At 58.9% G+C, this 44,457-nt stretch carries 36 protein-coding genes; 17 read left to right on the forward strand and 19 right to left on the reverse strand.

Annotation, left to right across the window (positions count from 1 at the left end; genetic code table 11):
• Positions 1-146 precede the first annotated feature (146 nt).
• A complete protein-coding gene (locus HBN79_RS23205; protein ID WP_095002401.1) occupies positions 147-617 on the reverse strand; it encodes a hypothetical protein in 471 nt (156 codons plus the stop codon).
• Between the two features lie 373 nt (positions 618-990).
• Between HBN79_RS23205 and HBN79_RS23210 the strand changes: the two genes are divergently transcribed.
• The gene (locus HBN79_RS23210) at positions 991-1,224 is read left to right on the forward strand and encodes a hypothetical protein (protein WP_095002400.1); all 234 of its coding nucleotides are present in this window, start codon (positions 991-993) and stop codon (positions 1,222-1,224) included.
• Between the two features lie 9 nt (positions 1,225-1,233).
• Here HBN79_RS23210 and HBN79_RS23215 read toward each other — a convergent pair whose 3' ends face one another.
• The 3 genes from HBN79_RS23215 to HBN79_RS23225 form a co-directional block, all read right to left on the reverse strand.
• Positions 1,234-1,452, reverse strand: a complete 219-nt coding sequence (locus HBN79_RS23215; RefSeq protein WP_095018859.1) for a hypothetical protein — start codon at positions 1,450-1,452, stop codon at positions 1,234-1,236.
• 131 nt (positions 1,453-1,583) lie between these two features.
• Positions 1,584-2,918, reverse strand: coding sequence for a DUF2235 domain-containing protein (locus HBN79_RS23220; protein WP_095031878.1), 1,335 nt, complete (start codon positions 2,916-2,918; stop codon positions 1,584-1,586).
• Positions 2,919-3,114: 196 nt separating this feature from the next.
• Positions 3,115-3,519, reverse strand: coding sequence for a TraR/DksA family transcriptional regulator (locus tag HBN79_RS23225; protein ID WP_016780464.1), 405 nt, complete (start codon positions 3,517-3,519; stop codon positions 3,115-3,117).
• Positions 3,520-4,230: 711 nt separating this feature from the next.
• Here HBN79_RS23225 and HBN79_RS23230 point away from each other — a divergent pair.
• Positions 4,231-4,947: an HPP family protein gene (locus HBN79_RS23230; RefSeq protein WP_095021212.1), complete on the forward strand. Its 717-nt coding sequence runs from the start codon at positions 4,231-4,233 to the stop codon at positions 4,945-4,947.
• Between the two features lie 142 nt (positions 4,948-5,089).
• Positions 5,090-6,166: a GGDEF domain-containing protein gene (locus tag HBN79_RS23235; protein ID WP_169917277.1), complete on the forward strand. Its 1,077-nt coding sequence runs from the start codon at positions 5,090-5,092 to the stop codon at positions 6,164-6,166.
• 142 nt (positions 6,167-6,308) lie between these two features.
• On the opposite strand, the gene HBN79_RS23240 is transcribed toward HBN79_RS23235, so the two are convergent.
• From HBN79_RS23240 to tpx, 5 genes are all read right to left on the reverse strand, one after another.
• Positions 6,309-7,742, reverse strand: coding sequence for an efflux transporter outer membrane subunit (locus HBN79_RS23240; RefSeq protein ID WP_169917278.1), 1,434 nt, complete (start codon positions 7,740-7,742; stop codon positions 6,309-6,311).
• Positions 7,739-10,846 carry an efflux RND transporter permease subunit gene (locus HBN79_RS23245; protein WP_095018856.1) on the reverse strand — a complete coding sequence of 1,036 codons (3,108 nt, stop codon included), beginning with the start codon at positions 10,844-10,846 and terminating at the stop codon, positions 7,739-7,741. Before HBN79_RS23245 ends, HBN79_RS23240 begins: the two co-directional genes overlap by 4 nt.
• Entirely contained in the window at positions 10,843-13,944 is a 3,102-nt protein-coding gene (locus HBN79_RS23250; RefSeq protein WP_095018855.1) for an MdtB/MuxB family multidrug efflux RND transporter permease subunit, read from the reverse strand. The genes HBN79_RS23245 and HBN79_RS23250 overlap by 4 nt, the downstream gene beginning before the upstream one ends.
• On the reverse strand, positions 13,941-15,248 hold the full coding sequence (locus HBN79_RS23255) for an MdtA/MuxA family multidrug efflux RND transporter periplasmic adaptor subunit (protein ID WP_169917279.1): 1,308 nt from the start codon (positions 15,246-15,248) through the stop codon (positions 13,941-13,943). The genes HBN79_RS23250 and HBN79_RS23255 overlap by 4 nt, the downstream gene beginning before the upstream one ends.
• 274 nt (positions 15,249-15,522) lie before the next feature.
• On the reverse strand, positions 15,523-16,023 hold the full coding sequence (gene tpx, locus HBN79_RS23260; protein ID WP_095002391.1) for a thiol peroxidase: 501 nt from the start codon (positions 16,021-16,023) through the stop codon (positions 15,523-15,525).
• A 255-nt stretch (positions 16,024-16,278) separates the two neighbouring features.
• On the opposite strand from tpx, the gene HBN79_RS23265 reads away from it, so the two are divergent.
• Together HBN79_RS23265 and HBN79_RS23270 are read left to right on the forward strand one after the other, a co-directional pair.
• A complete protein-coding gene (locus tag HBN79_RS23265; RefSeq protein WP_095002390.1) occupies positions 16,279-17,070 on the forward strand; it encodes a hypothetical protein in 792 nt (263 codons plus the stop codon).
• A 9-nt stretch (positions 17,071-17,079) separates the two neighbouring features.
• On the forward strand, positions 17,080-18,498 hold the full coding sequence (locus HBN79_RS23270) for a DUF1254 domain-containing protein (protein ID WP_095039150.1): 1,419 nt from the start codon (positions 17,080-17,082) through the stop codon (positions 18,496-18,498).
• A gap of 171 nt (positions 18,499-18,669) precedes the next feature.
• On the opposite strand, the gene HBN79_RS23275 is transcribed toward HBN79_RS23270, so the two are convergent.
• Positions 18,670-19,338, reverse strand: coding sequence for a DUF3313 domain-containing protein (locus HBN79_RS23275; protein ID WP_095018852.1), 669 nt, complete (start codon positions 19,336-19,338; stop codon positions 18,670-18,672).
• 337 nt (positions 19,339-19,675) lie between these two features.
• Between HBN79_RS23275 and ccoN the strand changes: the two genes are divergently transcribed.
• The 3 genes from ccoN (at position 19,676) to tal (ending at position 22,470) form a co-directional block, all read left to right on the forward strand.
• The gene (ccoN, locus tag HBN79_RS23280; RefSeq protein WP_095021219.1) at positions 19,676-21,103 is read left to right on the forward strand and encodes a cytochrome-c oxidase, cbb3-type subunit I; all 1,428 of its coding nucleotides are present in this window, start codon (positions 19,676-19,678) and stop codon (positions 21,101-21,103) included.
• Positions 21,104-21,160: 57 nt separating this feature from the next.
• Positions 21,161-21,391: a hypothetical protein gene (locus tag HBN79_RS23285; protein ID WP_095018850.1), complete on the forward strand. Its 231-nt coding sequence runs from the start codon at positions 21,161-21,163 to the stop codon at positions 21,389-21,391.
• Between the two features lie 155 nt (positions 21,392-21,546).
• On the forward strand, positions 21,547-22,470 hold the full coding sequence (gene tal, locus HBN79_RS23290; protein ID WP_095002385.1) for a transaldolase: 924 nt from the start codon (positions 21,547-21,549) through the stop codon (positions 22,468-22,470).
• 64 nt (positions 22,471-22,534) lie between these two features.
• On the opposite strand, the gene rfaD is transcribed toward tal, so the two are convergent.
• From rfaD to HBN79_RS23320, 6 genes are all read right to left on the reverse strand, one after another.
• Entirely contained in the window at positions 22,535-23,524 is a 990-nt protein-coding gene (gene rfaD, locus HBN79_RS23295) for an ADP-glyceromanno-heptose 6-epimerase (protein WP_095002384.1), read from the reverse strand.
• Between the two features lie 70 nt (positions 23,525-23,594).
• Positions 23,595-24,371, reverse strand: a complete 777-nt coding sequence (locus tag HBN79_RS23300) for a class I SAM-dependent methyltransferase (RefSeq protein ID WP_095031874.1) — start codon at positions 24,369-24,371, stop codon at positions 23,595-23,597.
• Between the two features lie 67 nt (positions 24,372-24,438).
• Complete coding sequence (locus tag HBN79_RS23305) at positions 24,439-26,883, reverse strand: TonB-dependent receptor (protein ID WP_169917281.1); 2,445 nt, start codon at positions 26,881-26,883, stop codon at positions 24,439-24,441.
• A 135-nt stretch (positions 26,884-27,018) separates the two neighbouring features.
• Positions 27,019-28,002, reverse strand: coding sequence for a FecR domain-containing protein (locus tag HBN79_RS23310; protein WP_169917282.1), 984 nt, complete (start codon positions 28,000-28,002; stop codon positions 27,019-27,021).
• A complete protein-coding gene (locus HBN79_RS23315; RefSeq protein WP_346010151.1) occupies positions 27,999-28,523 on the reverse strand; it encodes a sigma-70 family RNA polymerase sigma factor in 525 nt (174 codons plus the stop codon). The genes HBN79_RS23310 and HBN79_RS23315 overlap by 4 nt, the downstream gene beginning before the upstream one ends.
• 149 nt (positions 28,524-28,672) lie before the next feature.
• Positions 28,673-29,950, reverse strand: a complete 1,278-nt coding sequence (locus tag HBN79_RS23320; RefSeq protein WP_095002379.1) for a serine/threonine transporter — start codon at positions 29,948-29,950, stop codon at positions 28,673-28,675.
• Positions 29,951-30,177: 227 nt separating this feature from the next.
• On the opposite strand from HBN79_RS23320, the gene HBN79_RS23325 reads away from it, so the two are divergent.
• Positions 30,178-30,708 carry a DUF4946 domain-containing protein gene (locus tag HBN79_RS23325; protein WP_146541098.1) on the forward strand — a complete coding sequence of 177 codons (531 nt, stop codon included), beginning with the start codon at positions 30,178-30,180 and terminating at the stop codon, positions 30,706-30,708.
• Positions 30,709-30,767: 59 nt separating this feature from the next.
• Here the strand turns inward: HBN79_RS23325 and HBN79_RS23330 are convergent, their stop codons facing one another.
• Entirely contained in the window at positions 30,768-31,727 is a 960-nt protein-coding gene (locus HBN79_RS23330; protein WP_169917283.1) for a zinc-binding alcohol dehydrogenase family protein, read from the reverse strand.
• An 89-nt stretch (positions 31,728-31,816) separates the two neighbouring features.
• A complete protein-coding gene (locus tag HBN79_RS23335; protein WP_095002376.1) occupies positions 31,817-32,596 on the reverse strand; it encodes a helix-turn-helix transcriptional regulator in 780 nt (259 codons plus the stop codon).
• A 158-nt stretch (positions 32,597-32,754) separates the two neighbouring features.
• On the opposite strand from HBN79_RS23335, the gene HBN79_RS23340 reads away from it, so the two are divergent.
• From HBN79_RS23340 to HBN79_RS23365, 6 genes are all read left to right on the forward strand, one after another.
• Positions 32,755-33,201: a DUF411 domain-containing protein gene (locus HBN79_RS23340; protein WP_095002375.1), complete on the forward strand. Its 447-nt coding sequence runs from the start codon at positions 32,755-32,757 to the stop codon at positions 33,199-33,201.
• A 539-nt stretch (positions 33,202-33,740) separates the two neighbouring features.
• A complete protein-coding gene (gene glgA, locus HBN79_RS23345) occupies positions 33,741-35,312 on the forward strand; it encodes a glycogen synthase GlgA (RefSeq protein WP_095031872.1) in 1,572 nt (523 codons plus the stop codon).
• A gap of 54 nt (positions 35,313-35,366) precedes the next feature.
• Complete coding sequence (gene malQ / locus HBN79_RS23350) at positions 35,367-37,448, forward strand: 4-alpha-glucanotransferase (RefSeq protein ID WP_169917284.1); 2,082 nt, start codon at positions 35,367-35,369, stop codon at positions 37,446-37,448.
• Positions 37,449-37,474: 26 nt separating this feature from the next.
• Positions 37,475-37,702, forward strand: coding sequence for a DUF2934 domain-containing protein (locus tag HBN79_RS23355; protein ID WP_095002372.1), 228 nt, complete (start codon positions 37,475-37,477; stop codon positions 37,700-37,702).
• A gap of 137 nt (positions 37,703-37,839) precedes the next feature.
• Entirely contained in the window at positions 37,840-39,993 is a 2,154-nt protein-coding gene (gene glgX, locus HBN79_RS23360; protein WP_169917286.1) for a glycogen debranching protein GlgX, read from the forward strand.
• A 94-nt stretch (positions 39,994-40,087) separates the two neighbouring features.
• On the forward strand, positions 40,088-40,891 hold the full coding sequence (locus tag HBN79_RS23365) for an endonuclease/exonuclease/phosphatase family protein (protein WP_095002370.1): 804 nt from the start codon (positions 40,088-40,090) through the stop codon (positions 40,889-40,891).
• Positions 40,892-40,963: 72 nt separating this feature from the next.
• Here the strand turns inward: HBN79_RS23365 and glgB are convergent, their stop codons facing one another.
• Positions 40,964-43,195, reverse strand: a complete 2,232-nt coding sequence (glgB, locus tag HBN79_RS23370) for a 1,4-alpha-glucan branching protein GlgB (RefSeq protein WP_169917287.1) — start codon at positions 43,193-43,195, stop codon at positions 40,964-40,966.
• 270 nt (positions 43,196-43,465) lie between these two features.
• On the opposite strand from glgB, the gene HBN79_RS23375 reads away from it, so the two are divergent.
• Together HBN79_RS23375 and HBN79_RS23380 are read left to right on the forward strand one after the other, a co-directional pair.
• Positions 43,466-43,636, forward strand: a complete 171-nt coding sequence (locus tag HBN79_RS23375; RefSeq protein ID WP_165446481.1) for a hypothetical protein — start codon at positions 43,466-43,468, stop codon at positions 43,634-43,636.
• A 369-nt stretch (positions 43,637-44,005) separates the two neighbouring features.
• Positions 44,006-44,353: a hypothetical protein gene (locus HBN79_RS23380; RefSeq protein ID WP_178089949.1), complete on the forward strand. Its 348-nt coding sequence runs from the start codon at positions 44,006-44,008 to the stop codon at positions 44,351-44,353.
• Positions 44,354-44,457 lie beyond the last annotated feature (104 nt).

Genomic DNA, 44,457 nt, shown 5'->3' on the forward strand with positions numbered 1-44,457 from the left:
GCAATCATGCGCAAATATCTGACAGGTATTTGGGCATGCATCCGCAGCGGTGAGCCTTTTGATACGGCCAAGCTTTTCGATGAAAAACACCTATCGAAAGCTTGACCTGCAACAGAGTATCTACAGGTGTTTTGCTCAGGTTTCGGTCACTCTTTGCTGGCCTTGAACGCCAGCTCGCCCTTGGGCCATTTGGCCGCTTTGGCGGTCACTGCCTTGAGGGTCTTGCTCAGGCCTTCCTTGAGCTGCTCCTGGGCTGCGAAGATCAGCATCACGGTCTGACCTTCCTTGAACACGATACCTTCGCCCAGAGGCGAGCTGACATAGGCGTAGTCACCGATGCCGTAGATCGTCATTTTGATATCGCGAAATTTGATTTCGAACTTGCCACCTTCGCGGCTGGGCAAGACTGCTGCGCGAAAATGATCACCGACCTTGAGCCCGAGACCTGGTTTGTCATCTACCACCAGCGCTGATTCAGTATCGATTTCAGCGATGTAAATACCTTCAGCGTTCTGCTCGGTAACGTACACAAAGCGGGACTGGAACAGTTTGACCAAACGTGCCCGCAAATCACCCAGAACAAACAACGCATGCATTTCCAGATTGCTGACTGCCAACGAAAAACCCTCGAAAACGTGAAGTGGCGCTACCAGAACAAATAACAGGCAGCAGAAAAAAGGCCTCAGCCCACTTATTAAAAAACCGGGTACAGCAAAATCTCCTGGCTGATGGGGCAAGGAGTGGCATGTGACTTCAAGACTAAAAATACGACAGGACCACCATTCTACCGGCTCATGCCCGAAGTTGGGTATACACATCCACTTCTCAGTCAGGGAATCCGTAAATTTTTCTTGATTGAGGCCCGGTTCTACAGGGCTTTCGTCGTTAACTGCGCCGCTGGCTGTCAACAACTGCCATACTGGCCGAAAAATCAGCCTGGCCCATGCCGCCGGGTTGTCCGGCTTCATTACCTCGAAGGGAAAGCGACACGTGACGGAATTTGATATTGGCGAATTTTTTATCCGCGGCGAGTCCAAAGAAGTCGATGGTGAGTTTCAGGCCGTGATCGTGATGCGCGCCAAGCCACCGTTGAAAACCGTGACTTACCATCAGGTCGAGAAAGACCGCTGGTTCAAGACCGCCGAGCAGGCTGAAATTGCCGCCAGGGGTTCGGCGCAGGAATTGAAGCTCGCAGTGGACGCAGGCGCCCTGAACGCATCTTGACGCAACCCGTCAAGCACGCTGAGCCCGAGCCTGCATTGCGCACGCGCCAGCGCTCAGCTGCGCCAGCCAGGCAGCGCGACACTCTTCAGCTTCCATGCGGCTGGAGAACGCCGTCCCGCGTTGCTCGCCGTTGACCAGCACAACCCAGCAGGCCTTTTGCCCCGTGGCCCGCAACCCCTTGGGGACACCCGAGCCGATCATCACGGCAACATCTACCCGATTGGACATGGTGGATACTCCAACTATTTAGTTAGTCACCTAACGATGTCGGCCATCTTAAAGAGTTAAGGACGCTGGAAAAAGCTATGCCCTGCATAGCTGCATTGCATCAGCGGTAACAATATCCCCTGCATGCGGGCTCAAACCGGCGGTTTTTGCTCGAAAACATTGCGCCCGCCCTCTTGGGCAATATTGAAAAACGCCTTGTCGAGTACCCCTAGCCCCTGGCCCACATTGGCATTGAAATTGGCCGATTGATGAACGTAGCGCTGACGCAACAAGCGCTCCTGGGCAGGGGTGAGCTTGATTGTACTTTTCAGTACCTGCGCTTCGAGCCTTGCAGCGATGGGCAACAGTTCATCAGGCAAAGCATCCTGGGCACTGATCAAGGCGGCAAAGGGCACACCCTGTTTGCATGCCAGCGAATGCATGATGCGCAGATACACACGTGAAAGATGACCCAGCACCCGGCGCTGCATAAAGACGGCGGCCTGGACGCGCTTCATCGGGTCCTGGCGGCTGCCGGCCTTCTGCTCTTCGGTGCGCACTTGCACGAAGTCCTGCTCAGCGAGCGGATCAATCAAATCCCTGGCTTGCCAGTCCAGCAACTGCGCCTGGGCCAGCTTCCAGGCACTGGTCAGCCTGATGGGTGTGGACGGGCTGACCAGATTGCTTTGCCAGCGCGTCAACTGCACCTGCTCTTGCATCTCGACCGGATAACCGCCGCCAAGATCGGCATGGACTCCGGGCAGGGATATATCCAGCGGCCATTGCGGGGCAATGCGGGTCAGGGAAAAATTGCGTCGGTATTCATCCCGCGCACAAAGTTGCACCACCTGTTGCGCGCAGTCAGGCCCCAGATACAGATTGAGCCCCGGATTGATGTCATCCCCCACATCACCCAGGTCCTCCAGCCCGCCCATGGCTGCAACAGTATCGAAGAGCCCGATAAACTCGATGCTGCACTTGAAGTCAGAAGCCAGCGCAAACTGCTGCGTGAAGGCCGTGGCATGCACCTTGTTGGCAAAGTGGCGGGCTGCGGCAGCGCCGCGGCTGAAGCCAAAAAGGTCAAGTTGCAGACGGCTCAGGGTATTGGCGGGAGCCAGCCGTAGAAATTGCGCCAGACATTGGCTCAGTTGCTCCAGGGCCTCATCGGCCTTGCCCAGCACCCCGGTGCGCCCACGGCCATAGGTCAGGCCCGGGAAGGAGGTATCAACTGCCCCTGTGGTTGTGCCAATACCGCCGACGTAGAGCGAAGTCAGCGCCTGTGAATCCTTGAACGTCGTTTGCACAGGGTAGTGCCGGTGCAGGCGGGCGATATTGGTGGGTTCACCGGCATAACTGCTGCCGGGTTCGACCTTGAGGCCCCGGGCCTGGCGCTCGCGGCCCGAGAGGATATTGAACTGGTTATTGGCCGTGCCATCAAAAAAAATACCGACACGCAATACATACCCCGTATTGCTTGAGTGACTCATGACACTGGCCCTCGTTCTTTTCAGCTTCGCGTGGAAACGCCGTGCCAAATATAAAGGGGCATGACCAAAACACTCAGCTCAACGTCAGGTTTAAATTTTTACGGGGAATTACAACAGAGGCCAGGGCGACAGCGCGGACGGCTGCGCAGCCCAAGCTACCGGAACCGCAGGACACGGCTCCGGCAAGGTCAAGCCTTCAGGCTTGACGCTGATGCTTGTCGATTTGCTCGTGACGCTCTTGAGCTTCGATGCAGTACTTGGTGGTAGGGCTGATCAGCAGGCGCTTGAGGCCAATTGCATCGCCACTGTCATCACACCAGCCGAAGCTGTCATCCTTGATACGTTCCAGCGCCTGTTCGAGCTGGGGCAGCATGCGCTGATCACGGTCGATGGCGTTCACCAGCCAGGTGCGCTCTTCTTCAACCGAAGCAGCGTCGGCCGGGTCAGCCGGAGTGTCCAGGCTCTCGATCGCGATGCGGTTCTGCTCGATACGCTCGTGGGTTTCGACCTTCATGTTTTGCAGCAACTCGCTGAAAAAAGCATGTTGCTCGGCATTCATGTAGTCATCCGCCGGCATGGCCAGCAACTTATCCTTTGTCATTGATTTCTCTATAAAAAATACGTGCATTAAGGCGAATTAGGGAGCGTTCTGACCGATCTTCATCCCAACCAGTTAGGTGCCATCTATTTCAAGCGCCACCCGGCACTCAATTTACGAGGGGCGGCAGTCTAAGGCCGAGTTATCGACTCAGCAACTGAAAACACACCTATTTGTCCAGCAAAACCTGGAAAGTGACGAAAAACGTGCTCAGCTGGGCTAATGGAGTGCGTTTATAGCAAGAAATTCAATGCGCAGGCTGAAAATCCCCTGCCAGGTGCGATGACCCACAGCTGGTGGGTCATCTCTATATTGTTAAGGGCGAGACCCGCGCACCCGAACCGGGCACGCCGATAAAACCGCGAAATGCCCTGCTCGTAATAAAAGAACCACTGGCCAATACAGCCCTGCCGTGTGCAACCAGATCGAGCGACGTTTAGTAAGCAATGGCGTGCATGAGCGCGTATTGGGCCAACTTTTCATGGCTGGCTCGCCCGGGAAACCGGGCAGCCATGCCCAGGTAATGCTCCACCCCACCAAACATCAATTTAAATGCACTTAACCATCATTATTATGCATTTGCGTATTGGTTAACGGCTGGGCAGACTGCTCGCGTTCCTCCCCCAGATGAAGGAACATTTTCAAGGGCTTGCCGGTTAACCCGCCAGGCCCTTTTTTTACCTTCCTGCTTCACAAAACCGGATTTACCTGACCATGCAAACCCGCTGGATCAGCCGCCTATTGCCTGCGGCTACGAACACCCGCCCCACCGAATGGAGCCGTGCCGCCATTGGCGTGTCCCTTGGCACACTATTCAGTGTGTGGTTCTGCAGCCTGTTCTATGGCCTGCCCGTGGCCATGCACCTGATCGGCCCGTTGGGCGCTTCGGCCATTTTGCTGTTTGCCGTGTCCTCGGGTGCACTGGCGCAACCCTGGTCGATTGTCGGCGGCTATCTGTGCGCCACGGTCGTGTCGCTGGGGGTGGTGCATTTTCTTGGCCGCAGCCTCGACAGCGCGTGCCTGGCCGTAGGTCTGGCAATGATCAGCATGTGCCTGCTGCGCTGCCTGCACCCGCCTGCAGGTGCACTGGCGCTGCTGGTGGTACTGGCCGACCCGGACAGTGCCAGTCTTGGCTGGGGCATGCTTGCACCGGTGATGCTCGGCGCAGTGTGCATGCTGCTCGCGGCGCTGGCCTATAACAACCTGACCCGCGTGCGTTACCCGAAAAAACCGTCCGAGCCGAGCCCTGCGGCCAGCACCGATCAGGCACCGGTCAACCCGGGCATCAGTGCTGAAGATTTGCACCATGCGTTGCAGCAAATGGACGCATTTATCGACGTTACCCCCGAAGATCTCGAAGAGTTGATTCGAGCCAGCGAGCTGCATGCGCGCCGGCGCAGTATCGGTGAAGTGTTCAGCCAGAACGGTTGAGCCTGGGGCGCTGCCTGCCCTGCTTGCCCTGTATCGATAAGCGCCCAACTCCTGCTAGGGTTAACGAGGTAACCTGGGCGGCAGACATGCTTGAGTGCCTGATCACCCGGATTCCGCCATCCGACAGTGATCAAGGCTCGCAATGCTCAAAACCATTGAAATTGAGATCTCGAAACAGGCCGCCCCGCCCGCCTTGCAAGCTGAATTTGCCCAACATGATTTCGAAAAGCTGCGCAATTTTTGCAGCCTGACCTATATCACCAGCATTGCTATCTGGTTACTGTTCAACCTGATTGTCAGCACCAAGGGCGGCCAGGGGTTTACCGGCCTGTCCCTGCTGTTTATCAGCGTCATGGTGGGGTTGACCATTATTCTGGGCTTTGTCGGCAATTACCGGCACTTCGATGTACTCAATACGGTTTTCGTAGCCATCATCACACTCGGTTTGCGCCTGATCATTTTCGGCCTGCCAGCCGAGACCCAGCCGATCTGGCTGGCACTCGCCACCTCAAGCATTCTTTATAGCGCGTCGGTGCTGCCGCTCAGCCGCTGGGCGTTTCTCGCCGTTGCCGCCATCAGCTGTGTCACCCTCAACCCTTTCCTGATGGCCGATGTCTCGGTCATGGATCTGCGCGGCTTGCTGATCCTCTGCTACTTCACCTTTTTGTGCAGCCTGACCACCTACAGTTTTTTCAAGCTGCGCCGGATCAAGCTGCACAATTACACCATGTCCAAGTTACTGGTGGCCCAGGCCTACATCGATGCCCTGACCGAGATCCCCAACCGGCGCTCTTTCATGCTTCAGGCCGGGCATGTACTGCTGACCCGCCCCAGGGAGCACGACCACTATCTGGCGATGATCGATATCGACAATTTCAAGAAGGTCAACGACCAGTACGGCCATGATATTGGCGATGAGGTGCTCAAGCGTACGGCCGCCAGCATCAAGGCAGTGATGGCTGATTTTGCGTACGCACGGCTGGGTGGTGAGGAGTTTGCCGTGTACCTGCCCGGCGTGCGCCGCGAAGACGTCGAAGTACTGGCGCAGAGCCTGTGTCGCCGGGTGCGTGAAGATCCCGACGCACACCCAGTGACCATCAGTATTGGCCTGGCCCGGGTCGAAGAGGAAGACACCCTCAACCAGGCGCTGGCCAAGGCCGACAAGGCGCTGTACGGCTCCAAGCATGACGGCAAGGACAGGTTTACGTTTTATTCGTGAGCGGCTGGCAGATCGGGGGATATAGCGTAATTCGGCGAGCTGGCCGTATTGAGCCGGATCAAAAGCCCCTCACCCTGGCCCTCTCCCAGAGGGAGAGGGAACCAAGAGCAAAAGCGGATCAAGCTGGGGTGAGGGGTCTGCGTCAGTCGCTCAACTCGGTATTGCCATCCCAGCCGCCACCCAGCGCCGCAATCAGTTGCACACTGGCAATCAGACGGCTCTGCAGCAAGTTAAGTACGCTGCGCTCGGTGCTCAGGGCTGTTGTTTGCACCGAAACCACGTCCAGGTAAGCAATCAAGCCCGCCTTGTACTGGTTACTGGTCAGGCGCAACGACTCGCGGGCCGACTCCAGTGCCTGCTCCTGTACCACCGACTCATCGCCCAGGACCTTCAACTGCACCATGTAGTTTTCCACTTCCCGCAGACCGTCGAGCACGGTCTGGCGATACTTGGCCACCGTCTGGTCATACACGGCTTCATTGCGATCGACTTCTGCCGAGCGCTGGCCACCATCGAACAACGGCAGGGAGATTTTCGGCCCCACCGACCAGAAGCGGTTGGGCACGCTGATCCAGTCCTGATACTGACTGCTGCTGTAGCCACCCGACAGGCTCAAACTGAAATCGGGGTAGTAAGCCGCCTTGGCTACGCCAATGTTGGCGTTGGCAGCAATCACCGAGCGCTCCGCCGAAGCGATGTCAGGACGCCGCTCCAGCAGTTGCGACGGCAGGCTGACCGGGATCTGCGGCGACTTGGGTACGTTTTTAATTTCCGCCAGGTTGAACCCTGCTGGTGCTTGACCGGTGAGCACCGCTATTGCGTTTTCAAATTGCGCCCGCTGCCAGATCAGGTCGATCAGGCTGGCCTGGGTATTGCGCAACTGGGTTTGCGCCTGAGCCACCGCATCCTTGCCGGAAATTCCCGCACGGTACTGGTTTTCGCTCATTTTCAGTGAACGTTGATAGGCCTCGACCGTGGCTTCGAGCAAACGCTTCTGCTCATCGATCACCCGCAATTGCAGGTAGTTCTGCACCAGCTCCGACTGCTGGCTCAGGCGCATCGCCGCGAGGTCGGCCAGGCTGGCCTCGGCACTCGCCTCGTTGGCTTCCAGACCACGGCGCAACTTGCCCCAAACGTCGGCCTCCCAGCTCACCCCGACCTGGGCATTCAAGGTGTCCCGTATGCCGCTGCTGGAGCTGGTCAGGCTGGAGTTTGAGCTGCCGGTGCCCTGGCTGGAACGGGTCTTGCCCACGCTAAGGTCGGCGCTGGGCAGGAACGCCCCGCGCGCACTGCGCACCAAGGCCTGGGCCTGACGGAACTGGGCTTCAGACTGCGCAACACTCTGGTTGGCACTGTTGAGTTTGTCGACCAGCGCATTGAGCTGCGGGTCGCCATACAGCTCCCACCAGGCACCTCGGGCCAGTGAGTCGCTCGGATTGGCCTGGGTCCAGCCGGCTGCCTGCTTGTACTCAAGGGGCGCCGCCGTTTGCGGGCGCTGGTAGTCCGGGCCGATGGCACAGCCGCTAAGCAGCGCAACGGACAACGCCGGGGCAAGGAAAAACGAACGAGAGGTCATAGCGGAGTTTCCAGAGCAGCATCAGTGCGCACGCCGCGCCATTTGTTGAAGCGATGGCGCAGGCGGTCGAGATAGAGGTAAACCACAGGCGTGGTGTAAAGGGTCAGAATCTGGCTGAAGATCAGCCCGCCGATAATGGTCAGGCCCAGGGGCTGGCGCATTTCCGCGCCTTCGGCGCTGCTCAGCATCAGTGGCAAGGCACCGAGAATGGCCGCCAGGGTGGTCATCAGGATCGGCCTTAAACGTTGCAGGCAGGCACTGCGGATCGACGCTTGCGGGTCGAGGCCCGAATGACGTTCCAGTTGCAGGGCAAGATCGATCATCAAAATCGCGTTTTTCTTTACCACACCAATCAACAGGAACAGCCCCAGCAGTGAAATCAGGCTGAACTCCCCGCCCGTGAGGTAAATGCTCAACAACGCACCAACACCGGCAGACGGCAAGGTCGACAGAATGGTCAACGGGTGGATGTAACTCTCATAGAGAATCCCCAGCACCAGGTACACCGCTACCAAGGCGCCAAGAATCATGAACGGCTGGCTTTTTTGCGTGGCGGCAAAAGCATCGCCCGTACCGGCCATTTTCACGATCACTTCTTCCGGCAGGCCGAGCTTGGCCACCGCCCGTTCAATGGCTGCCGTACCCTGCTCCAGGGTGACACCGGGGGCCAGGTCGAACGCAATGCTCTCCGAGGCGAACTGGCCCTCGTGGGATACCCGGTCGTTCTGCAGGCTGTTCTCATAGTGGGCAATGGCCGACAGCGGAATACGCTGGCCATCGGCGGTTATCACCTGCACCTGATTCAGGGTTTCGGGGTCCTGGGCGTACTTGGGGTTGACCTCCATCACCACCTGATACTGGTTCAGGCTGTCGTAGATGGTGGAAATCTGCCGCTGGCTGTAGGCGTTGTTGAGCACGGCAGTGACCATGTCCATATCCACCCCCAGGCGCTTGGCCTGGTCGCGATCAACCACCAGGGTCACCTGCTGGGCACCGCGGCCTTCACGGGCATCGATAGCGGTCAGCTCAGGCAATGCCTTGAACGCGGCCACCACTTTTGGATACCAGGTGCGCAACTCGCCCAGATCGCCGCTTTGCAAGATGTAGGAGTACTGCGAGCTGGTCTGGTCACGCCCACCGCCAAACTGCAGGTCCTGGTCGGCCATCAGCATCAGGCGGCCGCCGGGCACTTTGGGCATGCTCTCGCGCAGCCGTTCGATGACCTTTTGCGCCGACACCTTGCGTTCCGAGATCGGCTTGAGACGCACGATCATAAAGGCGTTGTTGGTGCCGCCATTGCCGCCAATAAAACCGGCGACGCTCTCTACCGCAGGATCGGCCAGCACCGCCTTGCGGAAGATTTCCATCTTCGGCTGCATCACGCTGAACGACAGGCCGTCGTCACCGCGCACAAAACCGATCAGTTGCCCGGTGTCCTGTTGCGGCATAAAGGTTTTCGGCACCACCACATACAGCGCCACGTTAACGCCAATGGTCACCAGCAGGCTGAGCAATGTCAGGCGCTTGTGCCGCAGCACCCAGTCCAGGCTGCGTGCATAGCCGCTGACCATGCGCTGGTTAAGGCGGATGCTCCAGCGCTGCATGGCGTTTTCCGTGCCCGGCACATGGGGTTTTAGCCAGCGTGCGCAAAGCATGGGCGTGAGGGTCAGGGACACCACCAGCGACACCACGATCGAAGCGGCCAGGGTGATGGAAAACTCGCGGAACAAGCTCTCGACAATCCCGCCCATAAACAGGATCGAGAGGAACACTGCTACCAGTGACACGTTCATCGAGAGCAGGGTAAAGCCGACTTCCTTGGCCCCCAGCATGGCCGCTTTCATGGGCGCCACACCGGCGTCGATATGCCGCGAGATGTTCTCCAGCACCACGATAGCGTCGTCCACCACCAGCCCGGTGGCCAAAATCAGCGCCATCAGCGACAGGTTGTTCAGCGAGAAGCCGTAGAGGTACATGATGGCAAAAGTGCCCACCAACGACACCGGCACTGCCAGCGTCGGAATCAGCGATGCGCGGAAATTGCCGAGGAACAGGAACACCACCAGAATCACCAGCGCCACGGCGATCAGCAGGGTCATTTCGGCCTCGTGCAGCGTAGCCTTGATCACCGGTGAACGGTCCATGGCCAGGTTCAGCTGCACGCTTGCCGGCAGCACCGCCTGCAAGGCCGGCAACTGGGCCTTGATTGCGTTCACGGTCTCGATGATATTGGCCCCGGCCTGGCGGTTGACCACCAGCAGCACCGCCGCATCGTTATTGAAAAAACCGCTGTTGTAACGGTCTTCAACACTGTCCTTGACCTTGGCCACATGGCTCAGGCGCAGCGCCGCGCCATCCTGGTAACGGATGATCAGCGGTTCGTAGTCCTTGGCCTTTTCCAGCTGGTCGTTGGCCTGGATCTGCCAGTTGCGCTCGCCATCGGACACCGCGCCCTTGGGCCGGCGCACGTTGGCATTGGCAATGGTGTTGCGCACGTCATCCAGCGAGACGCCGTACTGGTTGAGCAGTTGCGGTTCCAGCTCGATGCGCACGGCGGGCAGCGAGCTGCCGCCAATCTGCACTTCACCTACACCCGGCACCTGGGACAGGCTTTGCGAAAGAATGGTCGAGGCCAGGTCATAGAGCTGGCCCTTGGACAACACCTCGGAGGTCAGCGATAACACCATGATCGGTGCTTGCGAGGGGTTGATCTTCTTGTAGGTGGGCATGCTTTTCATGCCGCTGGGCAGCAGGTTGCGCGAGGCGTTGATCGCCGCCTGCACCTCCCGCGCCGCGCCGTTGATGTCGCGGTCCTGATCGAACTGCAAAATCACCCGGGTCGAGCCCTGGCTTGAATTGCTGCTCATGGTATTGACCCCGGCAATCGCACCGAAGGCCCGCTCAAGCGGCGTGGCCACGGTAGATGCCATCACCTCGGGGCTGGCCCCGGGCAAACTGGCCGACACCACGATCACCGGGAAATCCATTTGCGGCAACGGCGACACGGGCAGCAAACCAAAGCTCACCCCGCCCAGCAACATGATTGCCAGGCTCAGCAGCATGGTGGCTACCGGGCGTTTGATAAACGGGCCGGACAGGTTCATACCGACGCCTGCTCAGCCTGGGCCGCATCACCACGCCAGCGACGCCCCAAGCGATCGAAGTACAGATAGATCACGGGGGTAGTAAACAGGGTCAAGACCTGGCTCACCAGCAAACCACCGACCATCACCAGACCCAGGGGCTGGCGCAATTCTGCCCCGGAACCGGTGGCCAGCATCAGCGGTACGGCACCAAACAACGCTGCCAGGGTGGTCATCAGGATCGGCCGGAAGCGCAACAGTGCCGCCTGATAGATCGCCTGCTCCGGCGCCATGCCCTGATTGCGCTCGGCGTCGAGGGCGAAGTCGATCATCATGATTGCGTTTTTCTTGACGATGCCGATCAGCAGGATGATGCCGATAATCGCAATCATGCCCAGGTCATTGCCGCTGAGGATCAGCGCCAGCAAGGCACCCACTGCTGCCGATGGCAGGGTGGAGAGAATGGTGATCGGGTGGATGTAGCTCTCATAGAGCACCCCCAGCACGATATACATGGTCACCACCGCCGCCAGAATCAGCAGCAAAGTGCTCGACAACGAAGCCTGGAACGCCTGCGCGGCACCCTGGAATTCGGTCTTGACCCCCACCGGCATACCGATGTCCTTCTGCACCTGATCGATCAGTTCCACGGCCTGGCCCAATGCCACGCCGGGCGCGAGGTTGAACGAGACCATCACCGAGGGGAACTGGCCGATATGGGAAATGGCCAGTTGTGCCTGACGTTCCTCGACCCGGGCCAGGCTCGACAGCCGCACCTGGCCACCATCGGTGGTCTTGACGTGGATCTGATCCAGCGCCTGCGGGCCGATTTTCTCGCCGTCCTTGGCCTGCAAGACCACGCGGTACTGGCTGGCCTGGGTGTAAATGGTCGAAATCTGCCGCTGACCGAAAGCGTCATACAGGGCATCGGTGATATTGGCCACCGACACGCCCAGGCGTGATGCCGCATCGCGATCGATCACCAGGTATACCTGCAGGCCCTTGTCCTGCAGGTCACTGGCCACATCGACCAGTTCAGGCTGATTGGACAACGCGGTGACCAGTTTCTGCGTCCAGGTGCTGAGCATGTCAGCATCCGGGGATGACAGGCTGAACTGGTACTGGGTACGGCTGACGCGGTCTTCGATGGTCAGGTCCTGCACCGGCTGCATAAACAGGCGGATGCCCGACAGCTTGTCCAGTTGCGGCTGCAGCCGCGCAATCACCTCGATGGCACTGTCGCTGCGCTCGCTGTGGGGCTTGAGGTTGATCAGCATGCGACCGCTGTTGAGGGTCGGGTTATCCCCGTCCACGCCAATATAGGAGGACAGGCTCTCGACATCCGGGTCTTGCAGGATGATCTTGCCCAGCTCCTGCTGACGCTGACTCATGGCACTGAACGAAATCGATTGCGGCGCCTCGGAAATGCCCTGGATCACCCCGGTGTCCTGCACCGGGAAAAAGCCCTTGGGCACCACCATATACAGGAACACGGTCAAGGCCAGTGTACCGATGGCCACCAGCAGGGTCAGCGGCTGGTGCTTGAGCACCCACTGCAACATGCGCCCGTACTCGGCGATCATCCAGTCGATAAACGCGCCGCTGGCACGGTAGAAACGCCCCTGCTCTTCAGGCTTGGGTTCGGCCTTGAGCAGGCGCGCGCACATCATCGGGGTCAGGGTCAGCGAGACCACCAGCGAGATCAGGATCGCCACCGCCAGGGTGATGGCAAATTCGCGGAACAGGCGCCCCACTACATCGGCCATAAACAGCAGCGGGATCAATACCGCGATCAGCGACAGGGTCAGCGAGATCAGGGTGAAGCCGATCTGTTTGGCGCCCTTGAGCGCCGCCTGCATCGGGCTGTCACCTTCCTCGATATAGCGCGAGATGTTCTCCAGCATGACGATGGCATCATCGACCACAAAGCCGGTGGCGATGGTCAGGGCCATCAGCGTCAGGTTGTTGATGGAAAACCCGGCCAGGTACATCACGCCAAAGGTGCCGACCAGCGACAGCGGTACGGCAATCGACGGAATGAGGGTGGCGCTGGCCCTGCGCAGAAACAGGAAGGTCACCATGACCACCAGGGCAATGGCGATCAGCAACTCATGCTGCACATCGCGCACCGAGGCGCGAATGGTTTGTGTACGGTCGGTCAGCACCGTGACATCGATACCGGCGGGCAGGTTGTCGGTAATGCTTGGCAGCAGGGCCTTGATCCGGTCCACCACCTCAATCACGTTGGCACCGGGCTGGCGCTGGATATTGAGCAGCACCGCCTGATTTTCGTTGGCCCAGGCTGCGAGGCGCTCGTTCTCGGCGCCGTCGACAATTTCGGCCACGTCCTTGAGTCGCAGCGGTGCGCCGTTGTTATAGGCAAGAATCAGTTCGGCGTATTCTTGCGGGGTTTTCAGCTGGTCATTGGCGTCCAGCATCGACACCCGGGTAGGGCCGTCGAAGTTACCCTTGGGCTGGTTGACGTTGGACGCACCGATCAGGGTGCGCACATCGGCCAGGTTCAGACCATTGGCAGCCAGCGCTTCAGGGTTGACCTTGATCCGCACCGCCTGGCGTTGCCCGCCAGCGATGCTGACCATGCCCACGCCGCTGATCTGGGCAATTTTTTGCGCCATGCGCGTATCGACCAGGTCATTGAGCTTGGGCAACAGCATGGTTTTGGAGCTGATGGCCAGGGTCAGTACCGGGGTATCCGCCGGGTTGACCTTGTTGTACACCGGCGGTGCCGGCAAATCCTTGGGCAGCAGGTTGCTGGCGGCGTTGATCGCAGCCTGCACCTGTTGCTCGGCAACATCCATATTGATGTCGAGATTGAAACGCAGGGTCAGTACCGAAGCACCACCGGAACTGGTGGAGGCCATCTGCGTAAGCCCCGGCATTTGCCCGAACTGACGCTCAAGTGGTGCCGTCACTGCACTGGTCATCACATCCGGGCTGGCCCCGGGGTACAGGGTCATCACGCGGATGGTCGGGTAATCCACCTGGGGCAAGGCCGATACCGGCAGCAAGCGATAGGCGATGATCCCGGACAACACGATGGCCAGCATGCACAGCGTGGTTGCAACCGGGCGCAGGATAAACAGGCGCGACAGGTTCATTCGCGGGCCTTGGACTTGGTGTTGTGCGCGGCCGGGGTGGCATCGGTATCGGCACCGCCATCGAGCAGTTGCCCGGCAGCCGTTTCCGGTACTTCGGCACTGTCGTTGACCACTTCCACCGCGCCACCATCACGCAGACGGTCGGTACCTTCGAGTACTACACGATCACCGGGCTTGAGGCCTTCTTCGATCACGGTCACATCGCCATCGGTGGCACCCACTTTAATGCTGCGAATCTTGACCTTGTTGTCACCGTCCATGGCATACACGAACGAGCCGTGGGTGCCGTACTGAATCGCTGCAGTGGGAGCCAGCACCACGTTTTTAAGGGTGTCGGCCAACAGGCGTACATTGACAAACTGGTTAGGGAACAGCGCCTGATCGCGGTTCTCGAACAATGCCTTGAACTTCAGGGTACCGGTGGTGATATCAATCTGATTGTCGATGCTGCTCAACACACCGACTGCCAGCTCTTTGGTATCGCCACGGTTCCAGGCCTGCACCGGCATTTTCGCGCCGCTGCGATAACGCTCAAGCACCAGCGCCAGGTTGGTCTCGGGTAAGGTGAAACTGACCACAATCGGCTCGGTCTGGGTGATCACCACCAAGGCCGTGGCGTCGTTGGCTGCTACCAGATTACCGACGTCCAGCTGACGCAGGCCCACACGGCCGCTGATCGGTGCGCGGATCTTGGTGAAATCCAGGTTCAGCCTGGCATCGTTGACCGCCGCCTGATTGGTCTTCACCGTGCCCTGATATTGGCTGACCAGCGCTTCGGCGGTGTCCAGGGTCTGTTTGGCGATACTGTCCTCGGCGTACAGCCCGCGGTAGCGCTGCACATCGACCTGGGCATTTTTCAGCTGGGCCTGGTTCTGCAGCAACGTGCCTTCGGCTTGCAGCAGGGCATTTTGATAACTGCGCGGGTCGATCTCAGCCAGCAGTTCGCCTGCCTTGACCATCTGCCCTTCCTTGAAATAGACCTTGACCAGTTCCCCTGCTACACGGCTGCGCACATTGATGGTGTTCAATGCGGTCACTGTGCCCAGCGCCTTGTAGTAAATCGGGAAATCGCCCTGCGTTACTTCCGACACCCGCACCGGCACGGGCTGGGTCGAGCCACCAAAGCCCGGGCGCATCATGCCCGAGCGACCGGTGTGCCCGGCGGGCTGATCGGTCGCAGCCTTTTTTGCGGCAGACGGCCATAGCCACCAGCACAGGCCAAGGACTATCAGCAAGACCAGCAGGCCAAACAGCCAGAAACGGGATTTGTGGGAAACAGAGGATTGCATGGAGTGATCAACCATTAGCGCGAGCGATAATTTTCAGGAGGTGGAACGATAAGCAGTGCGGGCCGTTATGAAAAGGCTCTTTACCCGCTATTTACGTTATAGAGATGGCATTGAGATGAAGATCGACGAAATCTGTGGAATCTGTGTGGGAGCGAGCCTGCTCGCGAAGGCAGACGACGATGGTGCTTGAAGATTTCGCGAGCAGGCTCGCTCCCACCGATCAACAGGTCGTACAAAAAAAACGGCCTGGCACTTAAGTGCCAGGCCGCTTCAGGTCTTGCAGTACGACTTACTTCAAAACAGCCAGGGCTGCTTCGTAGTTTGGCTCTTCAGCGATTTCTTTAACCAGCTCGCTGTGCAGCACGTTGTCGTTTTCGTCCAGCACCACCACCGCACGGGCAGTCAGGCCGGCCAACGGGCCATCAGCGATTGCCACGCCGTAGTTCTCGATAAACTCGCGGCCGCGCAGGGTCGACAGGTTTTGCACGTTTTCCAGGCCTTCAGCGCCGCAAAAGCGGGCCTGGGCGAATGGCAGGTCAGCCGAGATGTTCAGCACAACGGTGTTCGGCAAAGCGTTGGCTTCGGCGTTGAATTTGCGTACCGAAGTAGCGCAGGTTGGCGTATCAACGCTTGGGAAGATGTTCAGCACTTTGCGCTTGCCGGCAAAGCTCGCCAGTGTTGCATCGGACAAATCACCCGCAACCAGCGAAAACGCTGGTGCCTTGGAACCTACTGCAGGCAATTCGCCGTTGACTTGAACAGGGTTGCCTTTAAGCGTCACTTGAGCCATGAACGATGTCCTTTTTGACAGGTTGTTGAAGAGGCCGAAGTTAAACATGAATCAGCCGGGCTGACCTATGGATCGAACAAAAAATCTTATGCTCTGCGGCACTAAAAGACGATTCCTACAAGGCGCCATGCACCGCAGTTATTAGCTGTATTTTTGTGCCCGGGTGCGCAAAAAAGACGCAAATAGCCCCGACATAAGCGCCAGTTCCCTGCCAACTGCTAGCGTACATGGCTAGCGCCCAAGGAACAGGATCGCATGCCCATCACTCGCCTTGCCTCAAGTCTGTTGCTCACCCTGGCCCTGTACCCGGCTGCCGATGCATTGGCAGATAACGCCGAGACCGCCAACAAGAGCAACAACCCGCTGAATCTGGCCCCGGGGGTCAATCTGCAGGACTACTACACGCCGCAGGTGTACGACAGCAATATCCACACCAATGACGCCCTGCTGCGCGGCGCCCTGCCCGTGGCACCCAACGACGTTATCGGTGTACCGCAACTGTTGCGCGTGACGCTTCCGGTCAGCACCCGTCCAGACCCGCACGGTGGCTACAGCACCGGGATCGGCGACCTCAACCTGTTCGATATTTTCCTGCTCAAAACCGAAGGCGTGCAATTGGGCATTGGCCCGCAGATAACCGCACCCACTGCCGAGCATGACGAACTGGGCACCGGCAAGTGGCAAGCCGGCCTGGCGGCCATTGCCATCGATGCTTCGCCACGGGGCCTGCTGGGCGCACTGGTGCAGTATCAAAGCTCGTTTGCCGGGGACAGCGACCGCCAGCATGTCGAGAGCGCCACGTTCCAGCCCTTTATCATCCACAACCTGCCCAAGGGGTGGTATTTGCGCTCCACCGGCACCTGGACCTGGGACCTGAAAAACAACACCCACTACATCCCCGTCGGGCTGGGCGTGGGCAAGGCCTGGAAAGCCGGAAGCAACATCCTCAATGCCTTCGTTGAGCCGCAATGGACCGTGGAACGCAAGGGCGACGACCTGCCCCAGTTCACCCTGTTTGCCGGGATCAACGTCACCTTCGGAAAATAGGAACCTGCCATGCACATAAAGCCACCCGCCTGCCTGCTCGCTGCCTGCCTCTCCTTGGGAGCGGGCAATGCTGACGCCATCAATTTCAGTGCCTCACCCACCGAGGCTGCCAGCATCGCCAGGGAGGCCTACCTGTACGGCTTCCCCGTGGTGGAAATGTACAAGACCCTCTACACCCAGGCCGTGGACACGCAGGGCAAAAACTTCAAGGCGCCGTTCAATGAAATCGGCAATACCGCCATGGTATTTACCCCCAGGGATACCGCATTCGTGACGCCCAACTCGGACACGCCCTACTCATTCCTGTGGATGGACCTGCGTGCAGAGCCGCTGGTTCTGACCCTGCCTGCCATCGAGGACGGCCGCTACTACTCGACGCAACTGATCGACCTGTACACACAAAACTTCGCGTACCTGGGCACCCGCACCACAGGCAATAAAGGCGGCAATTACATGATCGCCGGGCCTGGCTGGACAGGGGAAAAACCGGCCGGTATCGACGCCGTGATTCCCAGCGAGAGTGCCATTGCCTACGGCCTGTACCGCACCCAGTTGTTCGATGACAAAGACCTGGCCAAGGTCAAGCACATCCAGAGCGGTTACAAGGTCCGGCCCCTGAGCCAGTTCCTGGGCAAACCCACGCCAGCTGCGGCGCCCGCCGTGGACTGGCCCGCACCTGTTGCCGATATGAGCGACAGCCCCGAGCTGTTCAGGTACCTGAGTTTCATGCTCGCGTTTGCCCAGCCCCAGCCCAGCGAAGCGGCATTGCGCGAGCGTTTCAGGAAAATCGGGATTGAACCGGGCCAGCCCTTCAACCTCAATGAACTGACCCTTGAGCAGCGCACTTCACTGGAGGATGGAATTGCGGCAGGCAAAGCCGAGGTCGCACAATTCAAGCATGACAAGGTAGACACCCATAAAATCACCAGCGGTGACCTGTTCGGCTCCCGCGAACACCTGCACAACAATTACCTGTACCGCTATGCGGGCGCCAATATGGGAATTTTCGGCAACTCGGCCGCGGAGGCCAATTACATCGGTTACTTCGTCGACAATCAGCAGCACCCTGTCGACGCCTCCAGGGATCGCTACACCCTGCATTTCAACAAGGATGCACTGCCGCCCGCCAATGCGTTCTGGTCGCTGACGATGTATGACGGCAAAACCAAACTGCTGGTCGAAAACCCGATCAATCGCTACCTGATCAACTCGCGCATGCTGTCAGATCTCAAACGCAACGCTGATGGCAGCTTGACTCTGTATGTGCAGAACCAGCCGCCCGCCGGGGAGTGGCTAAACAACTGGCTGCCAGCACCTGACGGTCCGTTTTATGGTGTATTGCGCATTTACATGCCCAAGCCCGAGGTCGCCAGCGGTGCATGGAAAATGCCCTTGCTAACGCCGGTGGTTAGCCAAACAGCTCCGTAGCAGCTGCCGAAGGCTGCGTCCGCGTAGTGCGGCCTTCGTAATGCCAGGGTGCACGGTATGGTCGTAGAACCTTGGATTCAGGTTCTACGACGGCTACACCGCCGAACGCAGCCTCACTCCGCTCGTCAGCTGCTACGCAATATCCGGGTCTGGCGGCTACACCGGGTACGTTTACTTGTTGAGTTTCAAATACGACTGATGCAAGTCCGAAGCCCAGGTATCGATCACGTTTTTCACGTCATCGGCCTTCATCGCCTGGCTGGCATTGGCCAGGGGCTTGCCTGTGCCCTTGCGCACTACCTGGGCCACTACATCCTGGCTTTTCCCGTCGATAAACACCGCCTCGGTGGCCAGTTGGGTTTCCTGGTCGCGGATCCCCGACGCTGTGCTCACCGCAGCCGCCACCAGCGCTACCGGAATGTACTCATACGGTGCCAGGCTTTCGGTTTCACTGCTCACCGCAGTGATGGCTGCACGCACCACAATCACGCCCGGCCCAGGGGCACTTGCCAGTGGCAATGATTTGCTCAGTTCGCGCTTGAGCGCCTGGTCGTAATACTGGGTAATACCATTGAGGGTGCTTTGCGGGATCTTTTCTGTCGGTTTTGGCGCCGGATATAACTGGGTCGGCTCGATATACACGCTGGTGTACTGTCCTGGCTTCAGTTTGGGGTCAATCCAGCGCATCACCTCAGCACCAGAGGGCGACTTGGCCTCTTTGAGGCGGCTGTAATCCTTCAAGAATCCGGAATATTCGTCAGGTTGCTGGACCTTGCTCGCACAACCGACCATCCCGATTGATGCAATGCACAACGTACCGATCATTAGACCAAGCTTCATTCTGTAGCTCCTGTAGGGGGCGCAGCCGTAGAAACGCGCCCTATAGGTATAGCCAAGCATTGAACAATCGCCGCAGAACCCGAATTGATCCGACGGCGATTGTGATCGAATGCTCAATACACATCGGCATACTTTTTACAGCTCAGTTCTATTTGTCTGTCAAGAAACACTCTAAAACCAGATCAGATGGGTAAATATTCGCCTGATCCAGCGCAAAATTGTGATCTGCATTAATTCTCGTTTTCTGAATCTGTTTTGTTTTTGCCCTGATTCCTAAAGTTCCCCCTGCGCCAGACCACGAGGCCTGGCAGGACTTTGAACCGTGGAAGACTTGAGCATGAGCACAGCACTGAACGGGCAGGCCTATAACTACAAGGTCGTCCGCCAATTCGCCATCATGACCGTGGTATGGGGCGTTGTCGGCATGGCCATGGGCGTGTGGATCGCCTCACAACTGGCCTGGCCGCAGATGAACCTCGACCTGCCCTGGACCACCTTCGGCCGCCTGCGCCCGCTGCATACCAGCCTGGTGATTTTCGGCTTTGCCGGCAGCGCGCAATTTGCCGCCAGCTACTACGCCGTACAGCGTACCTGCGGGGTGCGGTTGTATTCGGACAAACTCGCAGCCTTCACTTTTTGGGGCTGGCAGTCGGTGATCGTGATCATGCTGGTCACCCTGCCCCTGGGCTACACCACAACCAAGGAATACGCCGAAATCGAATTCACCGGCGCAGTCTGGCTGACGGTGGTATGGGTGGCCTACGCCATCGTGTTTTTCACCACGGTGGTACGCCGCAAAAGCAAGCACATCTATGTCGGCAACTGGTTTTTTGGCGCCTTTATCCTGGTGATCGCCATGCTCCATGTGGTCAACCACCTGGCCATTCCGGTGGACTGGTTTAAATCATATCCGGTGTACTCCGGCGCTACCGATGCCATGGTGCAGTGGTGGTACGGGCATAACGCCGTAGGTTTCTTCCTGACCACCGGTTTTCTGGGGATGATGTACTACTTCGTGCCCAAACAAGTTGGCAAGCCGATCTACTCCTATCGCCTGTCGATTGTGCATTTCTGGGCACTGATCACTCTCTATATCTGGGCCGGTCCGCACCACTTGCACTACACCGCCTTGCCCGACTGGGCGCAGTCTCTGGGCATGGCCATGTCGATCATCCTGCTGGCACCCAGTTGGGGCGGCATGATCAACGGCATGATGACTCTCTCGGGCGCCTGGCATAAATTGCGCACCGACCCGATCCTGCGTTTTCTGGTGCTGTCCCTGGCGTTCTACGGCATGTCGACCTTTGAAGGCCCGATGATGGCGATCAAGACCGTCAACGCCCTCTCCCACTACACCGACTGGACCATCGGTCATGTCCACGCCGGTGCCCTGGGCTGGGTGGCAATGATCACCTTTGGCGCGCTGTACCACATGATCCCGAAAATCTTCGGCCGCGAGCAGATGTACAGCACCAGCCTGATCAACCTGCACTTCTGGCTGGCCACCATCGGCACGGTGCTCTACATCGCCTCGATGTGGGTCAATGGCATCACCCAGGGGCTGATGTGGCGAGCTATCAACGATGACGGCACGCTGACTTATTCGTTTGTGGAATCGTTGCAGGCCAGCCACCCGGGCTTCGTAGTTCGCCTGGTGGGCGGATTGTTCTTCCTCTGCGGCATGTTGCTCATGGCCTGGAACGTCTGGCGCACGGTGCGTGCAGGCAACCTCAAGCAGGCCGAACTGACCGCACACATCGCCTGACCACGCTGCACCGCAAGCCCCAGGGCCTGCGGTGCCCTACAGCAAGGAACCTTGCCCATGCTCGACATCGCCCTCAACAGCGCCGCGGTTATCAGCCTTTACTTTGCCGTAGGCTGGTGCCTGAAACACAAGACCGAAAACGACCTCGACGACGCCAGCCTGATTCCCTTTGCCGATGACCCGGAAGTAGCACGCCGGGTCGAGCTGGCCACCGGCAAAACCGTCAACGCCGTGCAGACCGCCGAACCAGAGCTGCGCAAGCCGGGATGGGGCACGCTCGACCTGTGAAAGCAGGGTAATGGCACTGCGACAGATTAAATCTGCACCATTAGTTGCACTGCGGGCGTATTCAACGGCATTCTGCCACTTACCGTTCAACGAACTAATGATCGAAGACGCACTCAATCTGTACTGCCATTAATACCTTTCCGACAGAGACGCTCATGACTTCCAAGCTGGAACAACTCAAGCAGTTCACCACCGTGGTCGCAGACACCGGCGACCTCGACGCGATTACCCGCCTCAAACCCGTGGATGCAACCACCAACCCGTCGCTGCTGCTCAAGGCCGCCGCGATGCCCGGCTACGCAGAACTGCTGCAAAACGCCATCAGCCACGCCAAAGGTGATGTAGGTCAGGCCTGCGACCACTTCGCGGTGTCTGTGGGTAGCGGTATCTTGAACGTGATTCCGGGGCGCATTTCCACTGAAGTCGACGCCCGCCTGTCGTTCGACGAGCCTGCCCTGCTGCAAAAAGCCCACCAGTTGATCGAGCTTTACGACAAGGCCGGTGTAGGTCGCGACCGCGTGCTGATCAAGCTGGCCTCGACCTGGGAAGGCATCCGCGCTGCCGAGAAACTGGAAAAGGACGGCATTCAAACCAACCTGACCCTGCTGTTCTCGTTTGCCCAGGCCGCTGCCTGTGCCGATGCCGGGGTGTTCCTGATCTCGCCGTTCGTGGGTCGGATTTACGACTGGTACAAGAAGTCCACCGGCATTGACTACACCGGCTCCGATGATCCGGGCGTGCAGTCCGTGACCCGCATCTACAACTACTACAAGGCCAACGGCTACAACACCGTGGTGATGGGCGCGAGCTTTCGCAACCTTAACCAGATCGAACAGCTGGCCGGCTGCGACCGCCTGACCATCAGCCCCGACCTGCTGGAAAAACTGGCATTGGACGACGGCAAACTGGAACGCAAACTGGCTCCGGGCAATAAAGGCGAACCACGCCTGAGCCTGAACGAAGCACAATTCCGCTGGGCCTCCAACGAAGATGCCATGGCCACCGAAAAACTGGCCGAAGGCATCCGCCAATTCGCCCGTGACCAGGAAAAGCTGGAAGCACTGCTGTCAGGTAAATAACTTCATTTTGTGGGAGCAAGCCTGCTAGCGAAATGCCCTTCGCCAGCAGGCTCGCTCCCACGACCTAAGATGCAAGAAGCCCTGCACAATAGCTCTGCACGCCCTCCTCCAGCCCAAGCATTGGCTCGCGATACCCCGCTTCGCGCAACTGCCCGAGATCTGCGCAGGTGTACACCTGATACTTGTGCTTGAGCCCGTCAGGGAACTCGCAATACCGCAACACTCCGTCCAGCAAGGCCGTCTCAAGGGTCAGGGGCGGCCTGTCCTCGGCAGCGCGTACACTGTTGATGGTCGCCAGTGCCAGGTCATTGAATGACCGCGCGCACCCAGTGCCCAGGTTGAAAACACCACTGGTTTGCGGATGGTCCAGCCAATGCAGATTGACCTTGACCACATCCTCCACAGAGACAAAATCGCGCTCATGCCCGCCCGCCGGGTAGCCGCCGTACTCGCCAAACAACTCGACATGGCCATGATCGCGATACTGGTTAAAACAGTGCCAGACCATCGAAGCCATGCGCCCTTTATGCTGTTCGCGGGGGCCGTACACATTGAAGTAGCGCAAGCCCACAATCTGGCTGCGCGTCCTGGGCAGCAACTGGCGTACCCGCTGGTCGAAGAGGAATTTGGAGTAGGCATAGACATTCAGAGGCTGCTCGTACTCGCGGGCTTCACGAAACTCCCGTTTCGCGCCGTAGACCGCCGCCGAAGAGGCATACAGCAAAGGTACCGACTGTTCCTGACAGGCTTGCAGCAGGTCGCAGCTGTAACGGTAGTTGTTGTCCATCATCAACCGGCCATCACTTTCTACCGTACTGGAACAGGCGCCCTGATGCAGCACGGCACGCACTTCGCCCAGTTGATGGGTCGTAAAGCGCTGTACGAATTCACGCTTGTCGAAGTAATCAGCGATATCGCAGTCTGCTAGATTGCGGCACTTGTCGCCGTCAGTCAGATCGTCGACGGCGATGATGTCGCGCTCGCCGCGTCGGTTCAGGGCCTTCACCAGATTGCTGCCGATAAACCCGGCAGCTCCGGTCACGATGATGCTCATCTATGGCTACCTCCTGGAACATGAGTTGAGCTCAGGCTATGCCTGTGCGACGCGTCAGCATTGATGCAGGTCAAGCGTCCTTGCGGGTGACAAATGCCGACGTGACATACGGCACGCTGACGGTGCCACCGTGATTCAACGCGTTATGCGAGGCGACAAAAGCCGCCAGTTGCTGTTCCAGGCGATCACGCTCGGCCGGTATCAGAGCCGAGATAAAGCTGGTGGAACGCACCCGATTGAAGATTACGTCTTCTACCGGTCCGTCGTGGGAATGGCTCAGTTTCTGCTCGCGCAAAGGGCCAAAACCCGGATGAGGAAATGCCTGACGCCACGCGCCGGTATAGAAGCGCGGGGCATCACCTTCCCACTGATTGACCAGCGCATCCAGTTGCGCCACCCACGGCACACTGGCATCGCGCAGGTTCCAGATCAGCCCCAGTTGCCCGCCAGGCTTGAGCACGCGATGAATCTCGGTCAGCGCTGCAGAGGTGGCGAACCAGTGAAAAGCCTGCGCGCACACCACCACATCGACACTGGCATCGGCCAGAGGAATGGCCTGGGCGGTGCCTTGATGGGTTTCGACTTGCGGATAGCTGCCGGAGAGCTTGTCGAGCATGGCCTGCACCGGCTCGACCACAATCACCCGCGCGCCCGTCTGTAACAGGCGCGTAGTGAACTTGCCGGTACCGGCTCCAACTTCAAGCACGGTTTGCCCGGGTCCCAGGCCAAGGGTTTCGGACAACCATGCGGTCACACCCGCCGGGTAATCCGGGCGCCCGCGCACATAGGTGTCGGCGCCCTGCTTGTAACCATCTGCTGCTGCCTTGTGGATGGTGGTATCGCTCATTGTCAGCCTCCGATTTCGTGGTTTTTAACCATAGTCGACCCAGGGCACACGCGAGATGAAAACCTCGTCAGAAACGGTACTTCATGCCCAGCATCAGGTTGCGCGGGTCACCGTAGTAATAAGTCGAGTACAAACCATAACCGCTGAGGTATTCACGATCGAAAACGTTGTTTAAATTGGCCGACGCACTGAGGTTCTTGGTGATGTCATAGCGGGCCATCAAGCCGACCACGGCAAAGCTGCCTTCCTTGGCTTCGGTCTTGATTGTTGAATCCAGCTCGCTGAAGGTCGAGCCCTGCCAGGTCAGGTTGCCGCCCACGTTAAGGTCTTTGAGGTCGCCGGTCAGTTGATAGCTGGTGGCCAGTTTGAACAATTGCTCAGGGTGGTTGCTGTTGATCCGCTTGCCGTCCTTGTCCCGTGGCTGGGCGTAGGTGTAGCCCGCCAGCAATTGCCAGCCGGTCATGATTTCGCCGGATATTTCGGCCTCGATGCCCTTGGTCTTGGTACCGCTGATTGCCTTGTAGGCATCCTGGCCATCATCCCGCACACCATCGTATTCGGCGTAGTTGTCCTGTTTGATCATGAACAGGGCAAAACTGGTGTTCAGCGCCCCGCCGAAATACTCGGACTTCAGACCCGCTTCATAGCTTTGGCCAGTCATCGGCGGCAGAACCTTGTCGTCACGGTCGAAGTAGCTTTGCGGCGTGAAGATATCCGTGTAGCTGGCATAGACCGAATGGTTTTCGTTCAGGTCGTAGACGATCCCGGCATAAGGAATCATCTTCCCGGTTTTTTTGCTGTTATCCGTGGTTGGCACAGTTTGCGCCGCGTTATAGGTCATTGTGCCTTTGCGATCGTAGTCCACTACCCTGGTTCCCAGGATGATCGACAGGTCGTCCACAGGTTTGAGGCGCAATGCTGCGTAGGCTGCCGACTCTTTGGTTTTGTACTTTTGCTTCAACCCCTGGCTCAGATCAGTAGGACGCGGCGCGTCATTGTTCCAGTTTTCGTAGTTGACGGTCAGGTCATCGGCATTCATTGCCAGGTAGTCCGTGCGCCGGTCACTGACGTTCATCCCCACCACCAGATCATGGGTACGCCCCAACAGCTCAAACGGCCCGGTCGCATAGGCGTCCAGTGTATCGGTATTGATTTCGAAGGTTTTGCTCCCGCTCATGAACTGCGCCTGGCCGGTGGCCTTGTCCGGAAAAGGCCCCCAGCCCACCAGGTTGCCCTGCAACTGCTCGGTGTTGCCCTTCCAGTGGCTGGCCTCGACCTTGAGCAGCCAGTCGTTGGCAAAACGCTGTTCAACACCGGCGAAATACTTGGTGCTTTCACTGTCGGCATACGCCCACTTGGCGGCGGGATTCATCGAGCGCTTGAAATGGGTGCGGCTGCCATCGCTGTAATACAGCGGCAATTGGCCAAAGCTCGAGCCGTTGGAATTGATCCGCTGATAGTCGATACCGGCGTACAGAGTGGTGTCGTCGGTCAAATCCGCTTCGCCGATGCCATAGAACACGTCCTTGGTCGAGGAATAGCGATCGATAAAGGAACGGCCATCTTCGTGGGCGGCGACGACACGTCCGCGCAGTGCGCCGTTTTCCGTCAGCGGCCCGGACAAATCCAGCTCGCTGCGATAGCGGTCCCATGAGCCGCCGCTGCCTGATACATAGCCCTGAAACTCCTTGGTGGGACGCTTGCGCACCAGGTTCACGGCCCCCGACGGGCTACCCACACCGCTCATCAAGCCGGTGGCACCGCGCACCACCTCTACGCGATCGTAAATGGCCATGTCACGCATGCCCAGGCCATTGGTATTGGTGGTGAAATCCGAGGTCGGCACACCGTCGTACTGAAAGTTATCGAGGGTGAAACCGCGAGAGTAAAAGTTGTAGCGCTCGCTGTCGTCATGCACCACGGTGATGCCGGGGGTTTGCGCCAATACCTGAGCGATACTGCCCAAACCTTGGTCAGTCATTTGCTGACGGGTAATGACCGTCACCGATTGCGGCGTTTCACGCAGCGAAAGCGGCAACTTGGTCGCCGTACTGGTTTCACCCGTGGTGTAGGAGTGACTGCCCTCAGTGGTGCTGCCCAACGCCAAACCCGTGACGCTGGTGGCTTGCAATTGCAACTGGCCGTCCACATTGGCGGAAGTCAGTGGGTATAGGGTCCAGACTCCGCTGGCGCCTTCGGTGGCCGTCAAACCGCTGCCCTTGAGCAGTTGCTGCAAGCCCTGGGGCACATCAAAGCGGCCCTTGAGGGTTGACGCCTGCTTGTCTTGCACCAGCGCCGGGTCATAAGGCAGGGAGATATTGGCCTGCTGGGCGAAGCGGTTCAGTGAATCTTCAAGCGTGCTAGCGGGCACGTCGAAACTGCGCTGAACACTCAAGGGCGCAGCACTGACCAGCGATAGCGGCTGCGCCACGGTGCCCAGTAAAACGATATGCAAGGCCATGGCCAGGCGGTTGCGGGGAGGCAATGAAGGGTTGCGAAAAACACGGGACATTGGCGCGGGGCTCCTGCAATGGATAAGTCTTATGCCTATCTGTCGAAGGCCAGCCGAAAACCCGCAAAGAAATTTGCGCTGTGGGAGCGAGCCTGCTCGCGAATGGCCTTCGCGAGCAGGCTCGCTCCCACACTACTAAGCCGCCACAATGCGTGTCCAGAACCGTGTCCGGCGCTCAATACGCACCGCCAGCGACTGGCTCAAACCCTCCAGCGCATGGTCAATGCGCTGGAGTTGAAATACCCCGGAAACCCGCAATTCAGCCACCGCCGGATCACACTGCAACCAGCCGTGGCGATAGCGCGCCAGTTCTTGCACGAGATCCTGCAAGCGCATCTGCCTGGCCACCAGCACACCGCTGACCCAGCCATTGGCACTAAACACGGGCGCAGGTTGCAACTGCGCAGAACGTGGATCGATCAGGTACTCGCTGCCCGCCTGTACCAGCACTGGCCGGGTATCGGGCAAGTGAATCGCCACTACGCCCTCCTCGACCATCAAGCGAGTACGCCCTGACTCCTGACGTACATCGAATGCGGTGCCAATAGCCTGCAGGCGCGCTTCACGGGTATGCACCCAGAATGGCCTGCGCCCGCTCGCAGATCCCGGATCCTGACCGGTACGGATAAATATCTCGCCTTCGCGCAACACAATCAGGCGCTGTTGCGCAGTGAACAGCACATCAGCAGCACTGTCGGTATTGAGCTGCAAGCGCGTGCCATCGAGCAGATTGAACGAATGCCGCTCTCCCACGCCGGTCGCATAGTCGGCACCCACGCTCCGCCAGGGCTGCTGTTGCAGTACCAGGCCGCCCGCGCCTGCGCCGAGGATGCCCAGGCCGAGCACCTTGAGGGCCTGACGCCGTGAGCGCAGGCGGCCACTGCCGGTCAGGGTGTCCAAAGCCACACGACCCGGCAGCACCGAGGCCTGGCGCAAGGTCGCTTCGGTCATTTGCAGGGCTTGCCACGCGGCTTCATGGCTGGCATCGGCTGCGCGCCATTGCTCGCACGCCGCAAATACCTGAGGCGGCGCCGCACCGGATTGGGTTTTGACCAGCCAGTCAATCGCCTGGTCAAGGACATGGGGGGCGAATCCTGGCGGCGACGAACCAGCGCTCACAGGGCGTTACGCATCAGAAAACAATGGCGAATGGCCGTGGCCATGTATTTTTCCACTGAACTCACGCTCACCCCCAGGCGCTCGGCAATAGCCTGATAGCCAAGCCCTTCAAGGCGTGACAGCAAAAAGGCAGTGCGTACATTGGCTTTTAGGCCCTCGAGCAACGCATCGATGCGGGTCAGGGTTTCCAGCAGGATCAAACGTTCTTCGGCGGCAGGTATGTGCTGCTCGGGCAAGTGAGCCAGCGCTTGCAAATAGGCCTGCTCGACTTTCTGGCGGCGGAAGCGGTCAATCAACAGGCCCTTGGCAATGGTGCTCAGCCAGGCCCGTGGCTCGCGCAAATGCGCAACCTGTTCCGGCTTGCCCAGCACATAGAGAAAGGTGTCCTGCGCCATGTCGGCAGCATTGTCGGTATCTCGCAGGCGCCTGCGCAGCCAGTTCAGCAGCCAGCCATGGTGATCGCTGTAGAGGCTTTGCACATCTGCGTGCAGCAACGGCGGGTTCGGCGGGGATGGCGACACGGAAACCCTCGGGACGTGCCGTGGGCACACTGCGAATAGGAATGGGTCGCAATCATATTCGCAGTACCGGCCAGACTCAAGCCCTGGACGGCTTGCGCGGGTCAATCAGCGCCCTGTCGCCGCCAGGACGGCGGCGCCAGGGGTATGTATCAAGGGATCAGCGAGTACACCAGCGAGGAGATCGCAATCAGGCCGATAACCGTCACGAACACGTTGGAGATCTGCCCCGAGTACTGGCGCATAGACGGCACCCGGCGAATTGCGTACATCGGCATCAGGAACAGAATGGCTGCAATCACCGGCCCGCCCAAGGTTTCAATCATCACCAGGATGCTCGGGTTGAGCGTGGCCACAGCCCAGCACACCACCAGCATGAAAGCGGCCGTCATGCGGTCCAGATTTTTCGCGCCCGGGCGCTTGCCGGTTTTCAGCACCAGGCCTTTAAGGCCTTCGCTGGCGCCGATGTAGTGGCCCAGAAAGGACTTGGCAATGGCCACAAAAGCAATCAGTGGCGCGGCAAAAGCGATGGTCGGGTTGCTGAAATGGTTGGCCAGGTAGGACAGGATCGACAGGTTCTGCGCCTTGGCTTCGGCCAGTTGTTCCGGCGACAGGGTCAGCACGCAACTGAACACGAAGAACAGCACCATCACTACCATCAGCAGGTGAGCACGGGACAGGATCTGCGAGCTGCGCTCATCGGCATTGGCGCCATACCGGCGCTTCTGGTCTACGGCGAACGCCGAAATGATCGGTGAATGGTTAAAGGAAAAAACCATCACCGGAATCGCCAGCCACAAGGTATGCAGCAATACCGAAGGCGCAGGCAGCGTAGTCGCGGTACTGAGAATGCCGCCGTTCCAGTGCGGGATCAAAAACACCGCCAAAAACAGCAACGCCACGATAAACGGGTAGACCAGCATGCTCATGGCCTTGACGATCACCTGTTCGCCGCAGCGCACCACAATCAGCAAGCCCAGAATCAGCACCAGCGACAGGATTGCCCGTGGAGGTGGAGTGATATGCATCTGGTTGAGCATAAAGCTGCCAACCGTGTTGGTCAGCGCTACGCTATAGATCAGCAGGATCGGGAAGATGGCCAGGAAGTACAGCAACGTAATCACAGCACCTGCACGCAGGCCGAAATGTTCTTCAACCACGTCAGTGATATCTGAGCCTTCACGCCCGGAGAGAACGAAGCGGGTCAGGCCGCGGTGAGCGTAAAAGGTCATCGGGAACGCCAGCAGCGCCAGGATCAGTAACGGCCAAAAGCCGCCAAGCCCTGCGTTGATCGGCAAAAACAAGGTACCTGCGCCAATCGCCGTGCCAAACAGGCCCAGCATCCAGGTGGTGTCATGACGATTCCAGCGAGTGAGGGTCGCTGGTGTCTCGTCGAAGCGTTCGTCGACGCTGTTAGCCTGGTCATTCATCCGGTCGAATCTCCGCTAGCCGGTCGTTACCACGCAGCCGGGGCGGACAAGAAACATCTTGCTGACATCGCCCCGGCCATAAGAGGGGCGCGATTGTCCGGGATTAGACATAAGAAGCAAAGGTTTAGCTGAGCAATGGTCGAAATGATGTCACGTTGCAAAGCAATACCTGGACACCAATTGATACACTATTGAAGTCCCCCCATCGCTCAAAAGGCCCGAGAACCATGCATTTTGCCCGACGTTATCCCGTTTTTATCGGCTTGTGCCTGCTGGCTGCAGCGCCCATGGCCAGCGCCGACGGTCTGATGATTACCTGGCCCGGCGGCTGGGAAGTGCAGGCCGTCCCCCCTGCCCCGGACGACAGCAGTGTGCGCCAGCGGGCGGTGAAGAACGATGCCAATGGTGACCCGCAGATGGTTATGGAGCTGACTCAGTCGACCCTGGTGCCCGAGCACAAGGTCAATATGGAGGCGGTGTTGCTGCAAATGCGCAAAACCTTGCAGCAGAATTTCGCCAAAGGCGGTTACCAGAGCGCTTGCAACAAGATCCACAGCAGCACTCTGGGCGGGCTGGACGCCTTGCAAACCACCTGCAAGATCACCCAGAACGGCAACCACGTGATCACCCAGACCCTGGTGGCCGCCACCCAGGGCAACAGCGCCTACGCCCTTTCCTACGCAGGCCCGGCTGACGGCTACAAAGCCAACGAGCCTGAGGTCAATGGCATTCGCGCCAGCTTGCGGCTGGGGCAATAACCGGGTAGCACTTGCCTCTGTGGGAACGAGCCTGTTCGCTCCCACAGTTCAGGCAGTGCCTACGGGATCAGCACCACTTTGGCGCACGCACCTTCATTGACCTGCGCATAACAGGCCAGTCCGTCCGCCAGGGCCGCTTCCTGAAAACCACCCGGTGCCGGCAACAGCCCTTGATCGAAGTACTGGCCAAACTGATTGAGCCTCTGCGCGCAATCGCCGCAGCTATACAGCAGCGTGTTGACCCCGACCAGCGACCCGCCCTTGCGATACAGGGCCAGCGCAGGCAAATGCACATGACCGTCCAGCGGTGCGGCAATAAAGGCGATTCGCCCGAAAGTGCGCAACGCCGACACTGCCGCTGGCAACCAATGGCCAGTGGTGTCGAAAATCACTTCAGCGCCACCTGCAAATACCTCATTCACTTGAGCCCCCAGCGACTCAGGTTTATCCAGAACCAGCACTTCAAGGCCCTGCTCCAGCAGCACCTGCGCCTGCTCGATACGACGCACCGCCGCCAGCACCCGCGCGCCAAGCACTTTCGCCAGCGCGATAGCCGCAGTGCCTACCGCGCCATTGGCACCGATCACCAGCAAACGGGTATCCGCGCCTACAGCCGTTCGTTGCAGAGCATCCCACGCCGTGGTGTAAGGCACGCCCAGGCTGGCGGCCTGCTCAAAACTCAGCGACTTGGGTTTCAGCGCAACGCCTTCAATCGGCAAGACCAAATAGCTCGCATGAGAACCGTCCCGGTAGAACCCCAGTTCCTTACCCGTACCCCAGACTTCCTGCCCCACCAACGCCTGCGGTCCATCCACGATCACCCCGGCAAAATCCCGACCGGGCACGCGGGGCAAGGTGGTGTAGGGAAAACGGCCGAGTACATTTTTCACATCGCTGGGGTTCAGGCCCGCAGCCCTGACCTGCACCAGCACTTCATCGGCACCAGGTACCGGCAGCGGCAACTCAACGAGGTTCAGCGCCGCCAGATCACCGGTTTTGGAAAATTGCAGTGCTTTCATATTCAGCCCTCTGGATGCTGTAGAGATGCCCCAGTTTATGGCCGACAAGCGTGGTGCTTCTGCCAATGCCTTCTGTCTGCCGGACAAGTTCAGATCTCTGCTACCTGACCTGAGGCATACAAAGAAGGACTCACACCCAGCTCGCGTCGGAACATATCGCTGAAACTGCTGGGCGAATAACCAAGCGAACGTGAGATCTGGCTAACAGAAGCGCCCTGGATCAGCTCGGCCGCGGCGGTTGCCAATTGCACCTGCCGCCGCCACTGGGCGAAGCCCATGCCCAGTTCGCCCTGAAAAAGACGGGCCAGGGTTCGTACACTGGCCCCGGCGTTCTCGGCATGTTGCTCAAAGGCGATATCCAGCGAAGGGCTGGCCATGACCGACTGGCACAGGTTGAGCAGGCGCCGGTCCGGGGTATCGGGCATGGGCACCTTAAGCTGGGTTCGGCGGGCCCGCTGCAATTCCAGCAACGTCAGATTGAGCAGAGCCTCGGTGTAGGACGTTTGCCCGTCCGCCCGCTCCACCAACTTGATAATCAGCTCTCTGAGCAAGCGGCCGACTTCAATCACCTGCACACGACTGTCCAGGGTGCTGGCCAGCTTGGGTGGCAAATAGATATTTCGCATCTGCAAATCCGACACCACGCGAATCCCGTGGGGCACCTGCGGCGGCAACCACACCGCCCGCTGTGGTGGCACGGCCAGGGCTTCATCCGGGGTATCGACCCACATCACGCCGCTGCTTGCGTAGAGCAACTGCCCCCACTCGTGCTGATGCGGCTCGATATACAGGCCACGGGGATAAGTACGCGCCAAGGGTTGTACCCGCACATCGGTGTCAGACAAATCGGGTGGAACGGCAAGCGCCATATACGGTACACATCAGAAAAGTGAGCGATTAAGGGAACGAGGTTATAGTGCCTTGATTCCACCCAAAGCGCCCCAACCTGACAGATTTGTCATCTGTCCATCAGTTGCCTGACAGTCCCTGTCGCTCAGGCTGACGTTTTTTCGTATAGAGGATCTCGATGAAGACTCCATTGCGCCTTTTCGCACTCTCGGCCCTGTTGTTGACCTCTTTGGCGCAAGCGGCCGAACAACTGACCATTGATGTGCACCGCGATGCCAACTGCGGCTGCTGCAAAGCCTGGATTTCTCACCTTGAGAGCAACGGCTTCAAGGTCAATGACCATGTAGAAACGGATATGGCCAGCGTCAAACAGCGCCTCGGCGTGCAGCCCCGGCTGGCGTCGTGCCATACCGGAGTGATCAACGGCAAGTTCGTTGAAGGTCACGTGCCTGCCGAACAAGTGGTGGCACTGACCCAGCGCAACGACCTCAAGGGTATTGCTGTACCGGGCATGCCAATGGGCTCGCCGGGTATGGAAATGGGTGACCGCAAGGACGCCTACCAGGTGATCGGCCTGGACAACGACGGTAAAGACCAGGTGATCGCCGAGTACCCTGGCAACTGAAATACGCGAGGCGCGCGCACCACATCGGTGCGCGCGCCCTGTTATTTTGCAGAACCGCCCCCCATCCCCATAGCAGCTGACGAGCGGAGCGAGGCTGCGTTCGGGCGCGTAGCGGCCGTGAACCCTGCGAACCCGATTGGGCTAGCATATCGCAGTGTCTGATTTTACGGCTGCTGCGCAGCCTCGCTCCGCTCGTCAGCTGCTACAAAAACTGAAACAGACTTTGTGATAGATACTTTTCCTACAAGACAACTCTCATTGTCTTACAAAAAACACTGCCTTTAGCTAGCAGCTTGACCCATCTCTTCTACACTCAACGCTGTCGCATCTACGGCGTGTATTTGTCGTATTTGAATAATCGGATCTTCTTCGCCCGTGATAGGCCAACTTGGGGCTGGGTTGCAGCTGTTGGTGCATTCCTTGCAGTGCCCAAATCATCTTTTACGCATTTTTGCCGTGGATGACATGGCCGATCAGTCAGTGGGGAAGTGCCGGCCGGGTGGCCGTTAGCAGATCAATAAATACAACGGGAGAGATTCATGATCAGTGCTGCTGCGCCACATCAAGAAGAACGTCTGACCCCGCAAGTTGTGAATGAGCTGATTTCACTGCCAGATCTGGCCCCTGCAGGGAGGCCCGCGCTGGCGGTGATAAACGCCAATCCCAATAAAAAGAAGGTGCTGTTTGTCACCTCCGAACTGGCCGACCTGGTGAAGACCGGTGGCCTGGGTGATGTGTCGGCAGCACTGCCGCGGGCCATGCGTCACTTGCATGATGTACGGGTGCTGATCCCCGGCTACCCACAAGTGCTCAACAGCGACAACCCGATCCACATCATCGGTGAACTCGGTGGTCATGCCGCCCTGCCCGCCTGCAAGATCGGACGCATGGACATGACCGACGGCCTGGTCATCTATGTACTGATCTGCCCTGAGCTTTATGAGCGCGAAGGCACGCCCTACGGCGCCAACAATGGCCGCGACTGGCCCGACAACCACATCCGTTTCGCCCGCCTGGGGCTGGCTGCAGCCGATATCGCTGCCAATCTGGCACAGATACACTGGCAACCCGACCTCGTGCATGCCCACGACTGGCCTGCAGGGCTGGCCCCGGCCTATATGCACTGGCGCGGGCAACGCACCCCCACCCTGTTCACTATTCACAACCTCGCCTACCAGGGCGTATTCAGCCGCGCCTGCTGCCCGGAGCTGGGCATCCCGCACCATGCCCTGCAACAGGACGGTATGGAGTTCTACGGCAAACTGTCGTTTCTCAAGGCCGGCATGGCCTACGCCAGCCACATCACTACGGTCAGCGCGACCTACGCCGCCGAAATCACCACCCCGGCCTTTGGCTGCGGGCTCGATGGCTTTTTGGCCAGCAAGACCCAGCAAGGCCTGTTGAGCGGTATTCCCAATGGCATCGATGAAAGCTGGGAAGCCACCACCGACCCCCATCTGGTGGCGCCCTTCGGTATCGGTGACTGGGATGCCCGCGCCGTCAATACCACCCATGTGCGTACCCTGTTCGGCCTCACCCCTTCCAAAGGGCCATTGTTTGCCGTCGTATCGCGCCTGGTTTACCAGAAGGGCCTGGACCTCACCGAAGCCGTGGCCGCCTTTATCGTCGCTTCGGGCGGGCAGATTTGCATCATCGGCCGCGGTGAACCCGAAGAAGAACAGGCCATGCGTGAACTTGCCTTGCGCTTCCCGGGTCAGATCGGAGTACGCATCGGTTTCAATGAAACCGATGCACGGCGCATGTTCGCGGGCAGCGACTTTTTGCTGATGCCCTCGCGCTATGAACCCTGCGGTTTGAGCCAGATGTATGCACAACGCTTCGGCTCGCTGCCAGTAGCGCGCAACACCGGCGGCCTGGCGGACACCATCGAAAACGGCGTGACCGGTTTTCTGTTCGACGAGTCCACCGTGGCCAGCTACGAGGAAGCACTCAAGCGCGCCTTCAAGGTGTTCAGCTACCCCAAACTGTTGAATGCCATGCGCTGCCGCGCAATGGCCGCTCCATTCAACTGGTGCAAGGCCGTGGAACCCTATGCCGAGCTGTATGAGCAACTGGTTGCCAAGTCATTGCTTCGCACCGTGAAGCCATGAGCCCTGCGGATCTGCCTGACGTTCGTTCATTTATCGCCATCAAGGGAACCGCCAATGAGCGAAGCGCAACTTGAAGTACTCGCCGGCCGGGCCGGACTGGCCGTTGACTGGATTGATGCCAACGGCCAGCCACAGAGGGTCAGGCCACAGGTGCTGGAGGCCATTCTGGCGGGGCTGGGATTGCCCGCCGACAGCGCCGAAGCCATCGAAACCAGTCTGCTCAACCTGCAACTGGAGCAGCAGAACAAACGCCTGCCGCCCTTGCTCACGGCAGACGTGGGCAAGGCCCTGGACTTGTCACGCTACTTTCACGCCCATAGTCAGTGCATCGTGCATCTGGAGAACGGCGATGCGTTGCCAATCCAGCTGGATGCCGACGCCATGTTGCCGGGCATGATCCCCGTCGGCTACCACCGGGTGCAGCTGGAAGATCAACAGTTCACCCTGGCCGTGGCCCCGGCCAGGTGCTTCAGTATCGGCGATGCCCTGCATCAGGCAGCGCCACGGGCATGGGGTGTCAGCGTGCAACTGTACTCATTGCGGCGCCACGGCGACGGCGGCTTTGGTGATACCCGGGCACTCGAAACCCTGCTGCAGGCTGTGGGTGAGCGCGGCGCCGATGCGCTGGCGATCAGCCCCCTGCACGCCATGTTCAGCAGCGCGCCCAAACATTACAGCCCGTACTCACCTTCCAGTCGCCTGTTTCTCAACAGCCTGTATGCAGCACCCGCCAGTATCCTTGGCGAGGAGGCACTGCACAGGGCCATTGAAGCCACAGGCCTGAGAGACGAACTGCAACGCCTTGAACAGTTGCCGCTGATCGACTGGCCAGCCGCAACCCTGGCCAAACAGACATTGCTGCGTCAGCTCTACAACGACTTTGCCCGGGACGAACACCCGCTGCTGGCCGACTTCAATCACTTTCGCGAGCTGGGTGGCGAAGCACTGGAAAACCACTGCCGCTTTGAGGCCCTGCAGGAAACCTGTGTGGCCGGGCATCACAGCTTCGACTGGCGCGAGTGGCCCGAACAATGGCGCAACCCGGACAGCCCGGCGCTACTGCGGTTTGCCGAGGGGCACCAGGCGCTCATCGGTTATTACGCCTTTTGCCAATGGCTGATCGCCCGCTGCCTGGACCGGGCCCAGACCACGGCGCGTAGCAGCGGCATGGCCATCGGCCTGATCGCCGACCTGGCCGTGGGTGCCGATGGTGCCGGCAGCCAGGCCTGGTGCCGCCAGGATGAACTGCTGGCGCAACTGACCGTGGGCGCACCACCCGATGCACTCAACCGCGCGGGCCAGGGCTGGGGCATCTCGGCGTTTTCCCCCGAAGGCCTGAAGCGCAATGGTTTTCGTGCCTTTATCGAGATGCTGCGGGCCAATTTTGCCCATGCTGGCGGGCTGCGCATCGACCATGTGCTGGGTTTGCAGCGCCTGTGGGTAATACCCCTGGGGGCTTCGCCCGATGAAGGCGCCTATCTGTATTACCCGATCGACGACCTGCTGCGCCTGGTGTGCCTTGAATCGGTGCGCCACCAGGCCATCGTGCTGGGCGAGGACCTCGGCACCGTACCTGACGGCCTGCGGGAAAAGCTCAGCGAGCGGGCAATCCTGGGCATTCGCGTGCTGCTGTTCGAGCAGGACTACGGCGCGCGCTTCAAACCGATTCTGGACTGGCCGGACGATGCCCTGGCCACCACCAGCACCCACGACCTGCCGACACTCACCGGCTGGCTGCACGGACGCGATATCGACTGGAATGAACGCCTGGGCCTGATTGACCCGGTCACTGCACACCACTGGCGCGAAAGCCGTCAGCGCGAGTGCGAAGGCCTGGACCTGGCTTTGCGCCTGGATCCGCAAAACTTTCAGGAAGAAGCCCAGGGCAACGCCCCGACACTGGACGCCAGCATCCGTTATCTGGGGCACACCCGTGCGCCGCTGGTACTGCTGCCAATCGAAGATGCACTGGGGCTCGAGGAGCAAGCCAACTTGCCCGGCACCGTCAGCGGCCACCCCAATTGGTGCCGACGTCTGCCGGGCGACGGCAATACCTTGCTGGACGCCATCGATGCCACTCAACGTTTTGAACTGCTGGCCTGCGCCCGCCAGCAAGCCCACGAGCGAGACCGCTAAATCACCCATGAGCAAGGAGCTTCACCATGAGTAATGACGACAAGCACATTCGTGAATTTGCCTATCAGATCTGGGAGTCTGAAGGTCGCCCGGAGGGCCAGGAGGCGCGCCACTGGGAAATGGCCCATAAACTGGCCCAGGCACAAGCCCTGGCCCCCTCCAAGGCAGCCCCCAAGGCCACCAAGGCCAAGGCCGCAGCAAAACCTGCTGGCGAGAAAAAGCCCCGGGCACCGCGCAAGCCTGCCTCGTCTTGAGTCCACCTTCCCCCTTGTGGGAGCGCCAGCTCGCGATTGCCTCAACCCGGCCAACGGATTGAACCGCAGAAGTGCAATCGCAAGCCCGCCCCCACAGGCCACCTACACCCAAAAATCCGGTTGTGCAGGAGCAGGTCATGAGTAAACACACGTCAGCACCGCCCACTGGCGATCCCTTGCGCATCCGCGAAGGGCTGCCCTTCCCCCTTGGGGCCACCTGGGATGGCCTGGGCGTCAACTTTGCCCTGTTCTCGGCCAATGCCACCAAGGTCGAGCTGTGCCTGTTCGATGCCGCAGGCGAGGTCGAGCTGGAGCGTATCGAGCTGCCCGAGTACACCGACGAGACCTTCCACGGCTATCTGCCGGACGCCCATCCCGGGCAGGTCTACGGTTATCGCGTGCATGGCCCCTACGACCCGGAAAATGGCCATCGCTTCAACCACCACAAACTGCTGATCGACCCCTACGCCAAACAGCTGGTGGGTGAACTGAAGTGGTCCGAGGCCCTGTTTGGCTACACCATCGGTCACCCGGATGCCGACTTGAGCTTTGATGAACGGGACAGCGCGCCCTTCGTGCCCAAGTGCAAGGTCATCGACCCGGCGCACACCTGGGGTCATGACCACCGCTTGAGCGTGCCTTGGGAACGCACCATCTTCTACGAGGCCCACGTGCGCGGCATCAGCATGCGCCACCCCGCCGTGCCGGATGCGGTGCGTGGTACCTTTGCCGGCTTGATGATCGATGAAGTGGTCGAGCACATCACCGACCTGGGCGTAACCAGCATCGAGCTATTGCCGGTGCATGCCTTCGTCAATGACCAGCATCTGCTGCAAAAAGGCATGACCAATTATTGGGGCTACAACAGCATCGCTTTTTTTGCCCCCGACCCGCGCTATCTGGCCAGCGGCAAGATTGCCGAGTTCAAGGAGATGGTGGCGCGCCTGCACAAGGCCGGCCTCGAGGTGATTCTGGATGTGGTCTACAACCACACCGCCGAAGGCAACGAACAAGGTCCGACCCTGTCCATGCGCGGCATCGACAACGCCTCGTACTATCGCCTGATGCCCGAGGACAAGCGCTACTACATCAACGATTCCGGCACCGGCAACACTCTGGACCTTAGCCATCCATGCGTCTTGCAGATGGTCACTGACTCGCTGCGCTATTGGGCCCGAGAGATGCACGTCGACGGTTTCCGCTTCGACCTGGCGACGATTCTGGGGCGCTATCACGACGGCTTCAACGAACGTCACAGCTTTCTGGTGGCCTGTCGCCAGGACCCGCTGTTGCGCCGGGTAAAAATGATTGCCGAACCTTGGGACTGTGGCCCCGGTGGCTACCAGGTCGGCGGCTTCCCGCCCGGCTGGGCGGAATGGAACGACCGCTTCCGCGACACCGTGCGCGCGTTCTGGAAAGGCGACGAAGGCAAACTGGCTGAATTTGCCGGGCGCATGACCGGTTCGGCCGACCTGTTCAACCACCGGGGCCGAAGGCCCTATAGCTCGGTCAACTTCATTACCGCCCATGACGGCTTCACGCTGCACGACCTGGTGTCCTACAACGATAAACATAACGAGGCCAACGACGAAAACAACCAGGACGGTAGCAACAACAATATTTCCTGGAACAACGGCGTTGAAGGGCCCACCGACGACCCCGAAATCAACGCCTTGCGCCAGCGCCAAATGCGCAATTTCATGGCCACCCTGTTCCTGGCCCAGGGCACGCCGATGCTCGTGGCCGGCGACGAATTCGCCCGCACCCAGCACGGCAACAACAACGCCTACTGCCAGGACAGCGAAATCGGCTGGATCAACTGGGAACTGGACAAGACCGGCAAATCCCTGCTGGCCTTTGTCAAACGCCTGATCAAGTTACGCATGCAGTACCCCATCCTGCGGCGCGGCCTGTTCCTGGTGGGGCACTCCGTTGACACGCCCGAGTACAAGGACGTGACCTGGCTGGCCGCCGATGGCAACGAGATGACCACCGAACAGTGGCAGGACGCCGAGGCCCGGTGCATGGGCATGCTGCTCGATGGCCGGGCGCAGGTATCCGGGGTGCAGCGCGCCGGCGCTGATGCCACCTTGCTGATCGTGGTCAATGCCAACCACGACCCGGTCAACTTCAACCTGCCCAAAGTGCCCCACGGCATCAGCTGGTCATGCCGGCTCGACACCACTGACCCGAGCATCAAGGGCCCGCAGCATCTGCCCTTCAACAAACCCTACAATGTCACCGGGCGTTCGCTGGTGCTGTTTGAATTGCAACACACCGAGGTGTCGTGAATGTATTGATAAACATCAAGTGCACCCCCATAAAAAGCGGCAAGCTGTGACTGTAACTTGCCGCTTTGAAACTGCCCCTGACAGAGGAGTGACCATGCCTACCGAACAAGCTGTCGGCAACACACTTTTATCTGCCACCCCGGCAACAGCACCTGCCGTGCATCGAATCAAGGTGCTGACGGTCAATACACACAAGGGCTTTACCGCCTTCAACCGCCGCTTCATCCTGCCCGAACTGCGCGAAGCCGTGCGCAGCACCGGTGCCGATCTGGTGTTTTTGCAGGAAGTGCTCGGCGAGCACGGCAAGCACGCCTCACGTTATGAAGACTGGCCTGCCACCTCACAGTACGAATTCCTCGCCGACAGCATGTGGAGCGACTTTGCCTACGGGCAAAATGCCGTTTACCCCGACGGTCATCACGGTAATGCCCTGTTGTCCAAGTACCCGATCAAAGCTTCGCGCAATCTCGATGTGTCGATCACCGGGCCTGAGCGGCGCGGCTTGCTGCACTGTGTGCTGGATGTGCCAGGGCATGACAATGTGCATGCCATTTGCGTGCATTTGAGCCTGCTGGAAAGCCATCGCCAACTGCAGATCGTGTTGCTCAACCAACTGCTCAAATCCTTGCCGCCCCATGAGCCGGTGATCATTGCCGGTGACTTCAACGACTGGAAGCAGCAAGGCAACGCTGCCCTGCGCCAGCGTGACGACCTGCATGAGGTGTTTGAGCGCCATCACGGCCAAGTGGCCAAGAGCTATCCCGCGCGCTGGCCACTCCTGCGTCTGGATCGTATCTACTTGCGCAATGCCCGCAGCCATAATCCAGAGATCCTTGGCAATAAGCCGTGGAGCCATTTATCGGATCATTTACCGTTGGCGGTTGAGGTGCATCTGTAATACCGAGGTGCCCGCCTGCCCTCACCCCAACCCTCTCCCGAGGGTGAGGCCTAGGGTGAGGGCGCTGTTGCTCTACCCCGTCACCGGCCGCAATATCAGTACCCCCAGCGGCGGCAGATTCAAGCCCAGCGACACGCCCTGACCATGGCTGGCTACCTCCTGGGTCACCACCCCGCCGCCATTGCCATAATCGGAACCGGCATAGATCGCCGAATCACTGTTGATAACCTCCTGCCAGGTACCGGCAAATGGCACACCGATCCGATAACCTTCGCGCGGCACCGGGGTAAAGTTGGTCACCACCAGCAAGGGCGAACCGTCCTTGCTCCAGCGTAGCCACGCATAAACGCTGTTGGCTGCGTCATCGCCAATCAACCACTGGAAACCCTGCGATACATCATCCTGCTCATACAGCGCTGGCTGCTCGCGGTACAAACGATTCAAGTCGCCAACCAGTTTTTGCACCCCCCGGTGCTCGGGGTATTGCAGTAAATACCAGTCCAGTTGCTGATCATGATTCCATTCACGCCACTGGCCGAATTCGCAGCCCATAAACAGCAGTTTCTTACCCGGATGTGCCCACATAAAACTCAAGTAAGCACGCAGATTGGCGAATTTCTGCCAGCGATCACCGGGCATCTTGTCGATCAGCGAGTGTTTGCCGTGCACCACTTCATCGTGGGAGATCGGCAGGATAAAGCGCTCGGTCCAGGCGTACACCAGGCCAAAGCTCAGTTCGTTGTGATGATGGGCGCGGTACACCGGGTCTTGCTGGATGTAATGCAGCGAATCGTGCATCCAGCCCATGTTCCATTTGTAGGAAAACCCCAGCCCGCCCTGATCGGTGCTCTCGCTGACGCCGGGCCAGGCCGTGGACTCTTCGGCAATCACCAGCGCGCCTGGTACCTCGTAGGCAACCACATCATTGAGATGGCGCAAAAATTCTATCGCTTCGAGGTTTTCCCGCCCGCCATGCCGGTTGGGCACCCACTCACCAGCCTTGCGCGAATAGTCGCGGTACAACATGGACGCCACCGCATCCACGCGCAACCCGTCGACATGAAAGTGCTTGAGCCAGTGCAAGGCCGAGGCAAGCATAAAACCATGCACTTCGGTACGGCCCAGGTTGTAAATCAGGGTGTTCCAGTCCTGATGAAAACCTTCAAGAGGGTTGGCGTATTCGTACAGTGCCGTGCCATCAAACTGCGCCAGCCCATGGGTATCGTTGGGAAAATGCGCTGGTACCCAGTCCAGGATCACACCGATACCGGCCATATGACAGGCATTGACGAACGCGGCAAAATCATCAGGCGAACCATAGCGGGCCGTCGGCGCAAATTGTGACAGAGGCTGATAGCCCCAGGAGCCTCCAAACGGGTGTTCCATGATCGGCATCAGCTCGATATGGGTGAAACCCAGTTGCTGCACGTAAGGGATCAGGCGCTCGGCCAGCTCGGGCCAGGTGTACTGACGCTCGATGTCGCCAACATCATCGGTCTCGCACTGCCATGACCCTGCATGTAACTCGTAAATTGACAACGGTGCGTCACGGCGCTGACGCTGCTCACGGGCTTGCATCCAGTCACCATCCTGCCAGTCGATGGCCAGGGGTGACGCCACCTTCGACGCCGTATCAGGCGGCAACTGAGTGGCCAGCGCCACAGGGTCGGCCTTGAGCGGCAAGATGCCGTGGGCGCCAAGGATTTCGTATTTGTACGCCTCGCCCGCCTGCAGGCGCGGCACAAACAGCTCCCACACGCCGTTGGCGTGGCGCAGGCGCATGGGGTGGCGACGGCCATCCCAGCCGTTGAAATCGCCTACCACAGACACCCGCCGCGCATTTGGCGCCCACACGGCAAAGCGCACCCCCGGCACGCCATCAACCTCCAGCAATTGCGCCCCGAAGCAGCTGCTTAAATCACGGTGGTTGCCTTCGGCAAACAGGTACAAGTCCATCTCACCCAACAACGGACCAAAACTGTAAGGATCTTCGCTGGTTTGCACGGCATTGCCCCAATCAACCTGGAGCAAGTACGGCCGCGCCTGTGTGAAATGCCCGACAAAAAGGCCGGTGACTTGTGCGTCATCAAGGCGCCCGAGTACTTCACCGGTATCCCTGGCGAGTACATTGACACTGACCGCGCCGGGCAAAAAAGCCCGGACAAACTGCCCGCCTGCAGCATCGGCGTGAGGCCCCAGCACCGCAAACGGATCGGGGTGTTCGGCTTTGGTCAGTGCGTCGATGTCCGTAGGGGCGGGTAACAGCGAGTCTTTACCTTTACCAGTATCCATGCTCGAACTCATGCTGCTCTCCGTCTGGTAAAGGTTGTGCATGCCTGTGCATACGTTTCGGTCTTCGACTTGGCCTATGTCCTGAATCCACAGTCCCACCAAGACTAGCTCTTGTGGGGCACCCCGTGAGGGCTAATTACCCTTGGTTTATGCAAAACCCATGCAAATATTGCGGTACGCGCAGCGCAGTGCGCCGTCGGTCACGTGAGCGGAATCAAACCTGCCATCACACGGTCAACCGTCCGACAGCCCTCTACATCCCGCCACCGAGAGGTCATCGTGATGAGTATCCCCATTGCACCTGAAACCCCTGACCCCAATATCGACCAGCCAGCTTTGCCGCCCGTTCCCGGGCCACAACCGCAACAGGAGCCGCCCGAGCGTGACCCGCAACCCATGGGTGACCCGCCCTGTGAGCAAGTGCCGCGAAAGGTAAAGACTGAAAAGTTCTAATTACGGCAATTAACAAGGAGCGGTATGGCAGCGCACATTCAAACAGCATGCCGCTCGTCCCTTTTTTTGAAAAAAAGTCATACCCGTACTACAGAGTGGGCTTACACGTATTCTTTAAAACAGGCCCTACCAAAAACAAACAAACATTCACAAACATTTGAAATTTTTTAATATTTTCAGGCGAAGCATATAAAAGCCCTCACGCAAATGAAACAAGATCATCGCAAAGGTTTCAGAAAGTCTTAATAAGCCACAGGGAAAACTATACGACCACTGTAGGAGCAATCTTAAACAAGATGTGCATATTTTTGACAAACTTTAAGGCAGGTATTAAATCTACAAGGATGCCCTTCCCTTAGCAGGTACCACATGCACAAGAATACAGGATCTCGAGCCTTTCAACTGGCCATGATTTTTATCAAGGAACAGCTCAAGGAACCGACTGCACTGTTCTGGATATTACTGTCGCCCGGTGCTGTCTTCTATCTGCTGATCTACTCGAAAGGAGACGATAATTTCAATCAAGATTACAGCGCTGTCACCGCATGGTTTTATGCCTATATATCTTCAAGCGTAGCGTTCTTTGGATTTTCTTTTTATATCATTGGCCGTCGAGAAAGTGGTTTCATCCGTTCATTCATTTATACGCCACACGCCAGAGCAGTGTTCCTGATAGCGCAACTCATCGCTTACTCTGAATCGCCCCTAGTTTCGTAGACACCTCCAAGCCTTAAAATGAGGCCCATTAGGAGGTGCCATGAGCAACCAGCGATATCCCGAAGAATTCAAAATCCAGGCGGTCAAACAAGTGACCGAAAAGA

This window comes from Pseudomonas sp. WS 5051 (assembly GCF_012985715.1).
Taxonomy (GTDB): Bacteria; Pseudomonadota; Gammaproteobacteria; order Pseudomonadales; family Pseudomonadaceae; genus Aquipseudomonas; species Aquipseudomonas bubulae.

What these genes read in the sequence shown, in the direction of transcription:
- HBN79_RS23375 (WP_165446481.1), top strand. Translation starts at nt 43,466, where the DNA reads ATGAGTATCCCCATTGCACCTGAAACCCCTGACCCCAATATCGACCAG.
- HBN79_RS23335 (WP_095002376.1), bottom strand. Translation starts at nt 32,596, where the DNA reads ATGGCGCTTGCCGTTCCACCCGATTTGTCTGACACCGATGTGCGGGTA.
- tal (WP_095002385.1), top strand. Translation starts at nt 21,547, where the DNA reads ATGACTTCCAAGCTGGAACAACTCAAGCAGTTCACCACCGTGGTCGCA.
- HBN79_RS23265 (WP_095002390.1), top strand. Translation starts at nt 16,279, where the DNA reads ATGCCCATCACTCGCCTTGCCTCAAGTCTGTTGCTCACCCTGGCCCTG.
- HBN79_RS23330 (WP_169917283.1), bottom strand. Translation starts at nt 31,727, where the DNA reads ATGAAAGCACTGCAATTTTCCAAAACCGGTGATCTGGCGGCGCTGAAC.
- HBN79_RS23380 (WP_178089949.1), top strand. Translation starts at nt 44,006, where the DNA reads ATGCACAAGAATACAGGATCTCGAGCCTTTCAACTGGCCATGATTTTT.
- ccoN (WP_095021219.1), top strand. Translation starts at nt 19,676, where the DNA reads ATGAGCACAGCACTGAACGGGCAGGCCTATAACTACAAGGTCGTCCGC.
- HBN79_RS23230 (WP_095021212.1), top strand. Translation starts at nt 4,231, where the DNA reads ATGCAAACCCGCTGGATCAGCCGCCTATTGCCTGCGGCTACGAACACC.
- HBN79_RS23300 (WP_095031874.1), bottom strand. Translation starts at nt 24,371, where the DNA reads ATGAGCGATACCACCATCCACAAGGCAGCAGCAGATGGTTACAAGCAG.
- HBN79_RS23235 (WP_169917277.1), top strand. Translation starts at nt 5,090, where the DNA reads ATGCTCAAAACCATTGAAATTGAGATCTCGAAACAGGCCGCCCCGCCC.
- HBN79_RS23215 (WP_095018859.1), bottom strand. Translation starts at nt 1,452, where the DNA reads ATGTCCAATCGGGTAGATGTTGCCGTGATGATCGGCTCGGGTGTCCCC.
- HBN79_RS23275 (WP_095018852.1), bottom strand. Translation starts at nt 19,338, where the DNA reads ATGAAGCTTGGTCTAATGATCGGTACGTTGTGCATTGCATCAATCGGG.
- HBN79_RS23240 (WP_169917278.1), bottom strand. Translation starts at nt 7,742, where the DNA reads ATGACCTCTCGTTCGTTTTTCCTTGCCCCGGCGTTGTCCGTTGCGCTG.
- glgX (WP_169917286.1), top strand. Translation starts at nt 37,840, where the DNA reads ATGAGTAAACACACGTCAGCACCGCCCACTGGCGATCCCTTGCGCATC.
- rfaD (WP_095002384.1), bottom strand. Translation starts at nt 23,524, where the DNA reads ATGAGCATCATCGTGACCGGAGCTGCCGGGTTTATCGGCAGCAATCTG.
- HBN79_RS23305 (WP_169917281.1), bottom strand. Translation starts at nt 26,883, where the DNA reads ATGTCCCGTGTTTTTCGCAACCCTTCATTGCCTCCCCGCAACCGCCTG.
- HBN79_RS23255 (WP_169917279.1), bottom strand. Translation starts at nt 15,248, where the DNA reads ATGGTTGATCACTCCATGCAATCCTCTGTTTCCCACAAATCCCGTTTC.
- HBN79_RS23365 (WP_095002370.1), top strand. Translation starts at nt 40,088, where the DNA reads ATGCCTACCGAACAAGCTGTCGGCAACACACTTTTATCTGCCACCCCG.
- HBN79_RS23270 (WP_095039150.1), top strand. Translation starts at nt 17,080, where the DNA reads ATGCACATAAAGCCACCCGCCTGCCTGCTCGCTGCCTGCCTCTCCTTG.
- HBN79_RS23325 (WP_146541098.1), top strand. Translation starts at nt 30,178, where the DNA reads ATGCATTTTGCCCGACGTTATCCCGTTTTTATCGGCTTGTGCCTGCTG.
- glgB (WP_169917287.1), bottom strand. Translation starts at nt 43,195, where the DNA reads ATGAGTTCGAGCATGGATACTGGTAAAGGTAAAGACTCGCTGTTACCC.
- HBN79_RS23220 (WP_095031878.1), bottom strand. Translation starts at nt 2,918, where the DNA reads ATGAGTCACTCAAGCAATACGGGGTATGTATTGCGTGTCGGTATTTTT.
- HBN79_RS23250 (WP_095018855.1), bottom strand. Translation starts at nt 13,944, where the DNA reads ATGAACCTGTCGCGCCTGTTTATCCTGCGCCCGGTTGCAACCACGCTG.
- HBN79_RS23245 (WP_095018856.1), bottom strand. Translation starts at nt 10,846, where the DNA reads ATGAACCTGTCCGGCCCGTTTATCAAACGCCCGGTAGCCACCATGCTG.
- HBN79_RS23285 (WP_095018850.1), top strand. Translation starts at nt 21,161, where the DNA reads ATGCTCGACATCGCCCTCAACAGCGCCGCGGTTATCAGCCTTTACTTT.
- HBN79_RS23355 (WP_095002372.1), top strand. Translation starts at nt 37,475, where the DNA reads ATGAGTAATGACGACAAGCACATTCGTGAATTTGCCTATCAGATCTGG.
- glgA (WP_095031872.1), top strand. Translation starts at nt 33,741, where the DNA reads ATGATCAGTGCTGCTGCGCCACATCAAGAAGAACGTCTGACCCCGCAA.
- HBN79_RS23340 (WP_095002375.1), top strand. Translation starts at nt 32,755, where the DNA reads ATGAAGACTCCATTGCGCCTTTTCGCACTCTCGGCCCTGTTGTTGACC.
- tpx (WP_095002391.1), bottom strand. Translation starts at nt 16,023, where the DNA reads ATGGCTCAAGTGACGCTTAAAGGCAACCCTGTTCAAGTCAACGGCGAA.
- malQ (WP_169917284.1), top strand. Translation starts at nt 35,367, where the DNA reads ATGAGCGAAGCGCAACTTGAAGTACTCGCCGGCCGGGCCGGACTGGCC.
- HBN79_RS23225 (WP_016780464.1), bottom strand. Translation starts at nt 3,519, where the DNA reads ATGACAAAGGATAAGTTGCTGGCCATGCCGGCGGATGACTACATGAAT.
- HBN79_RS23320 (WP_095002379.1), bottom strand. Translation starts at nt 29,950, where the DNA reads ATGAATGACCAGGCTAACAGCGTCGACGAACGCTTCGACGAGACACCA.